Origin of the sequence: Quadrisphaera setariae (genome assembly GCF_008041935.1) — a bacterium.
Lineage (GTDB): Bacteria > Actinomycetota > Actinomycetes > Actinomycetales > Quadrisphaeraceae > Quadrisphaera > Quadrisphaera setariae.
On sequence record NZ_VKAC01000016.1, the window covers coordinates 1 to 57,179 of the forward strand.

The 57,179-nt window shown below is 75.5% G+C and carries 52 protein-coding genes, 1 rRNA gene and 2 riboswitches; of the genes, 23 read left to right on the forward strand and 30 right to left on the reverse strand.

Going from position 1 to position 57,179, the window contains the following annotated elements; genetic code table 11:
• Positions 1–116: ribosomal RNA gene (rrf, locus tag FMM08_RS20600) — 5S ribosomal RNA — on the forward strand.
• Positions 117–493: 377 nt separating this feature from the next.
• Here rrf and FMM08_RS20605 read toward each other — a convergent pair.
• The 4 genes from FMM08_RS20605 to FMM08_RS24035 are packed head-to-tail and all read right to left on the reverse strand — an operon-like array spanning position 494 to position 4,036.
• Complete coding sequence (locus FMM08_RS20605; RefSeq protein ID WP_147928230.1) at positions 494–1,969, reverse strand: SulP family inorganic anion transporter; 1,476 nt, start codon at positions 1,967–1,969, stop codon at positions 494–496.
• Between the two features lie 47 nt (positions 1,970–2,016).
• The gene (locus FMM08_RS20610) at positions 2,017–2,724 is read right to left on the reverse strand and encodes a DsbA family protein (RefSeq protein ID WP_147928231.1); all 708 of its coding nucleotides are present in this window, start codon (positions 2,722–2,724) and stop codon (positions 2,017–2,019) included.
• Positions 2,721–3,698 (reverse strand): cation diffusion facilitator family transporter, encoded by a 978-nt coding sequence (locus tag FMM08_RS20615; protein ID WP_147928232.1) that lies wholly within the window; start codon positions 3,696–3,698, stop codon positions 2,721–2,723. The genes FMM08_RS20610 and FMM08_RS20615 overlap by 4 nt, the downstream gene beginning before the upstream one ends.
• On the reverse strand, positions 3,695–4,036 hold the full coding sequence (locus FMM08_RS24035) for an ArsR/SmtB family transcription factor (RefSeq protein ID WP_369431787.1): 342 nt from the start codon (positions 4,034–4,036) through the stop codon (positions 3,695–3,697). The genes FMM08_RS20615 and FMM08_RS24035 overlap by 4 nt, the downstream gene beginning before the upstream one ends.
• 100 nt (positions 4,037–4,136) lie before the next feature.
• On the opposite strand from FMM08_RS24035, the gene glpX reads away from it, so the two are divergent.
• Positions 4,137–5,153, forward strand: a complete 1,017-nt coding sequence (glpX, locus tag FMM08_RS20625) for a class II fructose-bisphosphatase (protein WP_147928234.1) — start codon at positions 4,137–4,139, stop codon at positions 5,151–5,153.
• A gap of 51 nt (positions 5,154–5,204) precedes the next feature.
• Here glpX and FMM08_RS20630 read toward each other — a convergent pair whose 3' ends face one another.
• On the reverse strand, positions 5,205–6,464 hold the full coding sequence (locus FMM08_RS20630; protein WP_187279904.1) for an ROK family protein: 1,260 nt from the start codon (positions 6,462–6,464) through the stop codon (positions 5,205–5,207).
• Between the two features lie 125 nt (positions 6,465–6,589).
• Here FMM08_RS20630 and FMM08_RS20635 point away from each other — a divergent pair, with 125 nt between their 5' ends.
• Genes FMM08_RS20635 through FMM08_RS20650 form a run of 4 tightly spaced genes read left to right on the forward strand, consistent with a single transcriptional unit; the run spans position 6,590 to position 11,359 of the window.
• Positions 6,590–7,852, forward strand: coding sequence for an ABC transporter substrate-binding protein (locus FMM08_RS20635; protein WP_147928236.1), 1,263 nt, complete (start codon positions 6,590–6,592; stop codon positions 7,850–7,852).
• The gene (locus FMM08_RS20640; protein WP_147928237.1) at positions 7,849–8,718 is read left to right on the forward strand and encodes a carbohydrate ABC transporter permease; all 870 of its coding nucleotides are present in this window, start codon (positions 7,849–7,851) and stop codon (positions 8,716–8,718) included. The genes FMM08_RS20635 and FMM08_RS20640 overlap by 4 nt, the downstream gene beginning before the upstream one ends.
• A complete protein-coding gene (locus FMM08_RS20645; protein WP_147928238.1) occupies positions 8,718–9,632 on the forward strand; it encodes a carbohydrate ABC transporter permease in 915 nt (304 codons plus the stop codon). The genes FMM08_RS20640 and FMM08_RS20645 overlap by 1 nt, the downstream gene beginning before the upstream one ends.
• The gene (locus FMM08_RS20650; RefSeq protein ID WP_147928239.1) at positions 9,629–11,359 is read left to right on the forward strand and encodes a glycoside hydrolase family 13 protein; all 1,731 of its coding nucleotides are present in this window, start codon (positions 9,629–9,631) and stop codon (positions 11,357–11,359) included. The genes FMM08_RS20645 and FMM08_RS20650 overlap by 4 nt, the downstream gene beginning before the upstream one ends.
• Here FMM08_RS20650 and FMM08_RS20655 read toward each other — a convergent pair.
• Both FMM08_RS20655 and FMM08_RS20660 read right to left on the reverse strand, forming a co-directional pair.
• Positions 11,349–12,683 carry an FAD-dependent oxidoreductase gene (locus FMM08_RS20655; protein WP_147928240.1) on the reverse strand — a complete coding sequence of 445 codons (1,335 nt, stop codon included), beginning with the start codon at positions 12,681–12,683 and terminating at the stop codon, positions 11,349–11,351. The genes FMM08_RS20650 and FMM08_RS20655 overlap by 11 nt on opposite strands.
• Positions 12,684–12,723: 40 nt before the next feature.
• Positions 12,724–13,122, reverse strand: a complete 399-nt coding sequence (locus tag FMM08_RS20660) for a TIGR03618 family F420-dependent PPOX class oxidoreductase (protein WP_147928241.1) — start codon at positions 13,120–13,122, stop codon at positions 12,724–12,726.
• Between the two features lie 176 nt (positions 13,123–13,298).
• On the opposite strand from FMM08_RS20660, the gene FMM08_RS20665 reads away from it, so the two are divergent.
• From FMM08_RS20665 to FMM08_RS20705, 9 genes are all read left to right on the forward strand, one after another.
• Positions 13,299–13,766 (forward strand): OsmC family protein, encoded by a 468-nt coding sequence (locus tag FMM08_RS20665; RefSeq protein ID WP_147928242.1) that lies wholly within the window; start codon positions 13,299–13,301, stop codon positions 13,764–13,766.
• Between the two features lie 51 nt (positions 13,767–13,817).
• A riboswitch (SAM riboswitch) is annotated at positions 13,818–13,912 on the forward strand.
• Between the two features lie 204 nt (positions 13,913–14,116).
• Positions 14,117–15,577, forward strand: a complete 1,461-nt coding sequence (locus tag FMM08_RS20670; protein ID WP_147928243.1) for an O-acetylhomoserine aminocarboxypropyltransferase/cysteine synthase family protein — start codon at positions 14,117–14,119, stop codon at positions 15,575–15,577.
• Positions 15,574–16,896 carry an LLM class flavin-dependent oxidoreductase gene (locus FMM08_RS20675; RefSeq protein WP_147928244.1) on the forward strand — a complete coding sequence of 441 codons (1,323 nt, stop codon included), beginning with the start codon at positions 15,574–15,576 and terminating at the stop codon, positions 16,894–16,896. The genes FMM08_RS20670 and FMM08_RS20675 overlap by 4 nt, the downstream gene beginning before the upstream one ends.
• 120 nt (positions 16,897–17,016) lie before the next feature.
• Positions 17,017–17,811: an Hpt domain-containing response regulator gene (locus FMM08_RS20680; protein WP_187279905.1), complete on the forward strand. Its 795-nt coding sequence runs from the start codon at positions 17,017–17,019 to the stop codon at positions 17,809–17,811.
• A 55-nt stretch (positions 17,812–17,866) separates the two neighbouring features.
• Entirely contained in the window at positions 17,867–18,649 is a 783-nt protein-coding gene (locus tag FMM08_RS20685) for a PrsW family intramembrane metalloprotease (RefSeq protein ID WP_255472659.1), read from the forward strand.
• Positions 18,650–18,680: 31 nt separating this feature from the next.
• Positions 18,681–19,400: a metal-dependent transcriptional regulator gene (locus FMM08_RS20690; protein WP_147928246.1), complete on the forward strand. Its 720-nt coding sequence runs from the start codon at positions 18,681–18,683 to the stop codon at positions 19,398–19,400.
• Entirely contained in the window at positions 19,397–20,320 is a 924-nt protein-coding gene (locus tag FMM08_RS20695; protein ID WP_147928247.1) for an HAD family hydrolase, read from the forward strand. Before FMM08_RS20690 ends, FMM08_RS20695 begins: the two co-directional genes overlap by 4 nt.
• Positions 20,321–20,441: 121 nt before the next feature.
• Entirely contained in the window at positions 20,442–21,548 is a 1,107-nt protein-coding gene (locus tag FMM08_RS20700) for an ATP-binding protein (protein ID WP_147928248.1), read from the forward strand.
• Positions 21,549–21,666: 118 nt separating this feature from the next.
• Positions 21,667–23,382, forward strand: coding sequence for a sensor histidine kinase (locus FMM08_RS20705; RefSeq protein ID WP_222711026.1), 1,716 nt, complete (start codon positions 21,667–21,669; stop codon positions 23,380–23,382).
• 7 nt (positions 23,383–23,389) lie between these two features.
• On the opposite strand, the gene FMM08_RS20710 is transcribed toward FMM08_RS20705, so the two are convergent.
• The gene (locus tag FMM08_RS20710; protein ID WP_147928249.1) at positions 23,390–23,848 is read right to left on the reverse strand and encodes a hypothetical protein; all 459 of its coding nucleotides are present in this window, start codon (positions 23,846–23,848) and stop codon (positions 23,390–23,392) included.
• Positions 23,849–23,993: 145 nt separating this feature from the next.
• Between FMM08_RS20710 and FMM08_RS20715 the strand changes: the two genes are divergently transcribed.
• A complete protein-coding gene (locus tag FMM08_RS20715) occupies positions 23,994–25,592 on the forward strand; it encodes a serine hydrolase domain-containing protein (RefSeq protein ID WP_147928250.1) in 1,599 nt (532 codons plus the stop codon).
• 33 nt (positions 25,593–25,625) lie between these two features.
• Here FMM08_RS20715 and FMM08_RS20720 read toward each other — a convergent pair whose 3' ends face one another.
• The 8 genes from FMM08_RS20720 to FMM08_RS20750 all read right to left on the reverse strand — a co-directional run bounded on the left by FMM08_RS20720 (position 25,626) and on the right by FMM08_RS20750 (position 33,508).
• Positions 25,626–26,807: an acyl-CoA dehydrogenase family protein gene (locus FMM08_RS20720; protein WP_147928251.1), complete on the reverse strand. Its 1,182-nt coding sequence runs from the start codon at positions 26,805–26,807 to the stop codon at positions 25,626–25,628.
• On the reverse strand, positions 26,804–28,276 hold the full coding sequence (locus FMM08_RS20725; protein WP_255472660.1) for an LLM class flavin-dependent oxidoreductase: 1,473 nt from the start codon (positions 28,274–28,276) through the stop codon (positions 26,804–26,806). The genes FMM08_RS20720 and FMM08_RS20725 overlap by 4 nt, the downstream gene beginning before the upstream one ends.
• Complete coding sequence (locus FMM08_RS20730; RefSeq protein WP_255472661.1) at positions 28,273–29,241, reverse strand: carbohydrate ABC transporter permease; 969 nt, start codon at positions 29,239–29,241, stop codon at positions 28,273–28,275. Before FMM08_RS20730 ends, FMM08_RS20725 begins: the two co-directional genes overlap by 4 nt.
• Positions 29,238–30,131 (reverse strand): carbohydrate ABC transporter permease, encoded by an 894-nt coding sequence (locus FMM08_RS20735; protein ID WP_147928252.1) that lies wholly within the window; start codon positions 30,129–30,131, stop codon positions 29,238–29,240. Before FMM08_RS20735 ends, FMM08_RS20730 begins: the two co-directional genes overlap by 4 nt.
• Positions 30,128–31,519, reverse strand: coding sequence for an ABC transporter substrate-binding protein (locus FMM08_RS20740; RefSeq protein WP_255472662.1), 1,392 nt, complete (start codon positions 31,517–31,519; stop codon positions 30,128–30,130). The genes FMM08_RS20735 and FMM08_RS20740 overlap by 4 nt, the downstream gene beginning before the upstream one ends.
• Before the next feature lie 211 nt (positions 31,520–31,730).
• A riboswitch (SAM riboswitch) is annotated at positions 31,731–31,831 on the reverse strand.
• An 18-nt stretch (positions 31,832–31,849) separates the two neighbouring features.
• Positions 31,850–32,275 carry a DUF1810 domain-containing protein gene (locus FMM08_RS20745; protein ID WP_147928253.1) on the reverse strand — a complete coding sequence of 142 codons (426 nt, stop codon included), beginning with the start codon at positions 32,273–32,275 and terminating at the stop codon, positions 31,850–31,852.
• Between the two features lie 66 nt (positions 32,276–32,341).
• Positions 32,342–32,476 (reverse strand): hypothetical protein, encoded by a 135-nt coding sequence (locus tag FMM08_RS23890; RefSeq protein ID WP_255472663.1) that lies wholly within the window; start codon positions 32,474–32,476, stop codon positions 32,342–32,344.
• A 57-nt stretch (positions 32,477–32,533) separates the two neighbouring features.
• Complete coding sequence (locus tag FMM08_RS20750; RefSeq protein WP_147928254.1) at positions 32,534–33,508, reverse strand: LysR family transcriptional regulator; 975 nt, start codon at positions 33,506–33,508, stop codon at positions 32,534–32,536.
• A gap of 71 nt (positions 33,509–33,579) precedes the next feature.
• On the opposite strand from FMM08_RS20750, the gene FMM08_RS20755 reads away from it, so the two are divergent.
• From FMM08_RS20755 to FMM08_RS24185, 4 genes are all read left to right on the forward strand, one after another.
• Positions 33,580–34,785 (forward strand): NAD(P)/FAD-dependent oxidoreductase, encoded by a 1,206-nt coding sequence (locus FMM08_RS20755; protein WP_222711027.1) that lies wholly within the window; start codon positions 33,580–33,582, stop codon positions 34,783–34,785.
• Positions 34,786–34,802: 17 nt separating this feature from the next.
• Positions 34,803–36,218 carry a 2-oxoadipate dioxygenase/decarboxylase gene (hglS, locus tag FMM08_RS20760; RefSeq protein WP_222711028.1) on the forward strand — a complete coding sequence of 472 codons (1,416 nt, stop codon included), beginning with the start codon at positions 34,803–34,805 and terminating at the stop codon, positions 36,216–36,218.
• A 31-nt stretch (positions 36,219–36,249) separates the two neighbouring features.
• Positions 36,250–37,788, forward strand: coding sequence for an L-piperidine-6-carboxylate dehydrogenase (gene amaB, locus FMM08_RS20765; protein WP_147928256.1), 1,539 nt, complete (start codon positions 36,250–36,252; stop codon positions 37,786–37,788).
• A gap of 115 nt (positions 37,789–37,903) precedes the next feature.
• A complete protein-coding gene (locus tag FMM08_RS24185; protein ID WP_369431786.1) occupies positions 37,904–38,767 on the forward strand; it encodes a cold-shock protein in 864 nt (287 codons plus the stop codon).
• Positions 38,768–38,842: 75 nt separating this feature from the next.
• Here the strand turns inward: FMM08_RS24185 and FMM08_RS20780 are convergent, their stop codons facing one another.
• A complete protein-coding gene (locus tag FMM08_RS20780; RefSeq protein WP_222711029.1) occupies positions 38,843–40,459 on the reverse strand; it encodes an APC family permease in 1,617 nt (538 codons plus the stop codon).
• Between the two features lie 158 nt (positions 40,460–40,617).
• Here FMM08_RS20780 and fabG point away from each other — a divergent pair, with 158 nt between their 5' ends.
• Complete coding sequence (gene fabG, locus FMM08_RS20785; RefSeq protein WP_147928257.1) at positions 40,618–41,385, forward strand: 3-oxoacyl-ACP reductase FabG; 768 nt, start codon at positions 40,618–40,620, stop codon at positions 41,383–41,385.
• Between the two features lie 3 nt (positions 41,386–41,388).
• On the opposite strand, the gene FMM08_RS20790 is transcribed toward fabG, so the two are convergent.
• Genes FMM08_RS20790 through pnuC form a run of 7 tightly spaced genes read right to left on the reverse strand, consistent with a single transcriptional unit; the run spans position 41,389 to position 49,598 of the window.
• Entirely contained in the window at positions 41,389–42,843 is a 1,455-nt protein-coding gene (locus FMM08_RS20790) for an AMP-binding protein (protein WP_147928258.1), read from the reverse strand.
• The gene (locus FMM08_RS20795) at positions 42,836–43,399 is read right to left on the reverse strand and encodes a hypothetical protein (protein WP_147928259.1); all 564 of its coding nucleotides are present in this window, start codon (positions 43,397–43,399) and stop codon (positions 42,836–42,838) included. The genes FMM08_RS20790 and FMM08_RS20795 overlap by 8 nt, the downstream gene beginning before the upstream one ends.
• A complete protein-coding gene (locus tag FMM08_RS20800) occupies positions 43,396–45,249 on the reverse strand; it encodes a hypothetical protein (protein WP_147928260.1) in 1,854 nt (617 codons plus the stop codon). Before FMM08_RS20800 ends, FMM08_RS20795 begins: the two co-directional genes overlap by 4 nt.
• The gene (locus tag FMM08_RS20805) at positions 45,246–46,274 is read right to left on the reverse strand and encodes a hypothetical protein (RefSeq protein ID WP_147928261.1); all 1,029 of its coding nucleotides are present in this window, start codon (positions 46,272–46,274) and stop codon (positions 45,246–45,248) included. The genes FMM08_RS20800 and FMM08_RS20805 overlap by 4 nt, the downstream gene beginning before the upstream one ends.
• A gap of 50 nt (positions 46,275–46,324) precedes the next feature.
• Entirely contained in the window at positions 46,325–47,956 is a 1,632-nt protein-coding gene (locus FMM08_RS20810) for a MoxR family ATPase (protein ID WP_147928262.1), read from the reverse strand.
• A complete protein-coding gene (locus FMM08_RS20815; RefSeq protein ID WP_147928263.1) occupies positions 47,953–49,038 on the reverse strand; it encodes an AAA family ATPase in 1,086 nt (361 codons plus the stop codon). The genes FMM08_RS20810 and FMM08_RS20815 overlap by 4 nt, the downstream gene beginning before the upstream one ends.
• Positions 49,035–49,598: a nicotinamide riboside transporter PnuC gene (pnuC, locus tag FMM08_RS20820; RefSeq protein WP_147928264.1), complete on the reverse strand. Its 564-nt coding sequence runs from the start codon at positions 49,596–49,598 to the stop codon at positions 49,035–49,037. The genes FMM08_RS20815 and pnuC overlap by 4 nt, the downstream gene beginning before the upstream one ends.
• Positions 49,599–49,658: 60 nt before the next feature.
• On the opposite strand from pnuC, the gene FMM08_RS20825 reads away from it, so the two are divergent.
• Positions 49,659–50,555 carry an LLM class flavin-dependent oxidoreductase gene (locus FMM08_RS20825; protein WP_222711030.1) on the forward strand — a complete coding sequence of 299 codons (897 nt, stop codon included), beginning with the start codon at positions 49,659–49,661 and terminating at the stop codon, positions 50,553–50,555.
• A gap of 43 nt (positions 50,556–50,598) precedes the next feature.
• Positions 50,599–51,468: an aldo/keto reductase gene (locus FMM08_RS20830; protein WP_147928265.1), complete on the forward strand. Its 870-nt coding sequence runs from the start codon at positions 50,599–50,601 to the stop codon at positions 51,466–51,468.
• Between the two features lie 31 nt (positions 51,469–51,499).
• On the opposite strand, the gene FMM08_RS20835 is transcribed toward FMM08_RS20830, so the two are convergent.
• From FMM08_RS20835 to FMM08_RS20860, 6 genes are all read right to left on the reverse strand, one after another.
• The gene (locus FMM08_RS20835) at positions 51,500–52,459 is read right to left on the reverse strand and encodes a sucrase ferredoxin (RefSeq protein ID WP_147928266.1); all 960 of its coding nucleotides are present in this window, start codon (positions 52,457–52,459) and stop codon (positions 51,500–51,502) included.
• 20 nt (positions 52,460–52,479) lie between these two features.
• A complete protein-coding gene (locus FMM08_RS20840) occupies positions 52,480–53,799 on the reverse strand; it encodes a cupin domain-containing protein (protein ID WP_187279906.1) in 1,320 nt (439 codons plus the stop codon).
• A 1-nt stretch (position 53,800) separates the two neighbouring features.
• Positions 53,801–54,031 (reverse strand): hypothetical protein, encoded by a 231-nt coding sequence (locus tag FMM08_RS20845; protein WP_147928268.1) that lies wholly within the window; start codon positions 54,029–54,031, stop codon positions 53,801–53,803.
• A 78-nt stretch (positions 54,032–54,109) separates the two neighbouring features.
• A complete protein-coding gene (locus FMM08_RS20850) occupies positions 54,110–55,729 on the reverse strand; it encodes a SpoIIE family protein phosphatase (RefSeq protein ID WP_147928269.1) in 1,620 nt (539 codons plus the stop codon).
• Positions 55,730–55,786: 57 nt separating this feature from the next.
• Entirely contained in the window at positions 55,787–56,803 is a 1,017-nt protein-coding gene (locus FMM08_RS20855; RefSeq protein ID WP_147928270.1) for a YeiH family protein, read from the reverse strand.
• Positions 56,790–57,089 (reverse strand): hypothetical protein, encoded by a 300-nt coding sequence (locus FMM08_RS20860; protein ID WP_147928271.1) that lies wholly within the window; start codon positions 57,087–57,089, stop codon positions 56,790–56,792. Before FMM08_RS20860 ends, FMM08_RS20855 begins: the two co-directional genes overlap by 14 nt.
• Positions 57,090–57,179 lie beyond the last annotated feature (90 nt).

Consider the following 57,179-nt stretch of genomic DNA (forward strand, 5'->3'; position numbering starts at 1 on the left):
ACGGCGGTCATAGCGGTGGGGAAACGCCCGGTCCCATTCCGAACCCGGAAGCTAAGCTCACCTGCGCCGATGGTACTGCCCGGGAAGCTGGGTGGGAGAGTAGGTCACCGCCGGACATCCTTTGGAAAGGGGCTGGGTTGCAGCGATGCAACCCAGCCCCTTTTCCGCATCCCCCCAACATCCCCGCATCATCCGACAGCATCCCTGCCTCATCTCGACAGCATCCCCGCGTCCCCGCCGTGTCGTGAACAAGCCGGGGACGCACCGCGATGGACCCCAACCCCCCCCACCCACAGAACGGGCAGCCTGCTCCAGGCTCAGACCCGACGGGACGTCGTCGGGAGTCTTTGACGAGGGTGTGGCTGAGGGGAACGGACACGTCACGGTCTGCGCATGAAGGCGCACCACGGCTACTCCTCCGGTGCCCGGGGCTCGTCGCCCGGGTGAGCGCAGGAGGCCGCTGGGGCGAGGCGTCCGCCGTGTGGCGAGGTGCTCAGGCGTCAGCGCCCAGGCGCCCTGCGAGGCGGTCGTGCATGGCGGCGCTGGCCTCGTTGAGGCCCTCGATGAGCACCGTCTTGCCACGCGCGGCGTACTTGGTCGTCACGGCGTCCAGGGCGGCCACCGTGGAGGCGTCCCAGACGTGGGAGCTGGAGAGGTCCACGACGACGCTGGAGGGGTCCTCCCCGTAGGAGAACTGGCTCACGAGGTCGTTGCTCGAGGCGAAGAAGAGCTCACCCACCACCGTGTAGCGCACCCGTGTCCCGTCCTCTTCGAGGTCACGGCGGACGGTGACGAGGTGGGCGACGCGCCGGGCGAAGAGGAGGGCCGCCACGACGACGCCGGCCACGACGCCGATGGCGAGGTTGTGCGTCGCGACGACCACGACCACGGTCACGACCATCACCGCGGTCTCCGAGCGGGGCATCCGCCGCAGCGTCGACGGCCGGATCGAGTGCCAGTCGAAGGTGGCCACGCTGACCATCACCATCACTGACGCCAGCACGGCCATGGGGATGGTCGCGACCAGGTCACCCAGGCCCACCACGAGGACGAGCAGGAAGGAGCCCGCCAGGAAGGTGGAGAGCCGGGTGCGCGCCCCGCTGCGCACATTGATCATCGTCTGGCCGATCATCGCGCAGCCGCCCATGCCCCCGAAGAGTCCGGTGACGATGTTCGCGACACCTTGTCCCCACGCCTCGCGGTCCTTGCGCGACGGGGTGTCGGTCACCTCGTCGACCAGCTTGGCGGTCAGGAGCGACTCCAGGAGCCCGACGACGGCGATGCCGCAGGCGTACGGAGCCACGGTGACGAGGGTCTGCCAGGTCCACGGGACGTCGGGCCAGAAGAGCGACGGCAGGCTCTCGGGGAGGGCGCCCTGGTCCCCGACGTCAGGAAGAGCCAGGTGCGCGAGCGTGGTCACGGCGGTCAGGACCACCACCGCGACCAGCGGTGCCGGTACTGCTGTGGTGAGGCGAGGCAGCAGCACCATGACGGCGATGGCCAGCGCCGCCACGGGGTAGACCATCCACGGCACCCCCACGAAGTGGGGCACCTGCGCGGCGACGATGAGGATGGCGAGGGCGTTGACGAAGCCCGTCATGACGCTGCGCGGGATGAAGCGCATGAGCCGCGCGACGCCGAGCACCCCCAGCACCACCTGCAGGGCCCCACCGAGCAGGACGGCCAGCACGAGGTGGTCGAGCCCGTGCTCTCTCACGAGGGGGGCGACGACGAGGGCCACCGCACCCGTCGCTGCGGAGATCATCGCGGGCCGACCGCCGACGAACGCGATCGTCACGGCCATGGTGAAGGAGGCGAACAGGCCGACGCGGGGGTCGACGCCGGCGATGATGGAGAACGAGATGGCCTCGGGGATCAGCGCCAGGGCCACCACGAGCCCCGCGAGCACTTCTGTGCGCAGCACGCGCGGCTGGGTCCAGGTCGGTCGCCGCAGCGCTGAGGTGCTCACGAGTGGACGAGCCTACCTTGACGGAGCGTCAAGGTTGACCTGGTACGTCAGCTGGCGAGCGCCGCGTCGAGCAGCCCGCGGAAGTCGACCTCGTCGGCCGGTCGCACGAGGACGCCGTCGAGGAAGTGCGTGGGGGTGCCCGTGACGCCCAGGGCGACCCCGTCCTCGAAGTCCTGCCGGATGCGCGCCGCCGTGGCGGGGTCGGCGACCGCGGCGTCGTACGCGGCCATGTCCAGGCCCAGGTCGGCGGCGAAGCTGCGGAACAGCGACGACTGGGGCTCGCTGGAGCGGCCCCAGTGCCCGTGGGTGGCCCACATGACGTCGGCCATCTCGGCGAAGGCTCCCTGCTGCGCCGCCGCCTCCACCGCCATCGCGGCGTTCGTGGAGTTGGCGTGGCCGGGCAGTGGGAAGTACCGGACGACGAAGTCGACCCGCCCTGCGTAGTCCGCGCGCAGCTCGTCCATGAACGGCTGCGTCGCCCGGCAGCGGCGGCACTCGAAGTCGATGAACTCGACGAGCTGCACGGGCGCCCTCGAGGCCGAGGGGGTCTCCGTCAGCCGGTGGCTGTCCCAGCGCACCAGCGACGGTGGGACCGCACCTGCGGCCCCACCGGGCGCTCTCCCGGCCAGGGCGACGGCGAGGACGCTCGCGGCGGTGGTGAGGACGACGATGGCGGCGAGCAGCCGGGTGCGCTTCGTCAGGGAGCCGCGCAGGCCCCGCCCTCCGCTCGCCGACGGGTCGTTCGTCGTCCTCATGCGTGCACCCCGTGCTCGTGGTCGGCGTGGCTGGCTGGTTCGACCTGGAAGGTCGAGTGCGTGATGCGGACGGGGAAGTGGCCGGCCACGCAGGCCTGGAGCTGGTCGAGCACCGCCGGCGCGTGCCCGTCGACGAAGCAGGAGTCGTCCAGGACCACGTGGGCGCTCAGCACCGGCAGCCCGGAGCTGATCTGGCTGGCATGCAGGTCGTGGACGGCCAGGACGTGGGGCTGCTCCAGCAGGTGCGCGCGCACCGCGGACAGGTCGAGCCCCCGGGGCACCGCCTCCAGCAGCACGTCGGTGGCCTCGCGGAGCAGCACCACCGTCCTCGGGACGATGAGGACGCCGATCAGCAGCGACACCAGGGCGTCGGCGCGCGTCCAGCCGGTGAGGGCGATGACGCCGGCGGCCAGGAGCACCGCCAGCGAGCCGAGGCCGTCGCTGATGACCTCGAGGACCGCTGCCCTGCGGTTGAGGCCCATGGGCTGGTCGTGGCCGTCGTGGCCGTCGTGGCCGTCGTGGCCGTCGCGGTGGGCGTGGCCACCGCTGCGCCGCGTCAGGATCCACAGGGACGCGAGGTTGCCCAGCAGGCCCACCGCACCGAAGACGAGCATTCCCGAGGAGGCGACCTCAGGCGGGTCCAGCAGTCGGCGGACCCCCTCCACGGTGATGAGCACCCCCACCGCCAGCAGCATCGCCGCCTGCAGCACCGCGGCCAGGACCTCGGCGCGCTGCAGCCCCCAGGTGCGGGCGTCGGTCGCCGGTCGCAGCGCCAGGCTGGAGGCCAGCAGCGCCACGCCGAGGCCGGCGGCGTCGGTGAGCATGTGGCCCGCGTCGGCGAGCAGTGCCAGTGAGCCGGTGAGGATCCCCCCGACGACGCCGCTGGCCAGCACCACCAGGGTGACGAGCAGGGCGAGCGCGAGCCGCCGGCGGTCTCCGCCGGCCGCGCTCGCGTGGGAGTGGCCGTGGCTCACCGGTGGTCCTCCTGGGCGAGGGGGTCGATCGCGGCGACGGCCGAGAGCAGGTCCGACAGGGCGTGCCCCAGCGCGGGGTCGGCCAGGGCGTAGCGGACGCGGCGGCCCTCCTGGGACGAGACCACCAGGCCGCAGTCGCGCAGGCACGACAGGTGGTTGGAGAGGTTCTGCCGGGAGACGCCCAGCTCGTCGGCCAGGTCCGCCGGGTAGCCCGGCGCCTGCCGCAGGGCGAGCAGGAGGCGGGCGCGCGTGGGGTCGGACAGGGCGTGCCCGAAGCGCGCCAGCACCCTCGCCGCCGCGGCGGGCTGGGTCCTGGTCGCGGCGAAGGCGCTCGTCACGGCGACCACGTCCCCGACCATACAGCAACCGATGAACTGTGGGAGGATCCGAGCAGCCCCGCCGACACCCGGCCCCACACCGCCGACGGAGGAACTCGCGATGACGCACAGCACCCCGACCGCCAGCAGCCCCAGCGCCCCTGAGGACGGCGCCCGCACCGGACGCCCTGACCGCAACCTCGCGCTGGAGCTGGTCCGCGCGACCGAGGCCGCGGCCATCCGCGCCGTCCCCTTCATCGGCAAGGGTGACAAGATCGCTGTGGACGGCGCCGCCGTCGACGCCATGCGGGCGTTCCTGTCCACCGTGTCCTTCGACGGCGTCGTCGTCATCGGCGAGGGGGAGAAGGACGAGGCGCCGATGCTCTTCAACGGCGAGCGGGTGGGCAACGGGCAGGGGCCGGCGTGCGACGTCGCCGTGGACCCCGTGGACGGGACCTCCATGGCCGCCGCCGGGCGCCAGAACGCCCTGTCGGTCATCGCCGTGGCCGACCGCGGCGCCATGCTCGACGCGTCGAGCGTCTTCTACATGGACAAGCTCGTCACCGGCCCCGAGGGCCGCGGCGTCGTCGACATCCGCAAGCCGGTGGGCGAGAACATCCGCGCCCTCGCCGCGGCGCTGGGCAAGCGGCCCGAGGAGGTCGTCGTCGCGATCCTCGACCGGCCCCGCCACGAGGGGATCGTCCGCGAGATCCGCGAGGCCGGCGCCGGGACCCGCCTGCTGCTCGACGGCGACGTCGCGGGCGGCATCAACGCCGCGCGCAGCGGCACCCGCATCGACATGTGCGTGGGCATCGGCGGGAGCCCGGAGGGCGTCACGACGGCGTGCGCCGTCAAGGCCCTCGGCGGCTTCATGCAGGGCGTGCTGGCGCCCAAGGACGACGCCGAGCGGGACCGCGGCCTGGCCGCCGGGCTGCTCATGGACCACGTCTACGACGCCGACGACCTCGTCAAGGGCGAGGACGCGTTCTTCGTGGCCACCGGCGTCACCGACGGCGGCCTGCTGGACGGCGTGCGCTACGGCGACGGCGTCATCCGCACCGAGTCGATCGTGCTGCGCACGCAGTCGGGCACGGTGCGCCGCGTCGTGGCCGAGCACCTCGCCTCGAAGTGGCTCTGACCTCTCGGTGAACGACCGCTGACCCCGGCCGCCCTCCAGGGGCGGCCGGGGTCAGCGATCGGCGAGGGCTGCGGCGGCTCCGGGGAGGCGCACGTGGAGCGCGTCCGCCCGGACGTCGTCGAGGGCCTGCTGGGCGGCGCCGACGGCGATGACGCCCCCGCCCAGCGGCGAGGTCACCAGGCGGGGCACGGGCTCGTCGAGCAGCTCCGGCAGCACGTGCGACGCCACGTCCACGACCGGCTGGAGGTCTTCGGCCAGCTGGCCGGCCAGCACCACCACCTCGGGGTCGAACAGGCCCGCGGCCGTCGCCACGACGCGTGCGAGGTGGTGTCCGGCGCGCTCGGCGACGGCGAGCGCACGGCTGTCGCCGTCGGCGGCCTCGCGCAGCACCCGGTGCGCCCGCTCCAGGTCGGCCTCGAGGTCGCCGGTGCCCGGCTCGACCTCCAGCGGCCCGTGGGTGTCGGGGAAGGCGTCCGGGCCCTCCGCGTCCCACAGGGCCAGCAGGGGGCCCAGGCCGATCGGGGCGCCGACGTCGGTCACGAGGTCGAGCCAGCGCATCTCCCCGCCCCGGCCCCAGCGCCCCCTCACGAGCGAGCCCGCCGCGACCAGACCCGCCCCGAAGCCCCCGTCGGCCAGCACGGTGATGTGGTCGAGCACGCCGGCGGCGCCGCCTCGCCGGCCCTCGGCGAGCGCGGCGAGGTCGGCGTCGTTGGCCAGGCGGACCGGGCACGACAGCCGGCGCTGCAGGTGCTCGCTCAACCCGGCGTCCATGAGCACCCAGTACGGGTTGCTGCGGACCTCCACCCGACCCGAGGCAGCGACGGGCGCTGGCACCGCGACCGTGCAGGCCAGCACCTCCTCGACGGCGGCCCCGGCTTCGGCGAGGGCAGCCCCCGCAGCCTCTCCGGCCGCCGTCCTGCGTTCGCCGGCATCGCGCCGGCAGGTGCTCTCGGCGGTCCCCAGGGGCACCCCGAGCAGGTCGGTGACCAGGGCCGTGCAGCGCGCGCTCGAGGCCTCCAGCCCCAGCACCACCCCGGCGCGCGCCCGCAGGCCGTAGCGCCGCGCCGGGCGGCCGCGCGCGTAGCTGCCGTGCGCGCGCTGGTCGGCGAGCTCCTCCACCCAGCCCGCGGCGATGAGGTCGGCGCAGACGTCGTGGACGGTGGCGCGCGTCAGGCCGGTGGTGGCGATGAGGTCGCTGCCGGTCACGGCCTCGCCGTGCCAGAGCGCGTCGAGGACGGCGGCCGTGGAGGCGAGGCGCAGGGCACGGGTGGAGGTGGTCCTCTCCCGCTGCCTCGTGCGGGGCGCAGACACGGGGCTTGACTCTGCGGCGGTCACGGTGCCACCCTCCCTGAGTTGCTTCACGACGTCAATCAAATACCCCGGGCTCCGGGGTCGAGCACGAAGGGGTGCCCGTGAACGGTCCTCCACGCGGCGGCATGAGCCGCCGCTCCCTGCTCAAGCTCGTCGGCCTCGGCGCCGCGGCGGGCGCCGTCCCGCTGTCCCTGGCCGGGTGCGCCGGTGGCGCCGGCGGTGGCCGCGAGACCCTGCGCTGGGTGGCCAACAAGCCCGAGGTGCTCGCCTACTTCGACGACCTGGCCGCGCAGTACAACGCCAGCCAGGACGCGGTGACCATCAACCACGACGGCACCCAGACGTCGATCGTCCCGCAGTTCGTGCGTGGAGCTCCGCCGGACGTCGCCTGCTACAACTACAACCTCGAGACCTCGAACTACGTGCGCGGCGGCGTGCTCACCGACCTGGCCGACCTGCCCGAGGCGGGGACGATCAACCCGTCCTACCAGTCCCTCGTGGACCAGTACGCCAACTACGAGGGCCAGACGAGCGTCCTGCCGTGGTCGGTGACCGCCGCGGGCGTCATCTACAACGTCAAGCTCTTCGCCGACAACGGCATCGAGGTGCCCACGACCTTCAGCGAGCTGGTGGAGGCCTGCAAGGCGTTCCAGGCCGCGGGCGTCACGCCGATCTACACCACGGCGCGCGACCCCTGGACCACCCGCCAGGGCATGTGGGACTACGCGACCGGCTCCGGCGCCGACGTCCCCGCCTTCTACAAGGCCAAGCTGGCCGAGGGCGACGGCCCCAAGCCGACGTTCCTGGAGACCTTCAGCCCGGTGATGAAGAACATCCTCGTGCTGCGGGACTACTTCAACCCCGACTTCCCCTCCAAGACCTACGCCGACGGCAACCTCGCCATGGGTCAGGGGAAGGTCGCCATGTACTGCCAGGGACCGTGGGCCCTCGGCGAGATCGCCAAGACCGACCCCGACCTCGAGCTGGGGACGTTCTCGCTGCCCATGACCGAGGACGCCGACGACCGGGCTGCGCGCGTCAACCTCGACCTGGCGCTGTGGGTCCCCACCGCCAGCGCCGACGTCGCCGGAGCCACGAAGTTCGTCCAGTGGATGATGCGGCCGGAGGTCTGCACCACCTACAACGAGGAGAACCTCGCGTTCTCCCCCCTCCAGGGCGCCCAGGGGACCACCGACCCGCGCACCGCCGGGCTCGCTCCCTACCTCGACGCCGGCCGCATCTACCAAGGATCGAGCACCTTCGTGCCCAACACGATTCCTCTGGAGAACTACTTCCAAGGCGCCCTGCTGGACGGCGACGGCGACGGGATGCTCCGCACGCTCGACGCCGACTGGGACCGCCTCGCCGCTCGGTCGGCCCTCGCATGAGCGCCGCCGCTCCCGCGCGCCGGGCGCGCAAGAAGGTCGACGCGGCCTTCTACGTGATGCTGCTGCCCGCGCTGCTGCTCTTCACGCTGCTCATCATCGGCCCGGCCCTGGCCGGCATGTTCTTCTCCGTCACCAACTACGTCGGCTACGGCGAGTACAGCTTCGTGGGGCTGGCCAACTACCTGGTGCTCTTCACCGACCCGCGCATCCTGTCCGCCTACGGCTTCACCATCGGCTTCTCGGTGGTGACGGTATTGCTGGTCAACGCCATCGCGCTGTTCCTCGCGGTGCTGCTCAACTCGAAGATCAAGTTCAAGACGGCGCTGCGCGGGGTCTTCTTCATCCCCATGGTGGTCTCGGGCATCGTCATCGCCTACGTCTTCAACTACATCTTCTCGACGTCGATCCCCGCGGTGTTCGGCGGCAGCAGCATCCTGGCGAACGCCGACTGGGCGTGGGTCGCCGTCGTCGTCGTCACGGCGTGGCAGGCGATCCCCTCGGCCCTGATCATCTACCTCGCAGGTCTGCTGGCCATCCCCGAGGAGGTCTACGAGGCCTCGTCGCTGGACGGCGCCACCCCGTGGCGCCAGTTCACCGCCATCACGCTGCCGCTCGTGGCGGGCTACGTCGTGATCAACACCGTGCTCGGCTTCAAGAACTTCCTCAACGCCTACGACATCATCGTCGGCCTCACCAACGGCGGTCCGGGCACTGCGACGTCGTCCGTCGCCATGACCATCTTCACGGGCTTCACCAGCGGTGACTACGCCTACCAGATGGCCAACGCGGTGGTCTTCTTCGTGATCACCGTGCTGATCTCCATCGCCCAGCTCCGCATCATCAACCGCCGAGGGGTGAGTCTCTGATGGCCATCGCAGCTGACCCGGCCACCGTCGAGGCCGCCGCCAAGAACGCCCGGGGCAACCGGGCCCGGCAGACCGGCGGGGCCGTCAGCGGCCGCGCCAGCCGCAGCGCCTGGCTGCTCACCGGCGTGCTCGCCGTGTGCGGCCTCACGGTGCTCCTGCCGCTGTACCTGACGGTGACGATGGCGTTCAAGACGCCGGAGCAGTCCGTGGACGGCAACGGCTTCTCCCTGCCGGCACCGCTCAACCCCTCCAGCTTCGCCGACGCCTGGAACCTCGTCGGGTTCCCCACGGCGTTCGTCATCTCGGTGCTGGTCGCCGCGGCCAGCGTGGCGGGCGTCATCGTCCTGGCCTCGCTCGCGGCGTACGCGATCGTGCGCCAGTGGGACAACAAGCTGTTCAAGTACAGCTACTTCTACCTGCTCGCCGCGATGTTCATCCCGTTCCCGGTGATCGCCCTGCCGCAGGTGAAGCTCACCGCCTACCTCAGCCTGGACAACCCCGTGGGCGTGGCCGTGCTGCACATCCTCTTCCAGCTGTCGTTCTCGGTGCTGCTCTACTCCGCCTTCCTGCGCTCGATCCCCGGTGAGCTGGAGGAGAGCGCCCGCATCGACGGCGCCACCACGTGGCAGGTGTTCTGGAAGCTGATCTTCCCGCTGCTGGCGCCCATGAACGCCACCGTCGGCATCTTCGCCTTCCTCGCGGCCTGGAACGACTTCATGATGCCGTCCCTCATCACCGCCAACCCCGACCTGCAGACGATCCCCGTGATCCAGCAGATCTTCCAGAGCTCGTTCTCCACGGACTACAACGTGGCGTTCGCCAGCTACCTCATGGCGATGGCGCCGACGATCATCGTCTACGTCTTCGCCCAGCGGTGGGTCATGTCCGGCGTGACGCGGGGTGCCATCAAGTGAGCGCCACACCCCAGCGGGACGACCAGCGGGCAGCTCCGTGGTGGCGCCAGGCCGTCGTCTACCAGGTCTACCCCCGCTCCTTCGCCGACGCCGACGGGGACGGCCTGGGCGACCTGCGAGGGGTCACCTCGCGCGTGCCGTACCTCGCCGAGCTGGGGGTCGACGCCGTCTGGCTGTCGCCGTTCTACCCGTCGGCGCTGTCCGACGGCGGGTACGACGTCGACGACCACCGCGACGTCGACCCCAGGCTCGGCACCCTGGCCGACTTCGACGAGATGGCGGAGGCGCTGCACGCCGCCGGGATCCGCGTCGTCGTCGACATCGTGCCCAACCACACCTCCGACCGGCACCCGTGGTTCCGCGAGGCGCTGGCCGCCCCGCGCGGCTCAGCCGCGCGCGGGCGCTACGTCTTCCGGGACGGGCGCGACGGACCGGCCGGTCCGATGAGCGAGCCGCCGTCGAGCTGGAAGTCGCTGTTCGGCGGCTCGGCGTGGGAGCCCGCGGGTGACGGGCAGTGGTACCTGCACGCCTTCGCCAGGGAGCAGCCCGACCTGGAGTGGTCGAACCGGGAGGTCCGCGACGACTTCCTGGCCACCCTGAGGTTCTGGGCCGACCGCGGCGTGGACGGGTTCCGCGTCGACGTCGCCCACGGGCTGGTCCGCGACGTCGACAACAACCTCCACGTGGAGCTGCCCAGCACCCACACGGCGCTCTTCGACGACGGCAGCCACCCGCTGTGGGACCGGGACGAGCTCATGGACGTCTACCGCGAGTGGCGCCAGCTCTTCGACACCTACGACCCGCCGCGTGCGGCGGTCGCCGAGGCGTCGGTGCACCCCTCGAGGCGGTGGCGCTACTCCGACCCCTCCTCGCTGGGCCAGGCGTTCACCTTCGACCTCTTCGAGGCCGGGTGGGACGCGGCGCAGCTGCGCCGCGGGGTGGAGCTGGGCCTGGAGCAGCTGGACGTCGGCGCCTCGTGCACGTGGACGCTCGCCAACCACGACTGCGTGCGCGCCGCCAGCCGCTACGGGCTGCCGCCAGACCCGGAGCTGTCCTCGCACGTGGCGGCCAAGGCCTGGGTGACGCGGGACGGCGCCACCCCCGCGCTCGACAAGGCCCTCGGGCTGCGGCGCGCTCGCGCCGGACTGCTGCTGGAGCTGGCGCTGCCTGGCTCCACGTACCTCTACCAGGGCGAGGAGCTGGGGCTCCACGAGGTGGCCGACCTGCCCGCCGACGTGCTGCAGGACCCGATCGCCTTCCGCTCCGAGGGGGCGGAGAAGGGACGCGACGGCTGCCGCGTGCCGATCCCGTGGACCCCCGACGGCTCCTCCTTCGGGTTCGGCCCCGACGGCGGGCTGGACCCGCACCTGCCGCAGCCGGCGTGGTTCGCCGGAGCCGCGGCGTCGGTGCAGGAGGCCGATCCCGGGTCGACGCTGCACCTGCACCGGGTGGCGCTGGAGCTGCGCCGCGAGCTGCTCGGCCCCGAGCAGCTGCGGTGGGAGCGTTCGACCGGCGACGTCCTGCACTGGTCGCGGCCGGTGGGTGACGAGCGCGCCGGTGGCGCACGGGGCGGCGAGCGGTGGCACTGCGTCGTGAACGTCGGGGCCACCGACGGCAGCGGCCCGTCCGTGCCGCTGCCGACCGGGGAGCTGGTGCTGACCAGCGGCCCCCTCGACGACGCCGGGCACCTGCCGCCGTCGACGACGGCGTGGGTGGTCAGCGGCTGACGGCGTCGGACGGGGACGGCGGAGCCGACGGCGACGGGGGGCGGCGCGCCCAGCCCGGGGCGCGCTCCGGGCGCACGCCGATCCCCACCACGGCGGCCGGCACCACGGCCAGCTGGGGCACCCGCTGCAGCGCGGCGGTCACGACCCGGGGCGGCCCTCCCTGCGCCCCGGCCAGCACCGGTGCGAGCACCCTCCGGTGGGCCTGCTGCTGCAGCGCCTGCGTGAGCACCGTGGGGGGCGTCCGTCGCCGCTGCACCGCCGCCAGGTCGGTGCGGCGCACCCGCCGCTCGCGCAGGGGCGCCGCGAGCAGGCGGGCCGCCGCGACGGCGTCCTGGACGGCGAGGTTGATCCCCACCCCGCCCACGGGCGACATCGCGTGCGCGGCGTCGCCGAGGCAGAGCAGCCCCTCCCGGTGCCAGACGGGCAGCCGGGACAGGCGGACGTCGAGCACGCTCACGTCGTCCATGGACCGGATCGCGTCCGGCGACAGCGCGGTCGCCGCGCGGTCGGGGAGCAGCTCGGCGACGTCGCGGCGGAACGCCTCCACACCGCGCGCCCGCAGCGCCGCGTCACCGCCCTTGGGTCCCAGGTAGGCGATCTGCAGGTACCGCTCGGCGGCGGTGCGGCGGGGGATGACGATCATCGCCCGACCGGGAGCCATCACCGGCAGCAGCCGCGCGTCGGGCTCGTCGTCGTCCACCGGCAGCCGGAACCACCAGACGTCGAAGGGCACGTCGAGCTCGCGGGGCTCCAGCTCCGCCGCCCGCCGCGCCGTCGACCGGCGCCCGTCGCAGGCGACCACGAGGTCGGCCTCGAGCTCTCCCTCGACGACACCGCCGCCGTCGGCGCTGCGCCACCGCACACCGGTCACGCGGACGCCGGTGCCGGTCTCGCGGGCGGGCCCGGTGAGCAGGCCCGTCACCTCCGTGCCGGTCCGCAGGGTGAACGACGGCTCCTCGCGGGCCGCGTCGGCCAGCAGCGTCAGGAGGTCCCACTGGGGCACCATCGCGATGAAGGGGTGGCGCAGGCCCGGCAGCAGGCGGCCGAGGCGCTCGAAGTCGGCCACGACCGCGCCGCTGCCCGCGACGAGCTCCACCCGGCGCACCTCGCTGTGCGGGAGCGCGGCGAAGCGCCCGTACAGGCCCAGGTCGTCGAGGAGCTGCAGCGTGCTGGGGTGCACGGTGTCGCCGCGGAAGTCCCGGTGGAAGTCGGCGTGCTTCTCCAGCACGGTCACCTCCACACCCGCGCGGGCGAGCAGGAGCCCCAGGACGACGCCCGCCGGGCCCCCGCCGACGACGACGCACGTGGTCTTCGCAGCGCTCACCGCGCCATGGTCGCGCCGAGGGGGCGGCGCTGGCGAGGGGTCAGCTCCGGGGAGAGGTCACCGAGTCGGCGGCGATGGTCAGCACCAGCCGCGCGCCCCCGCCGTCGAACTGCGGGTAGGGCCGGCCCAGGTACTTCATCGACAGCTCGTCGATGCCCTCCCTCCCGCCCTCGGTGGTGGCCTTCACCACCCGGCCGCGCACCTGGAAGAAGCGGAACGGGTCGTCAGGGTCCACCACGTTGACGGCCACCCGCGGGTCGCGCGCCACGTTGCGCGCCTTCTGCATCCCGTCCACCACGTTGATGACCACGTTCTCGCCGTCGGTGGTCACCCACGTCTCCGTCAGCTGCGGAGAGCCGTCCGGCATGAGCGTGGCCACGAAGCAGGGGGAGGGCTTGCGGAGGAGGTCCAGGAGGGGCGCGGGGAGGGGCGTGCTCACCCCGCCATCCTGCGCCGACGCCCGGGCCGGCGCGACGCGCGCGGCGCGCGGAGGGTGCGCCCCGTGCCCGGGCTCGTCCTGGAGGAGGTCGAGTGACGGCCCGGCCCTGGGAGCGGCCCGTGGAGGCGCTGGCGGCCCTTGACGACCAGTCGTGCGCGACAAGTAGTGTCCGGACCATGCCCATCAAGCAGACCGTCCCCTTCGTCGTCGACGCCGAGGGCAGCGGGGTGGCCCAGCGCCTCGTGGTCGCCGGCGACCACGAACACGTCTTCACCGCCGACACCTACCCCTCCTTCGGGGGCGACGACGCGGCGCCGAGCCCCCTGAGCTACCTCCTCGGGGCGCTGACCAGCTGCAACCAGGTGACCGGGAGCCTGGTCGCCTCCAGCCTGGGCATCGCCCTGGGCAAGTGGTCGTTCCACATCCAGGGCGACCTGGACCCCTCCGTCATCGCCGGCGGAGCCGAGGGCAACGCCAACTTCGACAGGGTCGCCGTGAAGGTGACCGTCGAGACCGACGCAGCCGACGACGTCTTCGAGACCTTCCACGCCGAGACCGAGCGCCGCTGCCCCGTCACCCAGATGTTCAAGCGCAGCGGGCTCGCCTACACCAGCGAGTGGAGCAAGGCGCCGCTGCCCGCCTGAGGCAGGGGTGGACGGTTGACGGTGGGGGTGGAGCGCCCCTACCGTCGATCTCGACCATCCAGAGCGGCCGAGAGACGTGGCTCGTCGACGCCGCAGCAACCAGCGCAGCCCGCTGCGCCAGGTGCTCCCGCCACGGCCGATGGAGGACCTCCGTGCTCGACCGACCTGTGCCCGTCCGTCCTGTCCTCGTGCGACGCCTGCACATCGACCTCGCCCTCACCACGGGTGGTGGCTGTCAGCGCTGACCCAGCGCTGACCCCCCGACCGCCCCCCCGCAGCTGCCGCGCGTCGTCGTCGACGCGCGGTCACTGCGGCGCCGCACGCCGCGGCGCTCCCGAGAGGCACCTCCGATGACCGTGCAGACCGCCCCGACCCCTCACCCCGTCCAGACCGTCCGCCACCCGGCCCCGCGCTCCGCGCGCACCCAGCCGGCGCTCCCCGCACCCCAGGCCCGCACCGCGGGCTACGGCTTCACCACCCAGCAGGTCCACGCCGGCGCGGACGCCGGGGCCGCCGGTCACGGCGACCGCGTGGCGCCGATCCACGTCTCCGCCGGCTTCCGCTTCGAGGACTCCGCGACCGCGGCCGCCCGCTTCTCCGGCGAGGACGACGGCTTCGTCTACTCCCGCATCGCCAACCCCACCACCGCCGCCCTCGAGCGGCGCCTCGCGGCGCTGGAGGGCGGCGCCGAGGCGCTGGTCGTGGGCACCGGGCAGGCGGCCATCACCACCGCGCTGCTGGGCCTGCTGCAGCACGGGGACCACGTGCTCGCCTCGGACCACCTCTACGAGGGCTCGCGCGGCCTGCTCGCGGAGAACTTCGCCAGGTTCGGCATCTCGGTGGACTTCGTCACCGACCACGCCGACCCGCAGGCCTGGCGCCGCCTCCTGCGCCCCACCACCCGCGTGCTCTTCGCCGAGTCGCTGTCCAACCCCCGCAACGAGGTGCTCGACACCGCGGCCGTCGCGGCCGTCGCGCACGACCACGGGGTGCCCCTCGTGGTGGACAACACCCTGGCCACCCCCTACCTGCTGCGGCCGCTGGAGCACGGCGCGGACGTGGTGGTGCACTCGGCCAGCAAGTTCCTCTCCGGGCACGGGACCGCGCTCGGCGGCGTCGTCGTCGTCGGGAGGGGGTTCGACTGGGGCGCTCACGACGACGACGGCTCGCCGCTGTTCGCCCAGCTCGCCGAGCCGAGCGCCGTGCTCGGCGGGCGCAGCTGGCTCGACCTGCACGGGGAGCGCGCCTACGCCGAGCACGCCCGCCACCACGTCGCCGCGCGCTTCGGCCCGGTGCTGTCGCCCTTCAACGCCTTCCTCGTGCAGCAGGGCGTGGAGACGCTGTCGCTGCGGATGGCGCAGCACTGCCGCAGCGCGGCGCTGCTCGCGGCCTGGCTGGAGCGCCAGCCAGCGGTGCTGCGCGTGGACCACGCGAGCCTCGCCTCCAGCCCGTCCCACCTGCGCGCCCGCCGCTACCTGCCCCGCGGCTCCGGCGCGGTGGTCGCGGTGACGCTGCGCGGCGGCGCGCCAGCAGCGCGCCGCTTCATCGAGGCGCTGCAGCTGTTCAGCCACATGACGCACCTCGGCGACGTCCGCTCCCTCGTGGTGCACCCGGCCTCCACCACGCACGCCCACCGCACCGACGCCGAGCGCGAGCGCGCCGGCGTCCACCCCGGGACGGTCCGCCTCTCGGTGGGCATCGAGGACGTCGAGGACCTCCAGGCCGACCTGCGCCGCGCCCTGGTGGCCGCGGAGCTCGTGACCGCCCACGCGGACAGCCTCGAGGGCCAGCTGCAGGGAGGTGCCGCGTGAGCCGCCTGCAGCACGTCGGCTACTTCTTCTCCCGCGGCTTCGGGCCCCAGGGCTGGGGGCGCCCCGACTGGGCGTGGGGCTGGGACTGGCGCCGCCCCGACGTGTACCAGCAGGCCGTCCGCGAGCTGGAGCGGGCCGGCGTCGACCTCGTGGTCATGGAGGACGCCGTCTCCCTGGGGAACCCCGAGACCCTCGAGCTGCGGGTGCGCGGCGCCTACGGCGGCCCCAAGCACGACCCGCTGCTCCTCGCCCCGTACCTGTTCGCCGCGACGTCGCGCATCGGCCTGGTGCCCACCGTCAACGCCGGGATCACCCCGCCCTACCTCGCCGCGCGGCAGGCGGCCACGCTGCAGCACCTCTCCGGCGGGCGGTTCGGCCTCAACGTGGTGACCGACACCGGCAGCGCCCGGCACGTCAGCGGGACCCCACCGCTCGACCACGACGCCGCCTACGACCGCGCTGACGAGTGGACCGGCCTGGTCAAGGACCTCTGGCGCTCCTGGGAGGACGGCGCGCTCGCGGACGACGGGCGGTACGCCGACGGCAGCCGCATCCGCGCCCGCCACCACGAGGGCCGCTACTTCGACGTCACCGGGCCGCTGAACGCCGCTCCCTTCGACGACGGCCGGGCGGGGGAGCCCCTGGTGGTCTCCCCGGGAGGGTCTCCGCGAGGCCTGGCCTTCTCCGGAGCCCACTCCGACGTGCAGCTGGCCTACGCCCCGCTCGACGCCGCCAGCATCCGCGCCTACCGCGCCCGCGTGCACGAGGCGGCGCGGGCCGCCGGTCGCCGTCCCGACGACGTGCGCGTGCTCTTCTGGGTCAAGGCCGAGGTGGTGGCCTCCCAGGAGGAGGCCGAGCGGGTGGTCGCGGCCTCCCTCGACCCCACCGACGCCGACCTCCTCGCCGTGGCGGGCCACTGGTCCAGCGACCTGGAGACCGACCTCACCGCCCACGACCTCGACGCCCCGCTGCCGCCGGACGCGTTCGGGCAGCACGTCTCGCGCGGGACCCTCAAGGGCTTCTTCGCCGGCGTCGACGACCCCGGCGCCGCGCCCCTGCGCGAGGTGCTGGTGCGCCGCTCCCGCAAGGGCCTCGTCAGGAAGGGCGAGGGGCTGGTGGGGACCGCCGAGGAGGTCGCCGACCTCGTCGAGGAGCTGGGCGAGGAGGCCGACAACGACGGCGTCCTCCTCTCCGGGGACCTCCACCCCGTGACCCTGCACCGCCTCTTCGACGAGCTGGTGCCCGCGCTGCGGCGCCGGGGAGTGCTGCGCCGCGAGCTCGGCGACGGTGGGACGAGGGCCAACCTCTTCGACTTCTAGGCGAGTCCGGCACGGTGCTCGCCGGCGGTGCTCAACCTCGGGCGCCGTTGCGCCGATGGAGTGAGGGAGAGTCCCACCGCTGGACAGCGGCGGGACCGGTCTGCCGAGCCGGAGGTGCCCGTGGTCAGCGTTCTCGTGGTGGAGGACGACGACGTCACCCGCGAGCTCATCTCCTCGCGACTGGAGCTCGCGGGGCACGAGGTGCTCGCCGTGGCCTCCGCGCCCGACGCGCGCGAGCGGCTCGACGAGGAGCTGCCCGACGTGGTGGTCAGCGACATGTTCATGCCGGGCGGCAGCGCCCTGGGGCTGGTGGCCGACCTGCGCGCTGCTGCCGAGACCGCCGCCCTGCCCGTGGTGCTGCTCTCCGGGCGCGCACTGCCCGCCGACGCGCAGGCCGGGCGCGCCCTCGGCTGCAGCTACCTCAGCAAGCCCTTCGCGCCCCGGGCGCTGCTCAAGGCCGTGGACGACGCCGCAGGCGCCCTCAGCGCCGCGGTGGCGGAGACGCTGCGGGAGCGGCTCGCCGAGATGGGCGACCTCGACGACCCCGCCGAGCGCATCCTGTTCAGCCGCCTGCTGCGCTCCTTCGCGACCCAGGCGCCCGTCACCGCCGACGAGCTGACCGCCGCCGTGGGCTGCGGGGACGCCGAGGCGGCGCAGGCCCTGGCGCACCGCCTGGCCGGCAGCGCCGCCAACCTCGGGGCCGTGCACCTCGCGGAGCTGCTGCGCGAGGTGGAGGCGGTCGCCGAGCGCGGTGACCTGCACCGGATCGACCTGCGGTGGGCGCGCCACGCGACCGCCGTCGCCCGGAGGGCCGCGACCGCCGTCGCCCAGGAGCTCGACGAGCGGCCGGGGGCCGGCGAGCCCGCTGCCCAGGCGGAGCCCCTCGCGGTGGTCCTGGACGTCAGCGCGCACTGACCCGTCCGGGCGCGCCGGCGTGCGCCGAGCGCCCGGGAACGCCATGATCCCCGCCGTGCGCCGCTGGTCGTGGGTCCTCGTGCTGGTCGTCGGGCTCGTCCTCTTCGAGGCGGTGCGCCGGGCGCTCGTCGCCACCGGAGACCCGAACTTCGTGCCGTCCCTGCTGCTGCTCGGGGCGGCCGTGGCGCCCGCCACCTTCATCGCCTTCATCGCGGGCCGCCGCCTCGCCTACGACGTGCCCGCGCTCGTCGTCGTCCTCGTCGCCTTCGTCGGCGGCGTGGTGGGCGTGGTCACCGCCGGGATCCTCGAGTACGACGAGCTGCGCCGCCTCGGCGGCGCTGCCGTCCTGGGGGTGGGGCTCATCGAGGAGGGCTCCAAGCTCGTGGCGCCGGCAGCGGTGCTGCTGCTGACCCGCTACCGCGCCCGCGTCGACGGCGTGCTGCTGGGCGTGGCCAGCGGCGCCGGGTTCGCGGCGCTGGAGACCATGGGCTACGGCTTCGTGGCGCTGGTGGAGTCGCGCGGGGACGTCGCCGCGGTCGACCAGGTGCTGCTGCTGCGCGGCCTGCTCAGCCCCGCCGCGCACATGGCCTGGACCGGCCTGACCGCCGCCGCGCTGTGGTCGGCCGCCTCCGCGCGGTTCCGGCCCGCCGCCCTCCTGCGCCTGCTCGGCGCCTTCGTGCTCGCCGTCCTCCTCCACGCCGCCTGGGACGGCATCGGCGGCGTGGTGGCCTACGCGGTGCTCTCGGTCATCTCCCTGACCCTGCTCACCGTGGTGGTCCGCCGCCTCGGCTCCCACGGCCACCGGCGCGGCCGGCGCGGCAGCACCGTCCCCGTGTGACCCGGTCCTCGCGGTGCGCGACGATCGTGCTGTGACCACCGACCGCCCCCGCGAGGCAGGCGACGGCGTGACCGCCGTCGCCGAGGACTACCTCAAGACCATCTGGTCGGCGCAGGAGTGGGACGACGCGCCGGTCACCACCAGCGCCCTCGCGGCCCGGCTGGGACTGGCGGCCTCCACGGTCTCCGAGCAGGTCAAGCGGCTCGTGGACGCCGGTCTGGTGGTGCCCGCGCCGTACCGGCCGGTGGAGCTGACCGACGCCGGCCGGGCCCGGGCCCTGCGCGTGGTGCGCCGTCACCGCCTGCTCGAGACCTACCTCGTGGAGCACCTCGGGTACGGCTGGGACCAGGTGCACGAGGAGGCCGAGGTGCTCGAGCACGTGGTGTCCGAGCTGTTCCTCCAGCGCATCGACGACCTCCTCGGACGCCCTCGGCGCGACCCCCACGGCGACCCCATCCCCACCGCCGACGGCGACTACGAGCGGCCCGAGGCCGTGCTCCTCACCGAGTGCCCCGCCGGGGCGCGCGTCCGCGTGGCGCGCATCTCCGACACCGACCCGCAGGTGCTGCGGTGGCTCGCGGACCGCGGCGTCGTCCTCGACGCCGAGCTGGTGGTCGAGGGCGCCGGCAGCTCCGACGCCGGCGGGGACGTGGCGGTCGGGCGGGCCGGTGGCGAGCACCTGCGCGTGCCCGCGGCCGCGGCCGCGGCGCTGCGCGTGGTGGGCGCCGGCGCGGCGGGCCCCGCCGCGTGAGCGCGCTGCCGCCGGCGCCACCGGAGGGGCTGGCGCCGGGAGGCCGCTTCCACGCCTGGCGACCCTCGCCGGGCGGGACCGCCGCGGTGTTCCTCGACGTGGACGGCACCACCCTGGACACCGAGCCGTACGCCTCCGGAGCCGTGGTGGAGGCCGCTCAGCGGGCCAGCCGCGCCGGCGTGGCGGTCGGCTTCGCCACCGGTCGGCTGCCGCGCGGGCTCGACGTGGTGCGCGGGCAGCTGGCGAGCGCAGCTCACGGCCGCGCGGCCGGTGGTCCCGGGCCTGTGGACGTCGTCCACAACGGTGCGGCCGTGGTGCGCGACGGGCGGGTGCTGCAGCGCTGGCCCCTGCCCCGCGGGGCCGCGCACGACCTCGTGCGCTGGTGCGTGCGCGAGGGCGTCTACGCCGAGCTCTACAGCGGGCCGCGGATGTTCGTCACCGACCGGCGCCCGGAGGCGCAGGTCGGGTGGGCGGAGGTCAGCGGCGAGCCCGACGGCGACGCCACCGAGCTGCTGGTCGGAGCCAGCGCGCGGCTGGAGGTCGACAAGGCCACCCTCGACGTCTTCGAGGTGCACCGCACCGCCGAGGTCACCGCCGCGCTCGTGGGCCTGGGACTGCACGTGGAGGACTCCACGGCGCCGTTCCTCCCCGGTGTTCCGGTGCTCAACGCCACCGCCCCCGGCGTCACGAAGGGCTCGGCGCTGCGCTGGTGGGCGCGTTCCAGCGGCACACCGCTGGAGCGCGTCGTCGCGGTGGGGGACGGCCAGAACGACCTGTCCATGCTCACGGCCGTGGGCACCGGTGTGGCCATGGGCCAGGCGGCGGCCCCGGTGCGGGAGGCCGCGCACCTGGTCAGCGGCCCTGTCGACGCCGACGGCGCCGCCACCGTGCTCACCCTGCTCGCCGACGGGCGGCTCTGACGTGGTGGGCGCCCGGCCGTCGGGGGCCACCGGCGCGTCGGAGTCGGGGACGCGGGGGGCCGCCATCGCCTACCGTGGGCCCCTCAGCCGACAGGACCCCCCGAGGCAGGCAGAGCAGCAGATGGGCGACGACCGCGGCGCCGTGAGGGCGTGGGAGCAGGACGCACACGTCGTCTCCCCGTCGTACCCCGCGCAGCTGGAGTCCGTCAGGCTGGCCCGGAGGTTCGTCATCGCCGTGCTCGAGGACGTCGACCTGGGGGGCTGCGCCGACGACGCCGGCCTGCTGGTGTCCGAGCTGGCCGCCAACGCCGTGCTCCACGCGCGCAGCGGCTTCTCGGTGCACCTGCGCCCCACCCTCGAGGGCGGGGTCCGGGTGGAGGTGGAGGACGCCTCACCGCTGCCGCCGGTGCACACGCCCCACTCGGCCAGCGCCATGAGCGGGCGCGGGCTGGACCTGGTGGCGTGCACGGCGGTGCGCTGGGGGAGCCACCCCCACGGCGACGGCAAGGCGGTGTGGTTCGAGGTGGAGGCCACCGCACCCGCGGCAGCGCCCGACCTCGACACCGCGCAGCTGCTGGCCCTGTGGAGCGACGACGACAGCGGTCCCGTCATGCCCGTCGGCCACCCCTCGGCGCCCGTGCGCGGCGTCACCGCGAAGCCGCCCGCGGGCTTCAGCGGTCCGGCCTCGCCGTCCGGGTCCCACCCGCCGACGGCGGGGATCATCACCTCCTCGATGCTGGCGGTGGAGGTGACGCAGGCCGTGGACCTGCGCGACCTCCCCGTCGACGCCGTCCTGGCGGCGGAGGAGTCCATGGACGACCTCCTGCGCGAGCTGCAGCTGGTGCTGCTGGCCACCCCCGCAGCGGGCATCGGCGCGGCCCGGCCCGGGCGACCGCCCGCGCTGGAGCACCACCGCCCCCAGCACGAGCGAGAGCTCCAGGTGGCCGCACGCCTCGACGCCGCGGCGCGCGGGTTCGAGGCCGGGAGGCGCCAGCTGCGCGAGCAGGTGGCCGCGGCGTCGCTGCGCGGCGAGCGCCGGGTCACGGTCCACCTGGCCCTGCCGGCCGCCGCCGGCCGCGCCGCCGCCGACTACCGCGACGCGGTGGAGGAGGCCTCGCAGCTGGGGGGCACCGGACAGCTGCTGGCCGCCGTCGACAGCCGCGGCCGCCACGCGGACCTGCGGCGCGCCTACCTCGACGAGGTCGTCCGTCAGCTGCAGGGCGCCTGACCGACGCCTGGGCGCCGGCTGTCGCGCGCGGGGGACTCCAGACTCCGCCCCCGCGCGCCGATCACCTCTGAGCCGGCGGACGTCGCCGGTCACCGTGCCGGCGGGCTGGGAGGACTGCGTGGGGGTCACCGCAGCGGGAGCGGCGCTCGAGGACGAGGCCGCCGGTCAGGGCCGCGCCGAGCTCGAGCGCCTCGAGGCCCTCGCCGTGCTCGGCCTCCTCGACGCGGCCGCCGACGACGAGCTCGAGGCCGTCGTCCGCGTGGCGGCGGCCGTGGCCGGCGTTCCCCACGCGACCCTCAACCTCATCGACGCCGACCGGCAGTGCCAGCTCACCGCCGTCGGCTTCGAGGGCGGTGACTCGCCGCGCACGGAGTCGATGTGCGCCCTGCACTTCCGCGACGGCGCCGTCGTCCACGTGCCGGACGCCCGGCTCGACCCCCGCTTCGCCCGATCGGCCTGGGTGGACGGGCGCCTGGGGCGGGTGCGCCTGTACGCCTCGGTGCCGCTGGTCACCGCCGACGGCCACGCGCTGGGGAGCCTCTGCGTCTTCGACACCACCCCCGGTGGCCTCTCCGCCGACCAGCTGGCGCGGCTGGCCGACCTCGGTGGCGTGCTCATGGCCCTGTTCGAGCGTCGACGGCGCGAGCGGGTGGCCGCAGAGGTCGCCGCCCAGCTGGAGGAGAGGACGGAGCTGGCCGAGGCGGTGCTCGGCACCATCGACGTCGCCGTGGTCGCCGCGGGACCCGACGGCCGGCTGACCCTGTTCAACCGCGCCGCGCAGGAGTGGCACGGCGCGGACGCCGACCCCTCGGCGGCTCCCGCCGAGCACGCCGGCCGCTACGCGCTGTTCGAGGCCGACGGCACCACGCCCCTGGTCCTGGAGCGCGTACCGCTGCACCGGGCCCTGGTGGACGGCGTGGTCACGGGGGCCGAGATGGTCATCTGCGCCGACGGGACGGCGCCTCGCAGCGTCGTCGCCAGCGGCCGGGCCATGGCCCGCGCCGACGGGTCACCTCTCGGCGCGGTGGTGGCGATGGCCGACGTCACCGAGGCCCGTGCTCGCACCCGCACCCTCCAGGAGCTCCACGGCGAGCTCGCCGAGCGCGGCCGCGAGCTCGAGAGGTCCAACGAGGAGCTGGCCCGCTTCGCGGCCGTCGCCAGCCACGACCTGCGCGCGCCCATGACGGTCGTCGACGGCTACCTGGAGCTGCTGGAGGACGAGCTCGTCGGCGGTGAGGCGCGCGCGCCGCAGCGCGCGTGGGTTGCGGCCGCACGGCGCAGCGTCCGCCGGATGCTGGGGCTGACGAGCTCGCTGCTGGACGACGCCGCCGCGGGCGCCGCGGCCCGCGAGCCGGAGGCGGTCGACGTGGGTGAGCTGGCCCGTGAGGCGGTCAGCGACCTGGCCACCGACGTCGTCGTCGAGGTGGGGGTGCTGCCGCACCTGGTCTGCGACCCCGTGGCGGTGCGCCAGCTGCTGCAGAACCTCGTGGGCAACGCCCTCCACCACGGGGGTCGTGCCGCCGAGGGCGCCCACCCGCGGGTGCGGGTGGGCGCCGAGCTGGTGGAGGGCGGCTGGGTGCTCTCGGTGGCCGACGACGGCCCGGGCGTGCCTCCGCAGGACCGCGACCGCGTCTTCGAGGCCTTCACCCGGCTGCCGCAGCCGTCCGACCCCGCCACCGGGGAGCGCAGGTCGGGGCACGGCCTCGGGCTGGCCACCTGCCGGCGCATCGTGGACCGGCACGGCGGGCGGATCTGGATGGACGAGAACCCGGGCGGCGGCGCCACCGTGCGCTTCACCCTCGCCCCGCCTGGCGCCCGCCCCGCGCCTGCCTGAGGCCCGGTCAGCCGAGCCAGGTGCTGGGCTCGGTGCAGGGGGCCTCGCGCTCGGGGGTGTCCGGCGCTGCAGGCGCCGCGACAGCCTCGTCGACGACGTCGACGACGTCGACGAGGGCGGGGGGAGCTTCGGCGGCAGCCGCGCGCAGGTCGAGGACCTCTCCGCGCAGGTCGACCTCGGGGACCAGGTGGAGCCCGCGGCGGTCGACGGGTCTGCGGGGAGACGGCACGTCACCCGCCAGCACGACGGTGCCGCCCGGCAGCATGCGCGGGTCTCCCGCGTGCCAGTGGTCCTCGGGGAGCTCGGCCTGGATCGCGACGAGCGGGGCGGCCGGGAGCACCGCGAGGTCGGGGAGGGGGCCGGGAGAGGTCTCCAGCACCGGCGGCAGCGTCGCCTCGAGCAGCGTGACCTGCTCCGGGCGGCGCGAGCGGGAGCGGAGCCTGTCGATGAAGGACGGCGTGGACACGGCGCACCTGGCTCTCTGCGACGAGGGACGGGAACGGGGACGGTGCTGGTGGGAACTGTGCGGCTCAAGGTACTGATGTGACTGCTGTGAACATTGGTGACACGCCGCAGCGCCGGGCGCTCTCGTGCGAGCTAGCGTCGACGGGGTGACCACGTCGACCCAGACCACCGGAGCCCTGCCGTCGGCGTCGCCGTCCTCGCAGGGCGTCGACGCGCGCGGCGTCCTCGCCCTGCTCGACGCGCTCGAGGCCCACCCCCACGTCGACCCGCACAGCCTCGTGCTCGTGCGCCACGGGCACGTCGTGGCCCGCGGCTGGTGGGCGCCCTACGCCCCCGACCAGCCGCACCTGCTCTACTCGCTCAGCAAGAGCTTCACGTCCACCGCGCTGGGGATGGCGGTGGCCGACGGCCTCCTGTCGCTGGACGACCGGCTCGTCGAGGTGCTGCCCGACCTCGCCGACGCCGCGACCGGCGAGCGCGCGCGGTCGCTGACGCTGCGGCACCTGGTGGGGATGGGCAGCGGCCACCTCGCCGAGACGTGGGACCGCGCGCAGGCCGCCGACCCCGACGAGCCGCTGCGCGGGTTCCTCGGCATCGAGCCCGAGCGCGAGCCCGGCACCGTCTTCGCCTACAACCAGCCGTGCACGTACGCCGTCGGCGCCGCGGTCCAGCACGCCCGCGGCCAGACGCTGCTCGACCACCTGCGCCCGCGCCTGTTCGAGCCGCTCGGCGTCACGGGCACCGAGGGCTTCGGCTGGCAGCAGCACCCCGCGGGTCGCGACCTCGGCTTCACCGGCCTGCACGCCACCACCGACGCGGTCGCGGCCCTGGGGGTGCTGCTCCTGCAGCGCGGTCGCTGGGGCACCGAGCAGCTGCTGCCGGCCGAGTGGGTCGACGAGGCCTCGCGGGCCCACCTGCCCACGCCGCACGAGCCCGAGGTCGACTGGCGCCAGGGCTACGGGTTCCAGCTGTGGCGCCAGCGCCACGGGTTCCGGGGGGACGGGGCCTTCGGCCAGTTCATGCTCGTGCTGCCCGAGCAGGACGCCGTCGTGGCGATCACCAGCGACACCCCTGACATGCAGGCGGTGCTCGACGCCGTGTGGACCCACCTGCTGCCCGGTCTTGACGATGACGACGACGAGCGCACCGGGTCGGCCCACGACGGCGCCCTGCGCCGCGCTGACGAGGAGCTCGCGCGGCGGCTCGCCGCACTGGCGCTGCCGCCGGCTGGCGGCGCGGCCGAGCCGACCGACGAGCTCGCCTGGGACGGGCTGCTGCTCACGCCGTCCACCGTGCTGCGCCCCGGCGACGCGGCGCTGCGCGACGTGCGCGTGGAGCGCCGCGACGGCGGCTGGTGGCTCGTGGTGCAGGAGTCCGCCGCACCCGAGGACGGCCGGGCGGTGGCCACGGGTCAGCAGGTGGGGGCCGGCTGGCGGTTCGAGGTCCCCGTGGTGGCGGGCGAGTGGCGCTCGCTGGACGCTCCCGTGCCGGACGACCTCGGCCGGACGGGCGGCGGCGCGGTGCCGCTCGCGGTCAGCGGCGGCTGGGTGCGCACCGACGACGCAGCGGACGGGGCGGAGTCGCTGCAGGTGGAGGTCCGCTTCCTGCAGACGCCCCACCGGCTGGTCATCAGCGGGGAGCCGGCGTCGGCCAGCCTGCGCGCCCGCTGGGTCACCCCGCCCCTGCGGGCCGGGTCCCTCGCCGAGCTGCGCAGCCCCGCGCTCGCCCGCCCGTCGACGCCCTGACGCCGAGGTGCCCCCAGCCCGCCACCCGGTGGCTCAGGTGTAGAGCGTGAACTGCGGGTGGGTGCCGTTGAGGAAGTGGTCCCCCACCTCGCGCGCCTTGTACTGCACCGGGTCGTGCAGGGTGTGCGTGCGCACGTTGCGCCAGAACCGGTCCAGCCCCACGCGGTTGCTCGTGGCGCGGGCGCCCGTCACCTCGAACACCGCCGACGTCGCCTCCACGGCCAGGTCGGAGGAGACCACCTTCAGCGCGGCGACCAGCTCCGCCAGCTCGCCGCGCTCGTGCCAGGTCAGCGCCTCGCCGGCGGCGTCAGCGGCGGTGAGCGCCTGTCCGACCTGGTCGGCCAGAGCCTCGGCGGCGCGCAGCCGCGCGACCAGGCGGCCGTAGGTGGCCAGCACGTACGGGTCCTGAGCGGCGCTGGGGGAGTCCGACAGCAGCCACGCCCGCGACGTCGTCCTCGTGTACTCCGCCGCGGTCTCGAGCGCACCGCGGACCACACCGGCGTAGAAGTTCCCGAAGACCGCCTGGATGGCGGGGGTCACCAGCGAGGCGCGCGGGGTGGCGGCGTCGCCGTCGAGGAACCCGAGCACGTTCTCGGCCGGCACCTCGACGTCGGTGAAGGTGACGCTGCCCGAGGCCGACAGGCGCTGGCCGAGGTTGTCCCAGTCACCGCCGGGCTGCACACCGGCCGCGGTGCGCTCCACCACGACGAGCACGTGGCGCCCGGACCCGCTGTCCTGCCCGGACACGACCGACACGTCGCCGCTGCTCACGCCCGTGGCGAAGCTCTTGCGGCCGGACAGGCGGTAGGCGCCGCCACCCGTGGGGGTGAGCGTGAGGTCGGGGTCGACCGGGTTCACCGCGTCGCCCCACAGCCACTGCCCTGCACCGGCGCGCCGCTGCCAGCGCTCGCGGGTCGCAGGGTCGGCCACCCACTCGAGGTTGGCCTGGTTGACGTAGTGGTAGCCCAGCAGCTGGGCGATGGAGCCGTCGGCCACGGCCACCTCGCGCACCGCGCGCAGCGCGTCGGCCCAGGTGCCGCCGCCCCCGCCCACCTCGACGGGCAGGAGCAGGCCGGGCAGCCGGTGCTCGCGCAGCAGCTGCGCCTCGGCGAGCGGCTCGGCGTTCGAGCGGTCGCGCTCGAGGGCGTCGACCGCGAGCTCGGCGGCGGCGTCGCGGGCGGCGAGGGTCCAGTCGGTGGTCTGCTCGGTGCTCATCGGGTGACCTCCTCGGTCGTGGGGGCGGGGGTCTCGGCGGCCGCGCGTGCCGCCGCCCTGGCGTGCAGCGCGCGGCGGTGGACGGCCGCCGGGTGGTCCTCGGCGATGCGGCGCCTGCCGACGCCGTAGACCGCCTCGCGCAGCGTGGTGCCCTCGGGCAGGGCGTCGCGCTCGTCCTGGGTGGGGACGAGCCCGCGGCGGCGCAGCTCCGGCACCACGTGCTCGACGACGTCCTCGAAGGTGCCCGGCGTGGTGGCGTAGGCGAGGTTGAAGCCGTCGACGTCGGCCTCGCGCACCCAGCGCTCCAGCTCGTCCGCGACGGTCTGCGGCCCCCCGACCACGACCACGCCCATGCCGCCGATGCCCACCCACGCGGCGATGTCGCGCGGGGTCCACCGCCGGTCGGGGTCGGCGGTGGAGAAGGCCGCCACCGCGGAGCGCACCGCCTGCGTCTCGGCGTACTCCAGCGGCTCGTCCGGCGGGTACGTCGACAGGTCGAGCCCGCTCCAGCCGGCGTACAGGGTGAGCGCGCCGTCGTAGGAGACGTAGCTCTTGAGCTCCTCGTACTTCGCCCACGCCTCCTCGTCGGTGGCGCCCGTGACGACGGTGAGCAGGGAGAACACCTTGATGCTGCGCGGGTCGCGACCCGCCTTCGCCGCCTCGGCGCGCAGCGCGTCGACCTGGGGCCGCATGACCTCGGGCCGGCTGGCGGTGTTGAAGACGGCCTCGGCGTGACGGGCGGCGAACCGCACGCCCCGCGGAGAGGCACCGGCCTGGAAGACGAACGGCGTGCGCTGGGGGCTCGGCTCCGTCAGAGCGATGCCGGGCACGTCGTAGTGGCGGCCGTGGTGCTCGACCGGGTGCACGCGCGCCGGGTCGGTGTAGACGCCGCGGGCGGCGTCGCGCACCACCGCGTCGTCCTCCCAGGAGCCCTCCCACAGCTGGTAGGTGACGTCGAGGAACTCCTCGGCCAGCTCGTAGCGCTGGTCGTGCTCGACCTGCGTGTCCAGGCCGAGGTTCTTCGCCGCGCTCTCCAGGTAGGAGGTCACGACGTTCCAACCGACGCGGCCCTTCGTGTAGTGGTCGAGCGTGGCGAAGTCGCGGGCGAGCGCGTAGGGCTTCTCGTACGTCAGCGACACCGTGAGGGCGAAGCCGAGGCGCTCGGTGACCGCGCCCATCGCCGAGACCGCGAGCAGCGGGTCACCCACCGGCACCTGGGTGCCCTCCGTGAGCGCCGTCTCCGGGCCGCCCCGGTAGACGTCGTAGACGCCCAGCACGTCGGCGATGAAGAGCACGTCGAAGCCGCCGCGGTCGAGCAGCTTCGCGAGGTCGGTCCAGTACGACAGGTCGTTGTAGCGGTGGCTCTGGTCACCGGGCACCCGCCACAGGCCCGGTGACTGGTGCGCCACGCACGTCATGTCGAAGGCGTTGAGGAAGATGCGGTCCTTGGGCACGTCAGGCGAGCTCACTTGAGGGCTCCTTGCGACAGGCCGCCGACCAGCCAGCGCTGGGCGACGACGGCGAGCACGTACACGGGGACGACGCCCACCAGCGCAGCGGCGGCCTGCTGGCCGAACTGCACGGTGCGGTCGCCCTGGAAGAGCGACAGGCCCACGGTCAGCGGCTGGCTGGCGGTGGTCTGCGCGAAGGAGACGGCGAAGAGGAACTCCCCGTACGCCAGGAAGGTGCACACCAGCAGCGCCGCCACGAGCCCGGGCGCGATGAGCGGGAGCACGATGCGGCGCAGCCCGCCGGCCACGGACAGGCCGTCGAGCCAGGCGGCCTCCTCCAGCTCCACCGGGACGCGGCGGACGAAGGAGTCGAGCAGCCACACGGCCACCGGTGCGTTGGCCAGGCCGTTGACCAGCGCCAGACCCACCACGCTGTTGGTGAGGCCGACCTCCTTGAGGAGGAAGAACAGCGGCAGGACGGCGACGACGGGCGGCGCGCAGTACCCCGCGAGCAGCGCCGCGCCCAGGCGGGCGCCGCGCTTGCCGGCGCGGGCGGTGACGTAGGCCCCCGGCACCGCGACGACGGCCGTGACCAGCGCCGACCCGAGCGCCACCAGCCAGGAGTTGGCGAGCATGTGCGCCAGCGGGATGGTCCGGAAGGCCGCGCTCCAGTTGCCCCAGGCGAGCTCGCCGAACCCCCCGGGCAGCCAGGAGCCGGTGAGGACGTCGTCGGTGGACCGCACGGACAGCGACACGAGGAACGCGACGGGTGCGAGGGCGACGACCGCGACGAGCACCAGCGCCAGGCGCACGCCGACCTGCGCCAGCGGCGAGCGGCGGTGCGGCCCGCGCGGCCGCGCGCGGGGCAGCTGCTCGAGCTCAGCAGCGCTCGTCGTCGTGCTCTCCGGCAGCCGGGCGCCCGGCTGCGGCTCAGAGGGGGTGCTGCAGCGCAACGGGGCGCTCGGCTGCGAGACGGGGGTCACGACTCGGCCCTCGCGGCGCGGGTGCGCAGCGCCGAGACGCCGGCGGTGACGACGCCCACCAGGAGGCCCAGCACGAGGGTCATGGCGGCAGCCGTGCCGACGTCGTAGTCGCCGCGCAGGCCGGTGCGGAACACCTCGAAGCTCGCCACGACCGTCGACAGGCCCGGACCGCCCGAGGTGACCACCGCGACCAGGTCGAACACCTTGAAGCCCACCACCAGCTCCAGGAACAGCACCGACAGGACCGTCGGCGCCACCACCGGCCAGGTCACCGCGGTGAAGGTGCGCAGCGCGCCCGCGCCGTCCAGCGCGGCGGCCTCGAGCAGCTCGTCGGGCACGCCCAGCAGCGCCGCGAAGACCAGCAGCACCACCAGGGGCGTCCACTGCCACACGTGGATGAGCACGAGGGTGCCGAGCGCCGTGCCGGACGAGCCCAGCGGGTTCACCGGGGACCCGACGAGGGAGCTGATGGTGCTGGTCAGCGCCCCACCGGCCGGGGCGAGGAGCAGCTTCCACGCCACGCCCACCATGACCGGTGGCGTGACGAGCGGCAGGAGCAGCAGCGTGCCGAGGACCCCGAACCCGCCGCCGCGGGCGCGCAGCAGCAGGGCCACCGCCGTGCCGATGGCCGTCGCGAGCACGGCAGCGCCCACCGCGAACACGACGGTGCGCACGAGCGAGCCCGCGAACGCCTCGGTCTGCAGCGCCGAGGTGAGGTTGGCGAAGCCGGTCCACTCCTGCAGCGGCCGCGCGAGCGTCGTCCTGGTGAAGCTCGCCGCGACCACGAAGACCGTGGGGTAGACCAGCAGGACGGCGATGGCCACGAGCGGTGGCAGCGACAGCCACCGCGGCACGTGGCGCACGGCCGGCGTCGTCGTGGTGCTGCTCATGCGCCCTGCTCCCAGGCCTCCTGCGCCTTGGACAGCGAGGTCTCGACGTCCTGCGAGCCGGACAGCGCCAGGGCCAGCTGGTCGACGAGGTCCTGCATGCGCTTGGGCGACTGGGCGTCGGTGGGCCAGGGCAGCGGGTTGCCGCGCAGGCCGGTCGCGATGACCTCGGTGGCCGGCGCGCTGGCCTTCGCGTAATCGGGGGAGTCGAGCACGCTGGTGCGGTTGGGGTCGATGCCCGAGCCGCCGTAGCTGGCCAGGAGCAGGTTGCGGGTGCTGTCGGTGGCCCACGCCACGAACGCCGCCGCGGCCTCCCGCTCCTTGCTCGCGGTGGACACGCCCAGGCCGAAGCCGGCGTTCAGCGCCGTCCGCGGGGTGGTGTTCGACCCGCCGACGGGCAGGGGCACCACGCCCCACCCGTCGACGATCTTGGAGTTGGCGGGGTCGTTGGCGCGCAGGCCCAGGTCGGTCCAGGTGTCGATCATCGCCGCGGTGCCCTGGAGGAAGGCGCTGTTCGACTCGTCGAACCCGACCTGCAGCGGCGTCGGCAGCGCGTAGGGCTGCACGTCGAGGAGGTGCTGCAGCGAGGCCCTGGCGGCGTCGGAGGTCAGCGTCGGCTTCCCGTCGGCGTCGACCAGGGTGCCGCCGTAGCCCGCGAGGCGGTTGATGAAGGAGCAGCCCAGGATCATCGGCACCTGCTGGCCGAGCACCGCGGCGCCGTAGACCTTCCCGCCGCCGGCCTCGGTGATGGCCTTGGCCACGGCGTCGTACTCGTCCCAGGTCTTCGGGGGCTGCTGGCCGTACTGCTCCAGCAGCGCCACGTTGTAGTAGAGGACGTGGGTGTCGCCGTCGAACGGCAGGCCGTAGCGCTTGCCGTCGAGCTGGGTGTAGACGTCGTAGATCGACGGCAGGAAGTCGTCGGTCTTGATGCTCGAGTCCCCGCCGATGTAGTCGGTGAGGTCGACGAGGGCGCCGGCGTCGACGAGGGCGCCGAGGCCGAAGTAGAAGTAGTCGAAGACGTCGAACTCTCCCGCACCGCCCTGCACGTCGAGGATCTGCTTGCTCGTCAGCTGGTCGTACGGGATGGCGGTGACCTCGAGCTTCCCGCCGAACTGCTTGGCGAACTCCGGCGCCAGCAGGTCGCGGAACGCCACGACGTGCGGCTGGTTGACCATGAGCTTGAGCGTCTTGCCCTGCAGCGCGCTCGTCGGGTCGCCGCTGGGGGCGGCGAGCGCCTCCCCGCCGCCGCCGGAGCCGCAGGCGGCCAGCGACCCGGCGGTGGCGGCGGCCCCGCCGATCAGCACGCCGGCGCGCAGCAGCTGGCGGCGCGACAGGGCCGCGGCCTGGGCGAGGGGGGACGAGGGCGAGGCGGAGCGGCGGAGCAGGGGCACGGGAGTCCTCCGGGCATGGCTGACAGCGGCGCGGGGGTGCGCCGTCGGTCGTGCGGGCAGGGGGCACCGGCCTGTCGGCCAGACCACCCCCGATCAGGTGCGGGGCAGGTCCGGCCTCAGGCGGCGGTGGGGAGCGCGGGGTGCGCTGGCGTCGGCGCTGCACGGGCAGCGCCGAGGGCTCAGCGCTCGAGCATGCAGGGCGACACGGAGACCTCCATCGGTCCCGGCGGTAGCACCTGCCTGCTCGACGAGGTCGGGCGGTGGTTGCTGTGGCGTCAGCGAGCCGGGTCTCTCAGCCACTCTGGATGGTTGGCGGGAGGATAGCGCACCTCAGAGGCGGGAGATCGTCCCCGCGTCCGGACGGCCGCCGTACCAGCGCTCGAGGACGGAGGTGAAGACCGGCTCGTCGGCAGCCGCGGCGGCGAAGAGCGTGGCGCAGGAGCGGAGCTTCACGGCGTCGACGCTGCCCAGCACCCGGACCGGGTCGGGCTCCTCCAGGTCGGCGAGCACCTCGAAGCACTGGCGCAGCCGCGGGCCGAGCACGGGGTGGGCCACGTAGGCGCGCGCCTCGCCCAGCCCGCTGATCCCGTAGTGCTGGCTGGTGGGGCTCAGGCCCAGCCCCCGCAGCTGCGGCAGCACGAACCAGATCCAGTGCCCGCGCTTGCGACCGGCGCGCAGCTCGGCCAGCGCGGACTCGTAGGTGCCGCCCGCCTGGGCGTCGACGAAGCGCTGGAGGTCGTGCTGGTCGTGCGCCACGCCCCCTGGTTCCCCACGGGCGCCGGAACCATGCGGCCCCGGCCCCCGCGGGGGCCGGCGAGGTGGTCAGCGCTTGGTGGCCGCGGCGACCTGGTCGACGGCCGTGGTCCGCTCGGAGACGGCCTTCTTGTCGGCGCGCTTCTGCTTGATGCTCTTCCCCGAGCCCTTGGAGCTGCTGCTGTGGGACGACTTGTCGGTCACGGTGTCTCCCGGCGCAGGAAGCGGTGCCGCTCAGGCGCCGCGCCGCGCACCACCACGCTACGCGCTCCGCTCAGCAGCGCCCGCCCGCGCTCGTCCGCGCGCCGGTGCGACGTCCGGCCCGCCGAAGGCGTCGAGCAGCGCCGTGAGCACCAGCTGCACCGCCTCGCGCTGCGCCGCGGCGTCCCGCACCAGCGCCACCACCCGCCGCTGCGCGCCGCCGGAGGGGTCCGGCAGTGCAGCGGTGTCGCAGCGCGTGGGGCGCAGCGCGAGCATCAGCGGGGTCGCCAGGGTCAGCCCGGCGCCGGACTCGGCCAGCGCCAGCGAGACCGCGGTGTCGGTCACCACGTGCCGCACCGCCGGTGACACCCCCGCCCGCGCGCAGGCGGTCCGCGCCGCCCGCCCGAAGGCGGTGTCCAGCGGCGGCAGCACCCAGTCGGCCTCGTCCATCACCGCCCGCAGGGCCCCGGGCTCGCGCGGCAGGGAGCCGGAGGCGCCCACCACCGCGTACTGCTCCGTGAGCAGCGGCACGGCGGTGACGCCGGCCACCGGCGGCGAGGGCGAGTCCGGGTGGTCCAGCCCGAGGGCCAGGTCGAGCGGGGAGCGCCCCGGACCCGCGGTCACCGCGTCCAGCGCCCGCTCGACGTCGACCTCGACCGCGCGCACGTCCACCCACGGCGCCCGCCGGCGCAGCAGGGCGGTGGCGGGGCCGAAGCCCGCGCTCGCCGCCGACCCGAAGACGCCCAGCGTCACGGCGGCACGGCGGTCCGCGCGGGGGGCGGCCAGGGCGGAGCGGGCCCGCTCGTCGGCCGCGAGCACCTCGCGGGCGCCTGCGAGCAGCAGCCGGCCGTCGTCGGTGAGCTCCACGCGCCGCCCCGCGCGCACGAGCAGGGGGCGTCCGGCGGCGGCTGACAGCGCGGCCATCTGCTGCGAGACCGCGCCCGGCGTGTAGCCGAGCTCGACCGCGGCGGCGGCCATCGTGCCGCTGTCGGCGAGGGCCGCGAGCGTGCGCAGCTGCTCGAGGGTCCAACCCATCAGCACTCCTGACGACGATGTGCAGCAACCATCGATGGTGCCTGATGACTCTCCTCCTCCACAGTGGCCCTGTGGACAGGGACACCCTCCCCGCGCAGGCCCAGGTGGTCGTCGTGGGTGGCGGCGCGATCGGGCTGGCGGCCGCTGACGAGCTGGTCCGCGCGGGCGCCGACGTCGTCGTCCTCGAGCGGGACCACCTCGGGTCGGGCTCCTCGGCCAAGCCCTTCGGCGGCGTGCGCGCCACCTTCTCCGACCCCGGCAACATCGCCCTCGGGCTGCGCGGGCTGGAGAAGTACGCCGCCCTGCACGAGCGGACCGCCGGCGGCATCGGGCTGCGGCGCGTCGGCTACCTCTTCTGCGCCCGCACCGCGGGCGAGGCCGCGGCCCTGGAGGCCAGCACCGCCCTGCAGCGGTCGATGGGGGCCGTCGCCGACGTCGTCGCCCCTGCGCGCGCCGCCGAGCTCAACCCCTTCCTCGACGCCTCCGCACTGGTCAGCGCCTCGTTCTCGCCCCTGGACGGGTACGCCCAGCCCTCGCTGGCCGTCGCCGCGTGGGCGGCGAGCGCCCGCGAGCGCGGCGCCCGCGTGCTGGAGGGCGTCGAGGTGCTCGACGTCGAGACCACCGGTGACGGCGCCCGAGGCGCGCGCCGCCGGGTCAGCGCGGTGGTGACCTCCGCCGGCACGGTCCGCTGCGAGCACCTCGTCATCGCCGCCGGGGCGTGGTCGGCGGGCCTCGGGCGGATGGCCGGGACGGACCTGCCGGTGGAGCCGGTGCGCCGCCAGATCGCCTTCGCCGACGCGCCGGCCGGGTCGCGCCGCCCGGCGACCCCCAGCGGCGAGCTGCCGTTCACGCTCGACCTGTCCACCACTTTCTACGTGCACGGCTCCCCGGACGGGCTGCTGCTCGGCATCTCCGACCCCGCCCAGGCGCCCGGGTTCGGCAGGGCCTACGACGACTCCTGGCTGCCGGCCTTCGAGGCCGCGGCCGCCGTCGTCGCGCCCTCGCTGGTGGGGCTGCCGCTGCGCGGTGGCTGGGCGGGCCTGTACGAGAACACCCCCGACCACAACGCCCTCATCGGCCGCGTGCGCGAGGTGGACGGCCTGGTGGTGGCCACGGGCTTCTCGGGCCACGGGTTCCTGCAGGCGCCGGCGGTCGGGGAGGTGGTGCGCGACCTCGTGACCGGGCGCGAGCCGGCGCTCGACGTGTCGGGGTTCGCGCCGGAGCGGTTCGCCCCGGCGTCGGCGGCACCCCTGCTGCAGGAGGTGCACATCATCTGATGGGCTGGAGGACGATGATGACGACGACGCTCGTGGTGCATGCGGAGCTGCGCGCGCGATTCGCGGTGGCGCTGGCGGAGATGTACGGCGCGGAGGTGCCGGCGTACACGACGCTGGTCGAGGTCAGCCGCGCGGTGAACGCCGACGTCGCCGCCGCCCTGCGCGAGCGAGGCGCCGAGGTCGACCGCTACGGCTCGCTGGAGCGGGTCACGGCGGAGCGGCACGGCGCCATCCGCGTGGGCTCGGCGCGCGAGCCGGAGCAGGTGGGCCGGGTCTTCGCCGCCTTCGGCATGCACCCGGTGGGCTTCTACGACCTGCGCGACGCCTCGGCCTCGTCGGTGCCGGTGGTCTCGACCGCGTTCCGGCCGGTGGACCCGGCCGAGCTGGCCGCCAACCCGTTCCGGGTGTTCACCTCGGTGCTCGCCGTGGACGACGCGCGCTTCTTCGACGCCCCCACCCGTGAGCGCCTGGAGCGCTTCGTCGAGGAGCGGCACCTCTTCTCCGAGGAGCTGCTGGACCTCGCCGACCGCGCGGCCGCCGAGGGCGGCCTGCCCGCGGCTGAGGCCGACGAGCTGCTGCGCCTGGCCACCGACGCCTTCCGCCTGTCCACCGAGCCCGTCGACCGCGCCTGGTACTCCCACCTGGAGCGGATCTCCGCGGTGGCGGCCGACGTCGGCGGCGTGCCCGCCACGCACATCAACCACCTCACGCCGCGCGTGCTCGACATCGACGAGCTCTACCGGCGCATGTCCGAGCGCGGCATCACGATGATCGACGAGGTGCAGGGCCCGCCCGCGTGGGAGGGCCCGGACGTCCTGCTGCGCCAGACCTCCTTCCGCGCCCTGGCCGAGGAGCGGACGTTCCGCGAGGCCGACGGCTCCATCAGTACGGGTGCGCTGCGGGTGCGGTTCGGCGAGGTGGAGCAGCGGGGCATCGCGCTGACCGCCGCCGGGCGCGACCTGTACGACCGGCTGGTCGCCGAGGTCGACGCCCGCCGCGCCGCGGGGGACGCCCGCGCCCGCGTCGACGTGGCCCGCGACGTCTGGCGCGAGCACCTGCCGCGCACCGAGGCCGACCTCGTGCTCGCCGGGCTGGCCTGCGGCGAGGTGCGGCTCGTGGGAGGCGCCGCGCTGCCCGGTCGCGAGGCCGACGGCTCGCTCTCGCTGCGTGCGCTCGTGGACGCCGGCGCCGTCGTCGTCGACCCGGTGGTCTACGAGGACTTCCTGCCGCGCAGCGCGGCGGGCATCTTCCAGTCCAACCTCACCGACTCCGGCACCAAGGACGAGGGCGCCGGCGGCGCCGAGTACGACGCCGAGCGCCTCTCGGCGATCCTCGGGCGGCCCGTGCTCGACCCGATCGCGCTGGCCACCGACCAGATGCAGCGCTCGCTGGACGCCCTGTCCGCCCAGCTGCAGACCCCCGTCACCCTCTGACCACCCCGCTGGACCGAAGGACGCACCTGACATGACCGCACTGACCGGAACGATCCCCGCCGCCGGCGCGCTGGCCGCCGACGTCGCCGCCGCCCTCGACGCGCTCGGCGTCGACCGCGCCCTGCTGGAGGGCGCCCACGAGTGCCGCTCGCCGATCACCGGCGAGGTCCTCGCTCGCACCCCGGAGCACACCGCCGCTGACGTCGAGAGCGCTGTCGCCGCCGCCCACGGCGCGTTCCCCGCGTGGCGCGACGTGCCCGCCCCCGTGCGCGGCCAGCTGGTCAAGCGCTGGGGCGAGCTGCTCACCGAGCACAAGGAGCACCTGGCCACCCTCGTGCAGGCCGAGGTCGGCAAGATCCGCTCCGAGGCCCTCGGCGAGGTCCAGGAGATGATCGACATCTGCGACCTGGCCGTCGGTCAGAGCCGGCAGCTGTTCGGCAGGACCCTCCCCTCCGAGCGCCCGGGCCACCGCCTCGCCGAGACCTGGCACCCGCTCGGGGTGGTCGGCGTCATCAGCGCCTTCAACTTCCCCGTGGCGGTCTACGCCTGGAACACCGCGCTCGCGCTGGTCTGCGGAGACACCGTGGTGTGGAAGCCCGCCGAGACCGCCCACCTGTGCGCGCTCGGCACGGACGCGCTGCTGGCCCGCGCGGTGCGCGAGGTCGGCGCCCCCGAGGGGCTGCACGGCGTGGTGCTGGCCGACCGCGTGGCCGGCCAGGCCCTCGTCGACGACGAGCGCGTGGCCCTCGTCTCGGCCACCGGCTCGGTGCGCATGGGCCGCGAGGTGGCCCCGCGCGTGGCCGCCCGCTTCGGCCGCGTGCTCCTCGAGCTGGGCGGCAACAACGCCGCCGTCGTCGCACCGTCGGCCGACCTCGACCTGGCGCTGCGCGGCATCGTCTTCGCCGCCGCCGGCACCGCCGGTCAGCGCTGCACCACCCTGCGCCGGCTCGTCGTGCACACCTCGATCGCCGACGAGCTGGTCGAGCGCATCGCCTCCACCTACGCCGGCCTGCCCGTCGGCAGCCCGACCGCCGCCGGCGTCCTCGTGGGCCCGCTCGTCTCCCAGGCCGCGTACGAGGCGCAGCAGGCCGCGCTCGAGCAGGCCGTCGCCGAGGGCGGCGAGGTCGTGGCCGGCGGGGGCCGGGTGCTGGCCGAGGAGGCCCCCGACGCCTACTACGTCGAGCCCGCCGTGGTCCGCATGCCCGCGCAGTCCGCCGTGGTGCAGGAGGAGACCTTCGCCCCGATCGTCTACGTGCTCACCTACGACACCTTCGACGAGGCGGTCGCGCTCAACAACGGCGTGCGACAGGGCCTGAGCAGCGCCGTCTTCACCCGCGACCTGGAGGAGGCCGAGCGCTTCCTGGGCGCCGCGGGCTCGGACTGCGGCATCGCCAACGTCAACATCGGCACCTCCGGCGCCGAGATCGGCGGCGCGTTCGGCGGGGAGAAGGAGACCGGCGGCGGGCGCGAGTCCGGGACCGACTCCTGGCAGGCGTACATGCGCCGCGCCACCAACACCGTCAACGCCTCCGGACAGCTGCCGCTCGCGCAGGGCGTGGAGTTCGTCTGATCCCGAGCCCGCCAGGTGGTGTGCAGCAGCCGCTTTTGCTGTCACACTGGTTGGTGGTGCACCAGGTCACGACCTGCGCACCGGATACGTACACGAAGATGACGGAGACTGTGGGATGCCCCAGGGCGTAGTGAAGTGGTTCAACGCGGAGAAGGGTTTCGGCTTCATCGAGCCGAACGACGGCGGGCCTGACCTGTTCGTCCACTTCTCGGCCATCGCGAGCAGCGGGTACCGCTCGCTCGACGAGGGGCAGCCGGTCGAGTACACCGAGGGTCGTGGCCAGCGCGGGCCGCAGGCCGAGGACGTGAACCCGGTCGGCCAGGCTCCTGCGGCTGCTCCCCGTGGTGGCGGCCGTGACAGCGGCGGCTTCGGCGGTGGCCGTGGCGGCCGTGACAGCGGCGGCTACGGGGGCGGCGGTGGCTACGGCCGCCAGGCCGCTCCGGAGCCCCAGCGCGGCGGCGGTGCTGCCGGCGAGGGCACCGTGAAGTGGTTCAACTCCGAGAAGGGGTTCGGCTTCATCGAGCCCTCCGACGGCGGCCCGGACGTGTTCGTCCACTTCTCCGCCATCGCTGACAACGGCGGCTACCGCGAGCTGGCCGAGGGCCAGCCCGTGGAGTTCGAGGCCAGCCCGGGCCAGCGCGGCCCGCAGGCCGACTGGGTCCAGGCCCTCGGCCCGGCCCCGGCGGCTCCGGCGCGCGCTCCCCGTGAGCCCCGCGCCGGTGGCGGTCGCGCCGCCGAGCGTCCCCGTGGTGGTGGCGGCCCCGTCATCGCCGAGGGCCAGGCGACCGTGAAGTGGTTCAACGCCGAGAAGGGCTTCGGCTTCCTCGAGCCCGACGACGGCGGCCCGGACGTGTTCGTCCACTACTCGGCCATCGCCGAGCAGGGCGGCTACCGCGAGCTGACCGAGGGCCAGCGCGTGGAGTTCCAGGCCAGCCAGGGCCAGCGCGGCCCGCAGGCCGACACGGTGCAGCCCATCTGAGCTGACTGAGCTCGAACGCCAGGAGCCCCCGACCGCACCAGCGGTCGGGGGCTCCTGCACGTGCGGCCCTCCCCGTCAGGAGCGCTCCACGGACTCCTCCAGCACCGTGCGCCCCAGCGCCGCGTAGGTCTCAGGACGTGAGCGCCGCAGCCACAGCGCTCCCAGCGCCGGGAGCACGAAGCACGCCCCGACGATGTACGGGATGGCCGTGAAGAACGGTGACACCGAGGCCGGGCCGCCGGCGAAGCTGATGTTGGAGAACAGCAGGTAGATCACGTACAGCATCCCCAGGCCGCCCAGGGCCGGGATGATGCCGGTGGTCCACAGACCGCCGCGGTGCACCTTCTTCACGTGGAAGTAGGAGATGACCGCCAGGGAGCAGATGGCCTGCACCAGCAGGATCGCCATCGTGCCCATGAGCGCGAGCAGGCTGTACATGTAGAAGTACGCGCCCTGCCCGACGTCGCTGCCGTTCGTGGTGAGCAGGTAGAAGCCGATGACGAAGGCCGCGGTGATGCCGGTCTGCACCAGGGACGCGACGTGCGGCGAGCCGTGCTTGCCGTGGACGGCGCCGAGCGACCCCCGCAGCGCCGGCAGGTCGCGGCCCATGGCGAACAGGTAGCGCGACGCGGCGTTGTGGAACGCCTGGGCGCAGGCGAAGGAGCCGGCCACGATGAGGAAGAGGTAGACGTCGGCCACCCACTCCCCGCCGAGGTTGGCGGCGGCGAGCCCGGTGAACATCGAGGTCGGGTCGGTCGCGGAGAGGGTGATGGCCTGCTGGGCGCCGTTGCCGGCGATGACCAGCCAGGAGACGAGCACGTAGAAGACGCCGAGCCCGACCACCGCCATCAGCGTGGCCCGCGGCACGATGCGGCGCGGGTTCTTGGACTCCTCGCCGTACACGGCGGTGGTCTCGAAGCCCACCCACGACCAGAAGGCGAAGAACAGGCCGATCGCGCCGCTGCCGGCCGCCAGCAGGGCGGGCGGGTCGCCGGCGCTGATGTCGAAGCCGCCGCCCTCCGGCAGCCCGGTGAAGGCCCCGATCGGGTTGAGCGAGCCCAGCTGCCAGCCGTCGGCCGGGCCGCGGACGACCACGGAGGCGGCCAGCGCCACGAGCAGCACCACCTCGCAGACGAGGAAGAAGCCCATGACCACCGCGGCCAGGCTGATGTCGAAGTAGCCCAGCACGCCGACGACGAGCACGCAGGCGGCCGCGAGCACCAGCCAGTTGACGCTCAGCCCGAACCACTGGTCGAGGGCGTCGGAGGCGAAGAAGCTGAAGATGCCCACCAGCGACGCCTCGAACACGACGTAGGCCATGGTGGCCAGCGCGCCCGACGCCGTGCCCCACACGGTGCCGAGGCCGTGGGTGATGAAGCCGTAGAAGGCTCCGGCGGTGGTGATGTGGCGCGCCATGGACACGAAGCCCACGGCGAACAGCGTGAGGATGACGGTGGCGATCGCGAAGCCGGCCGGCGCCTGCAGCCCGTTGCCGTAGGCGATGGCGATCGGCACGTTGGCGGTGATGGCCGTGATCGGCGCGGCGTTCGCCACGGCCATGAACAGGACGGCGACCAGCCCGAGGGAGCCGGCCTTGAGGGCCGCGGGCGGGGCGCTGCTCGTGGGCGCCGTGGTCGCGGCGCCCTTCTGGGTGGGGATCGGTGGGGTGGTGCCGGTGGTCTCGGTGGCCACGACTGGCCCTCCTGGAAGCGTGGTGGCGCGGTGCCGGCCCGTGCTGGGCCGGTCGGTGGCCGGGAGGTTCCTCTCGGCGCGCGGCAGATGTGTCACCGTCGTGTGACCAGCGTGTTTCGGCCTCCCCGGGTGCGGGCCGGATGCGGTGGGGTGGGCCCATGACGAGCTCGACCCCCTCCTTCGCCGGCGTGCGCGTCGCCGTCACCGGCGCGAGCCGCGGCATCGGCCTGGGCATCGCGCGGGGCTTCGCGCGGGACGGTGCCCGCGTGCTGCTCACCGCCCGCGGTGAGGACGACCTGGCCGCCGCAGCCGCGGCCCTGAGGGACGAGGGCGGTGACGTGCAGCACGCCGCCCTGGACGTCGCCACTGGTGCGGGGTGCGCGGCGCTGGCGCAGGCCGCCACCGAGCGGCTGGGCGGGCTGGACGTGCTGTGCGCCAACGCGGGGATCTTCCCCAAGGCGGAGCTGGCCACCATGACCGAGGCCGACCTCGACGAGGTGCTCGCCGTCAACGTCAAGGGCACGGTGCTGGCCGTCGCCGCCTGCGCACCGCTGCTGGCCGCCTCCGGCCGCGGCCGCGTGGTGATCACCTCCTCCATCACCGGGCCGGTCACCGGAGACGCCGGCTGGTCGCACTACGGCGCGTCCAAGGCCGCCCAGCTCGGCTTCATGAGGACCGCTGCCCTCGAGCTGGCCCCGCAGGGGGTCACCGTCAACGCCGTGCTGCCCGGCAACGTCCTCACCGAGGGCCTGCGCGACCTCGGCGCCGACTACCTCGACACCATGGCCGCCGCCGTGCCGCTGGGACGCCTCGGCACGGTGGACGACATCGCGGCCGCCGCGCTCTTCCTGGCCGGCGAGCAGGCCGGGTACATCACCGGGCAGAGCCTCGTGGTGGACGGCGGGCAGGTGCTGCCCGAGGGGTGAGGCTCAGGCGGGGGCGCCCCCGGGCAGGTCGCACGTGGTGCGCCGTGCAGGGCTCCCGGGGCCCTGGCCGGCCGCGTCGAGCGTCCCCAGCGCCACCGGCAGGCCGAGCAGGCGCTGGAGGCTGGCGCGGGCGGCGGCCGCGTCGCCGTCGCCGTCGCGGGTCCGCAGCACCACCGCACCGGCGGCGTCCTGGTGGAGGTGCCATCCGCGCAGCCCGTGCGCCTGCAGCAGCTGCGTGGTGGTCACCGACTCCACCCGCTCACCGGACCCGCTGAGCAGCGCCACGGCCGGGCGGCCCTGCAGCCCCGCCAGCGCCGGCCGTCCCCCCACGCGCACGAGGCGGGCCGTGTCACCGGTGCGGTAGCGCAGCAGCGGGAGGTGGGGGTTCTCGTCCACCGTCACCACCACCTCCCCGCGCACCCCCGGGGCGACCTGCGCGCCGGAGGGGTCGAGCACCTCCACGTGCACGCGGCGCGGGACGACGACGTGCACGCCCGCACCGTCGGCGCAGACCGCCACCGGTCCGGTCTCGCGCAGCCCGTACAGGTCGAGCACGGGCACCCCGAAGGCCTCGGTCGCCCGGCGCCGCAGCCCTGCGGGCAGCTGCGCCGCGCCGCTCACCAGCGCGAGGGGGTGCAGGTCGGCGCCGGCGTCGGCGAGGTCGCACAGCTGCGCCAGGGGCCACGGCGTGGTGCTCACCACCTGCGGGTCGAGCGCCTCCAGCAGAGCCCGGGCGTCCTGCGGCCGCCGCCAGGCCGACGGGTGCAGCGTCAGGCGCGCCATGGCGGCCTGCCCGAACGCGCTCATCACCGAGGCGTACGTGAACGCCGTCGGCTGCGCGAGCAGGCTGACCAGCCCGGCGCGCTCGCTCGAGGGCTCCCACCGCACGCCGCAGCCCTCGAGCAGGTGCCGCAGCAGCACCACCTCCGCGGCCAGGGCGCGCGGGTGCAGCGGCACCACGAGCGCCGCGCCGGTGCTGCCGGAGCTCGTGCCCTCGAGCACCCGCGCCAGCGGCACGTCCACCGGCACGAACCCGGCCAGGTCGGCCACGAGGTCCGCCCGGGCGACGGGCGCCACGTCGGCGAGGCGGTCGGGCGCACGTCCGCCCGGCCCACCGGCGCGGCCCTCGCGCACCAGACGGCGGTAGCGCGGCGCCGTCGCGTGCACCCGCGCCACCAGCTCGCCCACCCACGCCGGCTCCGCGCCGCCGGGGGGAGCGTCGCGACCGGACCCCGCCGCGAGCGCGGCGGCGAGCGCGTCGAGCGCGTCGAGGTCGCCGGAGTCCAGCCGGTCACCGCACGCGTGCGTCCAGCGGGGCGCCGCCGGGTGCTCCCGCAGCGCCCGCAGGCGCTCCGCCCCCGCCGCGACGAGGAGCGGCCAGCGCTCCTCGTCGGGCAGCACGGCCGCGCCCATCGGCTCGTACTCGGCCAGGACCGGGTCGAGGCCGGCGTCAGACATGCGTGTACTGGGCCGCGGCCTCCCGGGCCCTGCGCTCCGCCAGCGCCCGCGCCAGCTCCTGGGCGCGGCGCACCTCCTGCGCCACCTCGGCCATCGCCGAGGCCCGCAGCGCGCTGCTCACCGCGGTCCACCGGTCCTCGGCCACCGCGTCGTCCTCCCCTGCGGGACGCATCCCCGCCGCGCGCAGCGCGGCGCGCGCGGCCTCCTCGCGTCCCGCGGGGTCACCCACCCACTGCGCCGGCGGCAGCACCGGCGCCAGGGACCCCGCCAGGGCCTCGACGACGGCGAGCGCGGCCCGCGGGTCCGGCTGCGCCGCGCGCCAGGCGGGGGACAGCACCAGCCAGCTCGCCAGCACCGCCCCCGTGCGCCCCTCGGCGCTGCCCAGCGGCCCGGAGGCCAGCCTGCGGCGCAGCGCGCCGTCCAGCGGGGGACCCCCGAGCGCCGTCAGCGCGTCGTCGACCACGGCCAGCGCCACCACCCCCGGGTCCAGGGCGTCCCGGGGCGCCGCCGCCAGCCGCGCCGTCAGCGCCGCCAGCGCCGGTCCCTCACGGCTCACCGCCGGCTCCTCGAGCCCTCGCGCGGTCCCCAGGTCGAGGTGGCCAGCTCCCGGCACAGCGCCACCAGCTCCTCCTGCGTGCTCACGGCCCGGACGGCGTAGCCGCCCGCCACCTCGCGGACCCGCTCCACCCACACCGGCGGGACGGCCAGCAGCAGCGTGCCACCACCACCGGCCACCTCCAGCGCGCGCGCCGCGACCCCTGCACCGGGACGGCCCTCCGCGGGGAACGCCGTGGAGACGCCGTCGTCGGAGACCACCGCCACGTGGCACTGCCGCCGGTGCTGCTCGGGTCGGTGGTGCCGCTGGTCGTCGAGGTGGGTGCGCTCCAGCAGGTCCAGCGGGAACGCCGTGCTGCCGCCGAAGTGCGCCACCACCGCGGCGAGCACCGCGCCGGCGTCGCGCACGAAGCCGTCCGTGCCCGCCACCTGCCCCGGGCCGCTCCACGTGGTCGCCTGCACCCGCCCTCCGGCCCGCAGGCACGACAGCGCCAGCACCGCCCCTGCCAGCGCCACCGGGGAGACCGCACGCGCGGGGTCGGGCATCGAGCCCGACGAGTCGAGGTAGAGGTCGAGGTCGAGGGGGAGTCGCGCCCGCTCGGGGCCGTCCGAGACCTCCCAGCCCCGCTGCACGGTGGTCAGGCCCGGCACGAGGCGGGGGGAGCGCCGCAGGGAGGCCACCACGTCGAGCGCGGAGACGTCGTCGCCGACGTCCCACGGCTCGTCCGCGGCCAGCAGCGGCTCCACCGCCCGGGGCGAGGGCGCGCTGGGGAAGGGCACCAGCAGCGGCGCCGCGCGCTCGCGGTACCAGCGGGCCGCCGCCTCCTGCGCCGAGCCGGTGACCCCCAGCAGCGACAGCACCGCCGCGGTGTCCGCCGGGCCGAGCGCCTGCCCCGCTGAGCCGGAGGCTCCTCCGCCGCGCGCCGCGCCGTCCTGGCGCTCGTCGTCGGCCTCGTCCCCCCGGGGCTGGGGCATCACGCGGGGGTCCAGGGCCGGGTGCAGCGCCGGCCCGCCGAGCGAGGGGTCGCTGGCCAGCCCGTGCACCGCGGCGCCGGACTCACCGCGCTGGGAGCAGACCGCGGCGCGACCGGTGCCCAGGGCGTCACCGTCCCGGCCGGCGACGAGCTGGCGGACCAGCGCCGCGAAGCCGCCCGCGCCGGCCACCGGGTCGTCGGCGAAGACGCGCACCATGCGAGCGAGCAGCTGCGCCTCCAGCTCGGGCACCGCTCGCTCGGACGGCGCTCGCGGCGCCTGCTGGCGCTGCCACCACCGCTGCCGCGACGACGGCCGCGGTGCGACTCCCGGGCCCGCGGCGCCGGTGAGCGTGCCGGACGGCAGCGACCAGAGCAGCTCGTCGGCGCGCATCGCCAGGAGCATGAGCACGTCGTCAGCCGGCGGCGGGCCCAGCGCCCGCCACACGGCGTCGAGGCGCAGGCCGGCGCGCCGCTGCAGCCGGTCGTTGATGAGCAGGTCGCTCCAGAGGTTGGCGACCAGCGGCGCGGCGGCGTCGCGGTCCACCAGGCCCTGGCGGACCCGTGCCAGCACGCGCGCCGCGGTGGAGAGGTCGCCGGGGGCGAGCACGTGGTGGCCCACCTCGTGCGCCAGCACCGCCTCGGGGTGGTCGGCCAGGCCGCGGCGCACCACGTCGGCGAGGTCGACGTGCACCTCGACCTCGCTGCAGGAGAACCAGGCGAAGGAGCCCACCGGCGGCTCCGGCGGGGGCGGGCCGCCCGGCCCGTGCAGCACCGGCGCGTGCAGGCGGGCCGTGGTCCCCCACGCCCGCAGCGCACGCGGCCACGCCTCCGACCACCGCGCGCGCAGCGCGTCCCAGCCCCCGTCCGGCTCCCTCACAGCAGGCCTCGTGCGTCCAGCAGCACGACGTCGAGCAGGTGGGAGTGGGCCCGGCTCAGCACCGCGGTGCGCCCGGCGCTCGCGCGGCCCGTCACCTCGTCGTCCCAGGGCGGTGCTTCCGGCGGCGCGGTCCCGGCGCCGGTCCCGCCCGAGCGGACCGGCAGGTCGGGGCCCGGTGACCAGCGGTGCACCGCGACGCCGTGCACGTCCGCCAGCACCCGCCAGCGCTCCTCGGCACCGGGGTGGTCCGGGTGGGCGGTGGCGACGTCCCAGGCGGCGCCGTCCCGGTCCAGCGGGCCCAGCACGCGGGGCGGTCGCGCCCAGGGGCCGCCGAAGCCGCGGAAGCCGCCGAGCCGCGCCACCACGGGGCGCCCCGGCCCGTCGCCGGCGCCCCGCCCCCTGCCGCCGTCCGGCCACCACCACGGGTCCGCCGCGTGCTCCTCCAGCACCAGCGCCAGGCGCTCGGCACCCAGCTCCGGGAGGGACAGCGCCGCGCACGCCGCGTCGGCCGGCACGCGCCTGGCGCTGGCCAGCGCCGCTCGGCGCAGGCGCACCGCGCCGCTGCGCCAGGCGGCCACCACTCCCAGCTGCCGCAGCAGGTCAGGGGCGCTGTCCGCGGCGGCCGCGGCGCCGGCCGTCATGGCCGCCGCGACCAGCCGCTCGAGCCAGGCGGGGACGTCGCCCCAGCGCTGGAGGCGCCCGGTCGCGGAGAGCAGGTCGGACAGCACCCCCGGCGACCTCCCGCCGTCGGCGCCGCAGTGAGCCAGCAGGGCGGGGGCGGCGAGCAGCGCCCTCCGCTGGGCCGAGCTCCCGCCAGGCCCCGACCAGCGCCGCTGCGCGACGAGGTCGAGCGCGGCCGGCACCAGAGCGTCCGCCAGCCCGACGAGGGCGGGTGAGCCGTGCGCCGGCCCCGCGTCCGCGAGCGCGGCGCCGACCTCGCGCAGCGCCGCCGCCAGCGCCGTCCGGTCAGCGCCGCGCGCCCGCGCGGCCGCCGCGGCGGCGTTCCACGGCTCGCGCCGGGCCACCAGCAGCTCCCGCCACCACGCGGGGGGCGGCGCCGGGGCTGGGGCGGTGGTCAGCGGTCGCTCCAGCGCAGCCAGGCGAGGTAGTTCGTGTAGCGCTGGTGGGCGTGCTTGAGGGCGAGGGCGTCGTCGTAGAGGTGCCCGTGGAGCTTGCGGCCGTCCTGCCAGGCGGCCAGCAGCTGCTCGATGCGGGCCTGCCGCGTGAGCACCTCCGCCTCGGTGACGCCGTCGAGCCCGGCCTCGAGCTCGGCGAGGACGTCGCCGACCGGGTCGTCGTCGTCCAGCCCCGCCGCCTCGTACTGGGCGCACGCGGTGTCGAAGAGGTCCCGCAGCCACGACGTCCGGTCGGTCCGCAGCTCCTCGCGGCCGCCCTCGAAGGCGGGCGAGGACAGGTCGGGCGCCACCTTGTCGTGCAGCACGAACGGAAGCACGGCGCGCAGGTCGTCCACGCCCACCTGGTCGCGGCCCCGGAACAGCGCCATCGCCTTGGCGTAGAGCACGAGCGCCTGCAGGGAGCGCACCGACAGGCCGTTGAGGGTCTGCGCGCCGACGTCGCCGAGGCGGTCGCGGCCGGTGTCGGCCGCCGCCAGCAGGTGCGGGTCCACCCCGGCCAGGCGGGCGGTGTCCTTGGTGCGGTACTCGAACTGCCGGCCCGCCCGCTCCAGCAGCTCCAGCTGGCCGGCGAAGTGCTCCAGCCGCCGGCGCACGGGCTGCGGCAGCGGCACCGCGCGCACGGCGGCGGCCAGCGCGGCGTGCTCGGCCTCGTCGAAGACGATCGAGGGCGGCACCGCCTCCTCGGGACGGATCCGCCGCTCTCCGCGCTCCACCAGCGCCCCGAGGAACCGGTGGTTGAACGGCAGCGCCGCCACCACCACGTCGATCCTGTCGCGCAGCGCCTCCACCACCTCGTAGGTGCCGCCGCCGAGGTCGTCGTTGGCGGTGAGGTACCAGGCGGCGTCACCGGTCTCGAAGACCTGGTCGTAGACCTCGACGTAGCCGTCGGCCAGCACCGTGAGCAGCGCGGACTGGGTGCGCGTGGGGATGCGGTTGTACTCGTCGACCACCTTGACGCGCATGCCGAGCCAGGAGCGCCAGGCCACCTCGACGTCGGCGAGGCGCTCGGCCTCCACCAGACCCCGCGGCAGCGGCGTGCCGAACAGGTCCGCCACGGACACCTGGGGGTGCCCGTGCTGGACCGCCCGGCGCACCTGCGCCGGGGTGTACCCGGCGATGACGCCCATGAGCAGCGCGCTCGCCGTCTTGCCGCGGCCCGGGCCGCCCACCAGCAGGCAGCGCCCCCGCACCGCGAACGTCAGCAGCGGCAGCAGCACGAAGGAGCTGTACGACTGGTCGGTCGGCAGCACCAGCTCCGCGCGCGAGTCGCCGAGGCGGAACGTCGGGGGGCGGACCGCGTCGTCGGCGAGCAGCTCCACGTCGCAGTGGGGGCTGATGATCGCGTGGTTGACCATCCAGAAGTACGCCTGCCGCAGCTTCTCGGCCAGCTGCGCGGGGGAGGGGGCTCCACCGCCGTCGACCCCCGGGAGCGCGCCCTCGGGGGCGTAGAGGTCGGCGACGTCGAGCGCGCCGTCGTCCCGCTCCGTGCGCGCCGGCGCCGGCGGGCGGGTCGGCGCGCTGGAGACGCGGCCCAGCTCGAGGTGGTGCGGAGGCGGCGGGCTGCTGCTCACGGCGCCAGCATGCTCCCCGTCACTCCAGCACCGGCCTCGACACCGGCCTCGGGCAGCGGGTCGCTCATCGGCCGGCCCCGCAGCGGCAGCCGCTCGACGGCCTCGACGGCCGCGGCCAGGCGCTGCTCCGGGGTGCCGGAGACCTCCAGCCACGGCGCCGGCTGCGCCGCGAGCACCTCGCGGAACCTCTCGTGCATCGCCAGGCGCACGTGCTCGCCGTCGCGCCAGCCGTCCTGCACGAAGGGGATCTCCGCACCGGTGAGCAGGTACAGGTCCGGCACCCGGGAGGCCGCCAGCGCCTCGACGGTGGGGGAGCGGTGGCCGACGTAGCGCTCGTGCCAGACCGCCGTGGCCAGCGCGTCGGTGTCGCAGACCACGAGCGGCCGCCGGGCGGTGCGGGCGGCGTCGTCCTCGAGGCGGCTCTGCTCGCGGGCGATGAGGTCGAACTCGGCCGTGTGCCAGGGGGCCTCCAGCCCGCCCGGGCGCACCTCGCACCACTCCCGGCCGTGCTCGGGCACCCACGGGGCGCCGAAGTGCTCGGCCAGGTCTCGCGACAGCGTGGTCGTCCCGGTCGACTCGGCCCCCACGACGACGACGCGCAGCGCGTGCCAGGCCCGCACCGCCGCCGGGAGCGCCCACCAGTGCCCCGCCGGGTCCGCGCGCACGGCGCGGCCCGACACCGGCACGGCCGTGCGGCCGGGGTCGACCTGCACCCACTGCGCCCCGAGCCGCTGGGCCAGCTCGGCGCCGTACGCGTCGGAGGTGAGCACCGCGTCGACGCCGTCCACCCCGCGGGCGTCCAGCAGCGACCGCATGACGCCGACGTGCGCCTCCCACGCGGCGGGGTCGGCGTAGTCGACCCGGTGGTCGTCCAGGGCCGTGACGACGTCGGCGCCGGGCAGCTCCTCGCGCAGCCACGCCGCGCGCAGCTCGCCGGGCACCGACTCCGCGCTGGAGGCGAGCACCTGCACCTGCACCCGCTCGCAGCGGCGCAGCGCGGTGGCCACGAGGTGCAGGTGGCCGGCGTGCGGAGGGTAGAACTTGCCCACCACCAGGCCCTGGGCGAAGCGCTGCTCGCTCACCGGGCGGCCGCCGGGAGCTCCCGGCGCCAGGAGCGCCACCCGAACGCGCAGAGCATCACGAAGCCGGCGTAGAGCAGTGCCGTGGCGTGCAGGCCCTGCGAGGCGTACAGGCCCACGAGCCACACGTCGGTGACGATCCACACCAGCCACGTGCCGAGCAGCTTCCGGTCGAGCATGAGCTGGGCCACCAGGCTGAGGGCCGTGGTGCCGGCGTCGGCGACCGGGGCGGGGTCGTCGCTGCGCACGAGCACCGCCCACAGCAGGGCGCCGAGGACGACGGCGGACGCGACCGCCACCGGCCACGCCCAGGGCGGGGTGGCGCGCACCCGCAGGCGGGTGCGCCCCGGCCCGCCGCGCACCCACCAGAACCACCCGAGCGCGCTGAGGGCCACGTAGACCACCTGCAGCCCCGCCTGCGCGTACAGGCCGCCGGTGGTGAAGAGCCACCCGAAGGCCAGGCACCCGAGGATGCCCACCGGGTAGGTCGAGGGTCGCTGGAGGACCGCCAGGAGCACGCTGGCCGCGCTCGCGACCACGCCGACGCCTTCGAGCCACCCCACGACCGGCGACCGTAGCCGCTGCCCGTGACGCCGTCGGCGGGGACTGGCAGGCTCGGGTCCGTGCCCAGCAGCGCCGCTCAGCAGCAGCCGTCGTCGTCCGCCCCGTCGTCGCCGGCGGTGGGGGTGGTCGTCCGCCCGCAGCAGCCGCCGGAGGCGCTGCGGGAGCACGCCACCACCGCCGAGCAGGCCGGCGCCCACGAGCTGTGGCTCTGGGAGGACTGCTTCTGGGCGGGGGGCCTGACCTCCTCGGCGCTGGCGCTGGCGTGGACCTCCTCGATCCGCGTCGGCCTGGGGCTCATGCCCGTGCCGCTGCGCAACCCGGCGCTGACGTCCATGGAGGTCGCGGCGCTGGCGCGGGCGTTCCCGGGGCGCTTCCTGCCGGGCGTGGGTCACGGGGTGCTCGACTGGATGGGGCAGGTCGGTGCGCGCGAGGCGTCACCGATGACGCTGCTGCGCGAGCACCTCGACGTGCTCGCACCCCTGCTGCGGGGGGAGCGGGTCAGCGCCGACGGCCGCTACGTCCACCTCGACGGCGTGCAGCTCGACCACCCGCCGCAGGTGGTGCCGCCGCTGCTCGTGGGCGCGCGCGGCCCGAAGACGCTGGCGCTGGCGGGGGAGCGCTCCGACGGCGTCATCCTCGACGCCGGTCCGTCCCCGGAGGAGGTGGCCGCCTCCGTCGGGCACACCGGCCGGGCCGGTGACGACGCCTTCCACGTGGTGGTGTTCGTGCCGTCCGCGGTGGGGGACGGCGCGCGCGAGCGCATCGACGCCGAGGCCGACGGGTGGGGCAACCACCGCCCGGCCGCGCCGCTGGTGGGGTCCGCCGACGAGGTGGCCGCGCTCGTGCGGGCCTACGGCGAGGCCGGCGCGACGTCCGTGGTGCTGCAGCCCGTGGGGGACGGGACGGACGCGCTCGACGTCGTGCGCCTCGCGGGGGCGGCCGCAGCGCTCGTCTGACGTCTGAGGTGTGGACCGCGCGCGACGGGGTACTGCACCCACCGTGAGTGACACGACGCAGAAGACCGGAGCCGTCCCGACGATCACGCTCAACGACGGCCGCACCATCCCGCAGCTGGGCTTCGGGGTGTTCCAGGTGCCCCCGGAGGACACCGCCGAGGTGACCGGGCGGGCGATCGAGATCGGCTACCGCCACATCGACACCGCTGAGATGTACGGGAACGAGAAGGGCGTCGGCGAGGCCGTGCGCGCCTCCGGACTCGACCGCGACGAGTTCTTCATCACCAGCAAGCTCAACAACGGCTTCCACCGACCCGACGACGCGCGGGCCGCGTTCTCGACGACGCTGTCCGAGCTGGGGGTGGAGCAGGTCGACCTGTTCCTCATCCACTGGCCGCTGCCCACGCTGTACGACGGCGACTTCCCCGCCACCTGGCGGGTCCTGGAGGAGTTCTACCGCGACGGCCGCGCCCGCTCGATCGGCGTCTCCAACTTCACGCCCCACCAGCTCCGCCGCCTGGCCCGCGAGACGGAGATCACCCCGGCGGTGAACCAGATCGAGGTCCACCCCTACTTCACCAACGACGAGACCCGGGCCTACGGCGTCGACCACCAGATCGCCACCGAGGCCTGGTCGCCCATCGCCCAGGGCCGCGTCCTCGACGACCCCACCATCTCGGAGATCGCCGAGCGCGTCGGGAAGTCGACGGCGCAGGTGACGCTGCGCTGGCACGTCGAGCGCGGCGACATCGTCTTCCCCAAGTCGGTGACCACCGAGCGCATGCAGGCCAACTTCGAGATCTTCGACTTCGAGCTGGCCGACTCCGACGTCGCCGCCATCAGCGCCCTCGACAAGGGCGAGGCCGGCCGCACCGGCCCGAACCCCGAGACGTTCGACTACGTCCCCAGCTGACGCGGCCGACGCGGGTCCGACACCGTGCAGCTCACGAGGTCGGGCCCGCGTCCAGCAGCTCCCAGGTGCGGGCGTGCTGCGCCACCGCGGCGCCGCACGTGAGGCGCTGAGGGCTCTCCACGTGGCGCTGGCGCACCCGCACCGCCAGGGGTGAGCCGTCCGCGAGGTCGAAGACCACCCGCCACGGCGCGTCGGCGTCCGCACCCTCGCGCGTCGCGGAGACCGGCACAAGGTCGCGCACCTCGGCGCGGCCCAGCGCCTGGCGCGCCAGCACGTCGGCGGCCTGCACCACCATCGCGTCGCAGCAGCGTCCGCGCAGCAGCGCCGGCACCACACGACCCACCGCCGTCGCCTCCACCACCGCGGCAGCGTCCGCGGTGTCCACGCGCCCGTAGGTCCAGCCGGTCGGCAGGGACAGCAGGTTGGCGGCGAACCTGTCCCCGCCCAGGTGGGAGCACTCCCACACCCGCGACGGCGCCAGCTCGGCCAGCGCCGCGGCCAGCGGGCGGCCCCGCCGCGCGCAGCACCAGTCCTTGCGCCCGTGCGTGCACACGAGCAGCGGCCCGCCGTCGGAGGTGTCGAGGTCCGTCCAGCCCTCCGGCGAGCGCGCCGCCTGGACGACCTCGGCCACCGAGCACGACCGGGTGATGACGCGCTCGCGGTCTCGGCGCACCGAGACCCGCATGAGCACGCGCTCGCCGTCGTCACCGGCAGCGGCGCGCAGGACGCTCGCGCCGGGCCGGCGCACCAGCAGCAGCTTGGCGCCGATCGAGGCGGCCACCTCCTTGAGCGCCGCGGTGGCCGCGTCGCCCAGCCGGGAGGACGGCACACCCCCAGGCCCCCACGGGCCGGGCTCCTCCACCAGCAGGAAGCCGCGCGTGGTGCTCGCCGAGCCCAGCACGGGCTCGCCGCGCTGCTGCGACTCGGCGGCGCAGGAGTAGCGCCGGTCGGCCGGGGTGAGGCCCTCGGGGGCTGAGGACGCGGTGAGCACCCCGACCGGCTGGTCGGACGTCAGCTCGTGCCCTCCGGCACCTGCCCGGCGGGCACGAGGACCCGCTCGCGCAGCAGCCGCCGCAGGAGCACCTGCGCGTCGTCGGCGTCGATCGCCACCCCGGAGCCGGCCAGGGACGACGGCGACGACGGCCCCGCCAGCGCCGCGCGCAGCGCCGGCTCGACCCACCCGGGGAAGCTGACCGTGCGCTGGTCGACGCGCAGCTCCACGCGGTCGCCGGCCACCTCGACCCGCGCGTGCAGCCCGATCCGCGGACGCACCGCGCCGTCGGCGCCGAGCGTGCGGGCCGCGCGGTCCTGGGACAGCGGGCCCACGGGCTCCAGGGGCACCGCCTGGCGGCGCCGGGCTGCCACGACGCGCTCGACGGCGTCGTCGTCGAGCTGCTCCAGCCACGCCAGGGCGGCGCGGCGGAACACGGCGACGTCGCTCTCGAGGCCGGTGGGCCCCTCGGCCTCCACCGGCAGCGGCAGGGCCCGGCGCAGGGCGAGGGAGTCCTCGCCACCCCCCTTCCCTGCCGACGCGAGGAGGTCGGTGAGCACGTCCTGCCAGGTGGTGGCCAGCAGGCCCACCGTGAGGTGGATGGAGCGGTCGTCCGTCGTCTGCGCCGAGTGCAGGTAGCCGCGGGGCAGGTACAGCGCGTCGCCGGGCTCCAGCACGGTGTCGACGAGGGGCTCCCGGCCGCCCACGGGGTCGGGCCCGAGGTCCTTGCTCGGCTGCGTGCGCAGCGGCAGCTCCACCGCCGGCGGGTGGATCGTCCAGTGCTTGCGCCCGTCGACCTGCAGCACGAGCACGTCGTGGGTGTCGTGGTGGGGCTTGAAGCCCTGCGCGCCGGGCGGGGTCACGTAGACGTTCGTCTGGGTCTGGCAGCCGAGCTCGGCGGCGAGGTCGCGGCAGAACACCCCGAGCGCCGGCCACACGCGGTGCAGCGCGTTGAGCACGATGGTGGCGCCCTCGGCGTGGTTCCTCGCGATGCCGTCCGGGTCGGGCAGGTCGCCCAGGCGCTGGTTGCCGGCGTTCGCGGCGCGCGTGTAGCTGGACCGCGGCAGGGTCACGCCGTCCCTGACCATGGCGAAGAACGGCGTGCGCAGGCCGCGCGGGCCCAGCAGCGCGTCGACGTCGGCGGGGGAGAGCAGGTCGTCGAAGCCGCGCGCCAGGGCGTGCCCGCGGTCGGCGGCGCGCACCAGCAGCGGAGCGCGGTTCCAGTGCTCGGCCGCGAAGCGCTCGGGCGTGGTGCCGAAGCAGCGGGCCAGCGGAGACGGACCGGCCCCGGTCCCCGCGGGGACCGGGGCCGCCAGCTCGCGCTCGAGCTCAGCCGTCACGTCAGCTGTTCGCAGGGTCGACGCCCGCGGGGTCGGAGCCGGCCGGGTCGACCTGGGTGCTGTCGGAGTCGCCGGAGTCGGCGTCGCCACCGGAGCCGCCGGCGGGGTCCACGCCGGCCGGGTCGGAGCCGGCCGGGTCGACCTGGGTGGCGTCGGAGTCGCCGGAGTCGGCGTCTCCGCCCGCCCCGCCCGCTCCGGTGGTCGTGGTGATGTCGTCGTCGTTGAGGGACATGCGGCCTCCTGCTCGTGCACCGACCCGGTCGGGCGGTGCTCGACCATCGTGCCCGCCGGGGTCCGGACCCGCACCCGCTCAGGGGGTGCGCACGGCCATGACGACGACGTCGTCGGCGGGGCGCCCCGGCAGCGCCGCGGCGAGCAGCGCGTCCAGCAGCTCCTCCAGCGAGGCGCCGGCGTGCTCGGCCACGAGCGGCCCCAGCAGCGCCGCGAGCTCGGCGGTGCCCTCGTCGAGGTCGCGGTCGCGCCGCTCCACCAGCCCGTCGCTGTGCAGGAGCAGCACCGAGCCCGACGGCACCGTCACCACGTGGTCGGTGCGGTGGGTGCTCGGGTCGACGCCGAGCAGCAGCTCCGGGGGGCGCGAGAGCACCCGCGTGCGCCCGTCCGGCGGCACCAGCAGCGGGGGCGGGTGCCCGGCGTTGGCCCACCGCCAGCTCCGCGCGCCCGCGCGGCCCGGCGGGGTGAGCACCCCGGCCACCACGGTGGCCGGCGCGGGCACGTCCAGGCGCCAGAACGCGTCGTCAGCGGCCGTCAGCGCCCGCGACGGGAGCCCGTCGACGGCCAGCAGGAAGGAGCGCAGGGCCCCGCTGGCGCGCCCCATCACCGCCGCGGCCTCGACGTCGTGGCCGGCCACGTCGCCCACCACGAGGGCCAGCCGGCCGCCGTCGAGGGGGACGGCGTCGTGCCAGTCGCCCCCCACGTGGTCGCGGCGCCCCGCCGGCAGGTAGCGCGCCGCCAGCTCCACGTCCAGCCCGCGGGGCAGCGGCGCCAGCAGCGCGCGCTGCAGCACCTCGGCGGCGCTGGCGCGGTCGGCCAGCAGCAGCGCGCGCCGCACCGCCTGCCCGGTGGCGCCGGCGGAGGCGCGCACCACGTCGAGCACGCCGCCGCTGACGCGCCCGTCCTCGCGCCAGCCCACGGTCAGGGCCCCGACCACGGAGTCCTCCGCGACCAGCGGCACCACAAGCCCCGAGCGCAGGCCGGAGCGCCGGACGCGGTCGGCGACCTCGGGGAAGAGCGCCCCGACGTCCTCGAGGCGCTCGAAGACCAGCTCCTCACCGGTGCGGCACACGTGGGGGGCCGGCCCGGCGTGCTCCAGCGGCAGGTCGGCCCAGGCCTCCTCGACCGCGGGGTCGATCTGCGCGCGGGACGCGGTGCGCACGCGCCGGGTGGACCAGTCCACCACCGACAGCCCGCCGTAGTCCGCTCCGAGCTTCTCCGTGGCCACGGTCACGACGGCCGAGGCGACCTCGTCGAGCGTGCGGGCCGCGCCCAGCGCCGTGGACACCTCCAGCACCAGGCGGGTGCGCTCCAGGGAGTCCGCCAGCTGCTCGGCCGCCCGCCGCCGCTCGTCGGCGCTGCGGGCCACCACCAGCAGCAGCCCGTCGAGCGGGACCGCCTGCAGCTCGTACCAGCGCGGCCCGCCGATCCGCGCCTCCCACGTGGTGGTGGCGCCGGTGCGCGCCGCGCGGCGCAGCGGCTCCTCGCTCGTGGAGGTGCCGGGCACCGCGTCCCACAGCACCCGGCCCACCACGGCGGCGGGGTCGAGCCCGCTGGCCGAGGCGGCCGCGGGGCTCACCCACAGCACCTCCCAGCCCGGTCCGAGGACGGCGACGGGGTCGGGGATGCTGGCCAGCGCCCGCAGCCACCAGCCCGCGGGCACGGTGGCGGTGGTCCCGCCGTCGTCGCCCAGGTGCACCGCCAGATCGAACCACGCCCCGCCGACGGCCGGGAGGCCCCTGGGCGTCCGCTGTGCTCACAGGCCGAGCAGGCGCACCCCCGCGTAGGCCACGCCGGCCACGAGGACCCACGACACGATGCCGAGGACCAGCGAGCGCCCGCCGGTGCGCACGAGCACGCGCAGCCGGATCCCCGTGCCGAGGGCGTACAGGGCCGCCACGAGCAGCACCGTCTGCACCAGCTGGGCCGCGTCGAGCAGCCCGGTGGGCAGCAGCCTCGTGCTCCGGACCGCCACGGCGAGCAGGAAGCCCACGACGAACAGCGGCAGCAGCGGCACCCGGGCGCGCGAGGTGCCGTCGTCGTCGGCGGCGGCCCGGGAGCGAGCGGCGCGCCGCGCCGCCAGCCCGACCCCCGCCACCAGCGGCGCCAGCAGCGCCACCCGCGCGAGCTTGACGACGACGGCGGTCTGCAGGGCCCCGTCCACGCGGCTCGCGGTGGCCACGACCTGCCCGACGTCGTGGACGCTCGCCCCCACCCACGCCCCGAAGGCCACCGGGTCGAGCCCCAGCGGCCCCGCCAGCGGCGGCAGCACGAGGATCGCGAGCGAGCCGCAGAGGGTCACGAGCGCCACGGCGGTGGTGACGTCGTCCTTGCGGGCCTTCGCCAGCGGCTCCACCGCGGCGATGGCGGAGGCCCCGCAGATGGAGAAGCCGGTGGACACGAGCAGGCTCCGGCCCGGCGGCAGGCCGAGGGCGCGCCCCAGGAGCAGCGTGCCGGCGAACGTCACCGCCACGGTGACGACGACGACGACCAGGCCCTGCCAGCCCAGCGCGAGCACGGCGCCGAGCGGCAGCTGCAGGCCCAGGAGCACCACCGCGGTGCGCAGCAGCCTGCGGCTGGCGAAGGCGGTGCCGGGGGCCAGGGCGGCGCGCTGCAGGCCGGTGTTGGCCACCAGCAGGCCGAGCACGACGGCCACCGTGGTCGGCCCGAGGCCCGGCACCAGGGAGGACACCCCGAACGCGAGCGCCGCGGCCGCCGCCGCGGCGAGCAGGCCGGGCAGGAGCGGGCGCACCGACGCCTCAGGGGCGCGCACGGCGCGACCGGCGGCCCAGCAGGGGGAGCACCAGCAGGAGCACCAGGGCCAGTGCGGCCCCGGCGGCAGCGCCCGCCCACGCCGGCCCGGTCAGGAAGGCGCCCGCGCCGCCCTTCGGGCCCAGGGCGTACCCGGCGAACCCCCCGGCGAACGCGAGGACCACCCCGAGCAGCACGGCGGTCGAAGGCGCGGGCCGGCGCCTGCGGGGGGACAGGAGGAGCCCGGCGACGCCGGCGACGGCCCCCAGGACGACGAGGGTCGCGACCCCGACCACCACGCGCTGCACGCCGCCACGCTAGCCACCGCCTCGGCCGCTTGGTGACCCCGCGTTGACACGACGCGGACCGCCGGGGGACGATCGGCGCCGCCCATCCAG

Coding starts and splice junctions, on each gene's coding strand:
- FMM08_RS20610 (WP_147928231.1), bottom strand. CDS start 2,724: ATGAGGACGACGAACGACCCGTCGGCGAGCGGAGGGCGGGGCCTGCGC.
- hglS (WP_222711028.1), top strand. CDS start 34,803: ATGACGACGACGCTCGTGGTGCATGCGGAGCTGCGCGCGCGATTCGCG.
- FMM08_RS20635 (WP_147928236.1), top strand. CDS start 6,590: ATGAGCCGCCGCTCCCTGCTCAAGCTCGTCGGCCTCGGCGCCGCGGCG.
- FMM08_RS24185 (WP_369431786.1), top strand. CDS start 37,904: ATGCCCCAGGGCGTAGTGAAGTGGTTCAACGCGGAGAAGGGTTTCGGC.
- glpX (WP_147928234.1), top strand. CDS start 4,137: ATGACGCACAGCACCCCGACCGCCAGCAGCCCCAGCGCCCCTGAGGAC.
- FMM08_RS20700 (WP_147928248.1), top strand. CDS start 20,442: ATGGGCGACGACCGCGGCGCCGTGAGGGCGTGGGAGCAGGACGCACAC.
- FMM08_RS20790 (WP_147928258.1), bottom strand. CDS start 42,843: ATGTCTGACGCCGGCCTCGACCCGGTCCTGGCCGAGTACGAGCCGATG.
- FMM08_RS20665 (WP_147928242.1), top strand. CDS start 13,299: ATGCCCATCAAGCAGACCGTCCCCTTCGTCGTCGACGCCGAGGGCAGC.
- FMM08_RS20670 (WP_147928243.1), top strand. CDS start 14,117: ATGACCGTGCAGACCGCCCCGACCCCTCACCCCGTCCAGACCGTCCGC.
- FMM08_RS20640 (WP_147928237.1), top strand. CDS start 7,849: ATGAGCGCCGCCGCTCCCGCGCGCCGGGCGCGCAAGAAGGTCGACGCG.
- FMM08_RS20750 (WP_147928254.1), bottom strand. CDS start 33,508: ATGGGTTGGACCCTCGAGCAGCTGCGCACGCTCGCGGCCCTCGCCGAC.
- FMM08_RS20735 (WP_147928252.1), bottom strand. CDS start 30,131: ATGAGCAGCACCACGACGACGCCGGCCGTGCGCCACGTGCCGCGGTGG.
- fabG (WP_147928257.1), top strand. CDS start 40,618: ATGACGAGCTCGACCCCCTCCTTCGCCGGCGTGCGCGTCGCCGTCACC.
- FMM08_RS20645 (WP_147928238.1), top strand. CDS start 8,718: ATGGCCATCGCAGCTGACCCGGCCACCGTCGAGGCCGCCGCCAAGAAC.
- amaB (WP_147928256.1), top strand. CDS start 36,250: ATGACCGCACTGACCGGAACGATCCCCGCCGCCGGCGCGCTGGCCGCC.
- FMM08_RS20720 (WP_147928251.1), bottom strand. CDS start 26,807: ATGAGCACCGAGCAGACCACCGACTGGACCCTCGCCGCCCGCGACGCC.
- FMM08_RS20845 (WP_147928268.1), bottom strand. CDS start 54,031: ATGTCCCTCAACGACGACGACATCACCACGACCACCGGAGCGGGCGGG.